The sequence below is a fragment of the Streptomyces sclerotialus genome (assembly GCF_040907265.1).
Classification (GTDB): Bacteria; Actinomycetota; Actinomycetes; order Streptomycetales; family Streptomycetaceae; genus Streptomyces; species Streptomyces sclerotialus.
This window is the reverse complement of record NZ_JBFOHP010000002.1, coordinates 4490200-4546872: the sequence shown is the minus strand read 5'-3', so window position 1 is coordinate 4546872 and position 56673 is coordinate 4490200. Positions and strand designations below refer to the sequence as shown.

General features: G+C 71.4%; 51 protein-coding genes, 1 tRNA gene and 1 pseudogene (2 of these 53 cut by a window edge). 21 read left to right on the top strand and 32 right to left on the bottom strand.

Annotated elements, in window-relative coordinates; translation table 11 throughout:
• On the bottom strand, positions 1 to 2567 hold the 5' portion of the coding sequence (gene topA, locus AAC944_RS20225) for a type I DNA topoisomerase (protein WP_030615889.1). It extends 277 nt beyond the left edge of the window; only the first 2567 of its 2844 coding nucleotides appear in the window; the start codon lies at positions 2565 to 2567; the stop codon falls past the left edge of the window.
• A gap of 474 nt (positions 2568 to 3041) precedes the next feature.
• Between topA and AAC944_RS20220 the strand changes: the two genes are divergently transcribed.
• Entirely contained in the window at positions 3042 to 3521 is a 480-nt protein-coding gene (locus AAC944_RS20220; protein WP_078888607.1) for a DUF2752 domain-containing protein, read from the top strand.
• Between the two features lie 55 nt (positions 3522 to 3576).
• Here AAC944_RS20220 and AAC944_RS20215 read toward each other — a convergent pair whose 3' ends face one another.
• The 6 genes from AAC944_RS20215 to AAC944_RS20190 form a co-directional block, all read right to left on the bottom strand.
• Positions 3577 to 3774, bottom strand: a complete 198-nt coding sequence (locus AAC944_RS20215) for a hypothetical protein (protein ID WP_030615886.1) — start codon at positions 3772 to 3774, stop codon at positions 3577 to 3579.
• A gap of 165 nt (positions 3775 to 3939) precedes the next feature.
• Positions 3940 to 5532, bottom strand: coding sequence for a DUF7059 domain-containing protein (locus AAC944_RS20210; protein ID WP_037772316.1), 1593 nt, complete (start codon positions 5530 to 5532; stop codon positions 3940 to 3942).
• Between the two features lie 120 nt (positions 5533 to 5652).
• The gene (locus tag AAC944_RS20205) at positions 5653 to 6225 is read right to left on the bottom strand and encodes a hypothetical protein (protein WP_030615881.1); all 573 of its coding nucleotides are present in this window, start codon (positions 6223 to 6225) and stop codon (positions 5653 to 5655) included.
• A gap of 213 nt (positions 6226 to 6438) precedes the next feature.
• The gene (locus AAC944_RS20200; protein WP_030615880.1) at positions 6439 to 8835 is read right to left on the bottom strand and encodes a sodium-translocating pyrophosphatase; all 2397 of its coding nucleotides are present in this window, start codon (positions 8833 to 8835) and stop codon (positions 6439 to 6441) included.
• 809 nt (positions 8836 to 9644) lie between these two features.
• Positions 9645 to 10100 carry an ATP-binding protein gene (locus AAC944_RS20195; RefSeq protein WP_030615877.1) on the bottom strand — a complete coding sequence of 152 codons (456 nt, stop codon included), beginning with the start codon at positions 10098 to 10100 and terminating at the stop codon, positions 9645 to 9647.
• A 112-nt stretch (positions 10101 to 10212) separates the two neighbouring features.
• Positions 10213 to 10554, bottom strand: coding sequence for an STAS domain-containing protein (locus AAC944_RS20190; RefSeq protein ID WP_030615875.1), 342 nt, complete (start codon positions 10552 to 10554; stop codon positions 10213 to 10215).
• A 136-nt stretch (positions 10555 to 10690) separates the two neighbouring features.
• Between AAC944_RS20190 and AAC944_RS20185 the strand changes: the two genes are divergently transcribed.
• Entirely contained in the window at positions 10691 to 13111 is a 2421-nt protein-coding gene (locus AAC944_RS20185; protein WP_368396370.1) for a DEAD/DEAH box helicase, read from the top strand.
• Positions 13112 to 13441: 330 nt separating this feature from the next.
• On the opposite strand, the gene AAC944_RS20180 is transcribed toward AAC944_RS20185, so the two are convergent.
• The 7 genes from AAC944_RS20180 to ssd all read right to left on the bottom strand — a co-directional run bounded on the left by AAC944_RS20180 (position 13442) and on the right by ssd (position 19340).
• A complete protein-coding gene (locus AAC944_RS20180) occupies positions 13442 to 13783 on the bottom strand; it encodes an Rv3654c family TadE-like protein (protein WP_051871863.1) in 342 nt (113 codons plus the stop codon).
• Between the two features lie 94 nt (positions 13784 to 13877).
• Entirely contained in the window at positions 13878 to 14231 is a 354-nt protein-coding gene (locus tag AAC944_RS20175; RefSeq protein ID WP_030615871.1) for a TadE family type IV pilus minor pilin, read from the bottom strand.
• A 22-nt stretch (positions 14232 to 14253) separates the two neighbouring features.
• Positions 14254 to 14553 (bottom strand): DUF4244 domain-containing protein, encoded by a 300-nt coding sequence (locus AAC944_RS20170; RefSeq protein WP_051871829.1) that lies wholly within the window; start codon positions 14551 to 14553, stop codon positions 14254 to 14256.
• 396 nt (positions 14554 to 14949) lie between these two features.
• Positions 14950 to 15777 (bottom strand): type II secretion system F family protein, encoded by an 828-nt coding sequence (locus tag AAC944_RS20165; RefSeq protein WP_030615865.1) that lies wholly within the window; start codon positions 15775 to 15777, stop codon positions 14950 to 14952.
• Positions 15764 to 16741 carry a type II secretion system F family protein gene (locus tag AAC944_RS20160; RefSeq protein WP_030615860.1) on the bottom strand — a complete coding sequence of 326 codons (978 nt, stop codon included), beginning with the start codon at positions 16739 to 16741 and terminating at the stop codon, positions 15764 to 15766. Before AAC944_RS20160 ends, AAC944_RS20165 begins: the two co-directional genes overlap by 14 nt.
• Positions 16738 to 18015, bottom strand: coding sequence for a TadA family conjugal transfer-associated ATPase (locus tag AAC944_RS20155; protein WP_078888606.1), 1278 nt, complete (start codon positions 18013 to 18015; stop codon positions 16738 to 16740). The genes AAC944_RS20160 and AAC944_RS20155 overlap by 4 nt, the downstream gene beginning before the upstream one ends.
• Positions 18016 to 18125: 110 nt before the next feature.
• Positions 18126 to 19340 (bottom strand): septum site-determining protein Ssd, encoded by a 1215-nt coding sequence (ssd, locus tag AAC944_RS20150; protein ID WP_078888605.1) that lies wholly within the window; start codon positions 19338 to 19340, stop codon positions 18126 to 18128.
• 440 nt (positions 19341 to 19780) lie between these two features.
• Between ssd and AAC944_RS20145 the strand changes: the two genes are divergently transcribed.
• A complete protein-coding gene (locus tag AAC944_RS20145) occupies positions 19781 to 20662 on the top strand; it encodes an HAD-IB family hydrolase (RefSeq protein WP_051871827.1) in 882 nt (293 codons plus the stop codon).
• A gap of 396 nt (positions 20663 to 21058) precedes the next feature.
• Here the strand turns inward: AAC944_RS20145 and AAC944_RS20140 are convergent, their stop codons facing one another.
• The gene (locus tag AAC944_RS20140) at positions 21059 to 21880 is read right to left on the bottom strand and encodes a Fic family protein (protein ID WP_030615848.1); all 822 of its coding nucleotides are present in this window, start codon (positions 21878 to 21880) and stop codon (positions 21059 to 21061) included.
• 101 nt (positions 21881 to 21981) lie between these two features.
• Between AAC944_RS20140 and AAC944_RS20135 the strand changes: the two genes are divergently transcribed.
• The 7 genes from AAC944_RS20135 (at position 21982) to AAC944_RS20105 (ending at position 31389) form a co-directional block, all read left to right on the top strand.
• Positions 21982 to 22974: an ATP-binding protein gene (locus AAC944_RS20135; RefSeq protein ID WP_030615845.1), complete on the top strand. Its 993-nt coding sequence runs from the start codon at positions 21982 to 21984 to the stop codon at positions 22972 to 22974.
• A 352-nt stretch (positions 22975 to 23326) separates the two neighbouring features.
• Positions 23327 to 25669: a SulP family inorganic anion transporter gene (locus tag AAC944_RS20130; protein ID WP_030615841.1), complete on the top strand. Its 2343-nt coding sequence runs from the start codon at positions 23327 to 23329 to the stop codon at positions 25667 to 25669.
• Between the two features lie 222 nt (positions 25670 to 25891).
• Positions 25892 to 27853, top strand: a complete 1962-nt coding sequence (gene acs, locus AAC944_RS20125; protein WP_030615838.1) for an acetate--CoA ligase — start codon at positions 25892 to 25894, stop codon at positions 27851 to 27853.
• A gap of 291 nt (positions 27854 to 28144) precedes the next feature.
• Complete coding sequence (gene nhaA / locus AAC944_RS20120; protein WP_030615835.1) at positions 28145 to 29542, top strand: Na+/H+ antiporter NhaA; 1398 nt, start codon at positions 28145 to 28147, stop codon at positions 29540 to 29542.
• A 42-nt stretch (positions 29543 to 29584) separates the two neighbouring features.
• Positions 29585 to 30067, top strand: a complete 483-nt coding sequence (locus AAC944_RS20115) for a phage holin family protein (protein ID WP_030615832.1) — start codon at positions 29585 to 29587, stop codon at positions 30065 to 30067.
• Positions 30064 to 31017, top strand: a complete 954-nt coding sequence (locus AAC944_RS20110; protein ID WP_030615829.1) for an alpha/beta fold hydrolase — start codon at positions 30064 to 30066, stop codon at positions 31015 to 31017. Before AAC944_RS20115 ends, AAC944_RS20110 begins: the two co-directional genes overlap by 4 nt.
• Before the next feature lie 174 nt (positions 31018 to 31191).
• Positions 31192 to 31389 (top strand): hypothetical protein, encoded by a 198-nt coding sequence (locus tag AAC944_RS20105; protein ID WP_030615826.1) that lies wholly within the window; start codon positions 31192 to 31194, stop codon positions 31387 to 31389.
• 116 nt (positions 31390 to 31505) lie between these two features.
• Here the strand turns inward: AAC944_RS20105 and AAC944_RS20100 are convergent, their stop codons facing one another.
• From AAC944_RS20100 to nth, 3 genes are all read right to left on the bottom strand, one after another.
• Positions 31506 to 32705 (bottom strand): MarP family serine protease, encoded by a 1200-nt coding sequence (locus AAC944_RS20100; RefSeq protein WP_030615824.1) that lies wholly within the window; start codon positions 32703 to 32705, stop codon positions 31506 to 31508.
• A 13-nt stretch (positions 32706 to 32718) separates the two neighbouring features.
• Positions 32719 to 33498: an NUDIX hydrolase gene (locus tag AAC944_RS20095; protein ID WP_030615821.1), complete on the bottom strand. Its 780-nt coding sequence runs from the start codon at positions 33496 to 33498 to the stop codon at positions 32719 to 32721.
• 74 nt (positions 33499 to 33572) lie between these two features.
• Positions 33573 to 34490, bottom strand: coding sequence for an endonuclease III (gene nth / locus AAC944_RS20090; protein ID WP_030615818.1), 918 nt, complete (start codon positions 34488 to 34490; stop codon positions 33573 to 33575).
• 692 nt (positions 34491 to 35182) lie between these two features.
• Here nth and AAC944_RS20080 point away from each other — a divergent pair.
• Positions 35183 to 35857 carry a Crp/Fnr family transcriptional regulator gene (locus tag AAC944_RS20080; RefSeq protein WP_030260115.1) on the top strand — a complete coding sequence of 225 codons (675 nt, stop codon included), beginning with the start codon at positions 35183 to 35185 and terminating at the stop codon, positions 35855 to 35857.
• A gap of 135 nt (positions 35858 to 35992) precedes the next feature.
• On the opposite strand, the gene AAC944_RS20075 is transcribed toward AAC944_RS20080, so the two are convergent.
• From AAC944_RS20075 to sp36, 4 genes are all read right to left on the bottom strand, one after another.
• Entirely contained in the window at positions 35993 to 36823 is an 831-nt protein-coding gene (locus AAC944_RS20075) for an MBL fold metallo-hydrolase (RefSeq protein WP_030615812.1), read from the bottom strand.
• A complete protein-coding gene (locus AAC944_RS20070) occupies positions 36820 to 37737 on the bottom strand; it encodes an NUDIX hydrolase (protein ID WP_030615809.1) in 918 nt (305 codons plus the stop codon). Before AAC944_RS20070 ends, AAC944_RS20075 begins: the two co-directional genes overlap by 4 nt.
• 224 nt (positions 37738 to 37961) lie before the next feature.
• Positions 37962 to 38426: a RidA family protein gene (locus AAC944_RS20065; RefSeq protein ID WP_030615806.1), complete on the bottom strand. Its 465-nt coding sequence runs from the start codon at positions 38424 to 38426 to the stop codon at positions 37962 to 37964.
• On the bottom strand, positions 38423 to 38584 hold the full coding sequence (gene sp36 / locus AAC944_RS20060; RefSeq protein ID WP_003975360.1) for a Sp36 family protein: 162 nt from the start codon (positions 38582 to 38584) through the stop codon (positions 38423 to 38425). The genes AAC944_RS20065 and sp36 overlap by 4 nt, the downstream gene beginning before the upstream one ends.
• Before the next feature lie 161 nt (positions 38585 to 38745).
• Here sp36 and bagA point away from each other — a divergent pair, with 161 nt between their 5' ends.
• Positions 38746 to 39828, top strand: coding sequence for an ATPase BagA (gene bagA / locus AAC944_RS20055; RefSeq protein WP_030615803.1), 1083 nt, complete (start codon positions 38746 to 38748; stop codon positions 39826 to 39828).
• Positions 39825 to 41201 carry an ATPase BagB gene (gene bagB, locus AAC944_RS20050; RefSeq protein ID WP_030615801.1) on the top strand — a complete coding sequence of 459 codons (1377 nt, stop codon included), beginning with the start codon at positions 39825 to 39827 and terminating at the stop codon, positions 41199 to 41201. The genes bagA and bagB overlap by 4 nt, the downstream gene beginning before the upstream one ends.
• 537 nt (positions 41202 to 41738) lie before the next feature.
• Here the strand turns inward: bagB and AAC944_RS20045 are convergent.
• A complete protein-coding gene (locus tag AAC944_RS20045; protein ID WP_030615797.1) occupies positions 41739 to 42077 on the bottom strand; it encodes a WhiB family transcriptional regulator in 339 nt (112 codons plus the stop codon).
• Between the two features lie 392 nt (positions 42078 to 42469).
• On the opposite strand from AAC944_RS20045, the gene AAC944_RS20040 reads away from it, so the two are divergent.
• Positions 42470 to 44689, top strand: a complete 2220-nt coding sequence (locus tag AAC944_RS20040; protein ID WP_030615794.1) for a transglycosylase domain-containing protein — start codon at positions 42470 to 42472, stop codon at positions 44687 to 44689.
• A gap of 86 nt (positions 44690 to 44775) precedes the next feature.
• Here AAC944_RS20040 and AAC944_RS20035 read toward each other — a convergent pair whose 3' ends face one another.
• Positions 44776 to 45240 carry a GatB/YqeY domain-containing protein gene (locus AAC944_RS20035; RefSeq protein ID WP_030615792.1) on the bottom strand — a complete coding sequence of 155 codons (465 nt, stop codon included), beginning with the start codon at positions 45238 to 45240 and terminating at the stop codon, positions 44776 to 44778.
• 264 nt (positions 45241 to 45504) lie between these two features.
• On the opposite strand from AAC944_RS20035, the gene AAC944_RS20030 reads away from it, so the two are divergent.
• The 4 genes and pseudogenes from AAC944_RS20030 to AAC944_RS20010 all read left to right on the top strand — a co-directional run bounded on the left by AAC944_RS20030 (position 45505) and on the right by AAC944_RS20010 (position 48444).
• Positions 45505 to 46431 carry a metallophosphoesterase gene (locus AAC944_RS20030; RefSeq protein ID WP_030615789.1) on the top strand — a complete coding sequence of 309 codons (927 nt, stop codon included), beginning with the start codon at positions 45505 to 45507 and terminating at the stop codon, positions 46429 to 46431.
• Positions 46432 to 46592: 161 nt separating this feature from the next.
• Positions 46593 to 47363 (top strand): Pr6Pr family membrane protein, encoded by a 771-nt coding sequence (locus tag AAC944_RS20025; protein ID WP_030615786.1) that lies wholly within the window; start codon positions 46593 to 46595, stop codon positions 47361 to 47363.
• Positions 47364 to 47375: 12 nt separating this feature from the next.
• Positions 47376 to 47449, top strand: a tRNA-Pro gene (locus tag AAC944_RS20020).
• Between the two features lie 417 nt (positions 47450 to 47866).
• Positions 47867 to 48444 (top strand): annotated as a pseudogene (locus AAC944_RS20010) (glycosyltransferase family 2 protein).
• A 249-nt stretch (positions 48445 to 48693) separates the two neighbouring features.
• On the opposite strand, the gene AAC944_RS20005 reads toward AAC944_RS20010, so the two are convergent.
• The 4 genes from AAC944_RS20005 to AAC944_RS19990 all read right to left on the bottom strand — a co-directional run bounded on the left by AAC944_RS20005 (position 48694) and on the right by AAC944_RS19990 (position 50726).
• Positions 48694 to 49110 carry a hypothetical protein gene (locus AAC944_RS20005; RefSeq protein ID WP_196943027.1) on the bottom strand — a complete coding sequence of 139 codons (417 nt, stop codon included), beginning with the start codon at positions 49108 to 49110 and terminating at the stop codon, positions 48694 to 48696.
• Positions 49107 to 49544 carry a hypothetical protein gene (locus AAC944_RS20000; RefSeq protein WP_196943025.1) on the bottom strand — a complete coding sequence of 146 codons (438 nt, stop codon included), beginning with the start codon at positions 49542 to 49544 and terminating at the stop codon, positions 49107 to 49109. Before AAC944_RS20000 ends, AAC944_RS20005 begins: the two co-directional genes overlap by 4 nt.
• A 397-nt stretch (positions 49545 to 49941) precedes the next feature.
• Complete coding sequence (locus tag AAC944_RS19995) at positions 49942 to 50367, bottom strand: FkbM family methyltransferase (protein WP_368396366.1); 426 nt, start codon at positions 50365 to 50367, stop codon at positions 49942 to 49944.
• A complete protein-coding gene (locus tag AAC944_RS19990) occupies positions 50364 to 50726 on the bottom strand; it encodes a hypothetical protein (RefSeq protein WP_368396365.1) in 363 nt (120 codons plus the stop codon). Before AAC944_RS19990 ends, AAC944_RS19995 begins: the two co-directional genes overlap by 4 nt.
• A gap of 302 nt (positions 50727 to 51028) precedes the next feature.
• On the opposite strand from AAC944_RS19990, the gene AAC944_RS19985 reads away from it, so the two are divergent.
• Positions 51029 to 51436, top strand: coding sequence for an MVB12 family protein (locus tag AAC944_RS19985; RefSeq protein WP_030615780.1), 408 nt, complete (start codon positions 51029 to 51031; stop codon positions 51434 to 51436).
• A gap of 23 nt (positions 51437 to 51459) precedes the next feature.
• On the opposite strand, the gene AAC944_RS19980 is transcribed toward AAC944_RS19985, so the two are convergent.
• Both AAC944_RS19980 and AAC944_RS19975 read right to left on the bottom strand, forming a co-directional pair.
• Positions 51460 to 52083, bottom strand: a complete 624-nt coding sequence (locus AAC944_RS19980; RefSeq protein ID WP_030615778.1) for a TlpA family protein disulfide reductase — start codon at positions 52081 to 52083, stop codon at positions 51460 to 51462.
• Positions 52084 to 52148: 65 nt separating this feature from the next.
• Positions 52149 to 53075, bottom strand: coding sequence for a LysR family transcriptional regulator (locus tag AAC944_RS19975; RefSeq protein ID WP_030615775.1), 927 nt, complete (start codon positions 53073 to 53075; stop codon positions 52149 to 52151).
• 98 nt (positions 53076 to 53173) lie between these two features.
• On the opposite strand from AAC944_RS19975, the gene AAC944_RS19970 reads away from it, so the two are divergent.
• Positions 53174 to 54463: an MFS transporter gene (locus tag AAC944_RS19970; protein WP_030615773.1), complete on the top strand. Its 1290-nt coding sequence runs from the start codon at positions 53174 to 53176 to the stop codon at positions 54461 to 54463.
• Positions 54464 to 54531: 68 nt separating this feature from the next.
• Here the strand turns inward: AAC944_RS19970 and AAC944_RS19965 are convergent, their stop codons facing one another.
• Positions 54532 to 56031 (bottom strand): SulP family inorganic anion transporter, encoded by a 1500-nt coding sequence (locus AAC944_RS19965; RefSeq protein ID WP_030615771.1) that lies wholly within the window; start codon positions 56029 to 56031, stop codon positions 54532 to 54534.
• 201 nt (positions 56032 to 56232) lie between these two features.
• Between AAC944_RS19965 and AAC944_RS19960 the strand changes: the two genes are divergently transcribed.
• The gene (locus AAC944_RS19960; RefSeq protein WP_037772304.1) at positions 56233 to 56637 is read left to right on the top strand and encodes a MerR family transcriptional regulator; all 405 of its coding nucleotides are present in this window, start codon (positions 56233 to 56235) and stop codon (positions 56635 to 56637) included.
• A 35-nt stretch (positions 56638 to 56672) separates the two neighbouring features.
• On the opposite strand, the gene cobN is transcribed toward AAC944_RS19960, so the two are convergent.
• Position 56673: a 1-nt sliver of a cobaltochelatase subunit CobN gene (gene cobN / locus AAC944_RS19955; RefSeq protein ID WP_368396363.1), read on the bottom strand. It continues 3728 nt past the right edge of the window; a 1-nt sliver of its 3729-nt coding sequence is all that appears in the window; its start codon lies off the right edge, out of view; its stop codon straddles the right edge of the window (only 1 of its three bases is visible, at position 56673).

The window sequence follows — 56673 nt, the reverse complement described above, 5'->3', positions numbered from 1 at the left end:
TCCCCGTCGGTGACGTACGGGCCGAAGCGGCCGTCCTTGACCACGACCGGCTTCTCGCTGACCGGGTCCGTGCCCAGCTCCTTCAGCGGCGGCTTGGCGGCGGCCCGGCCGCGCTGCTTGGGCTTGGAGTAGATCTCCAGCGCCTCGTCGACCGTGATGGTGAAGAGCTGCTCCTCGCTCTCCAGGGAGCGCGAGTCCGTGCCCTTCTTCAGGTACGGGCCGTAGCGGCCGTTCTGCGCGGTGATGTCGACGCCCTCGGCGTCCTGGCCGACCACCCGCGGCAGCGACATCAGCTTGAGCGCGTCCGCGAGCGTCACGGTGTCCAGGGACATCGACTTGAAGAGCGAGGCCGTACGCGGCTTGACCGCGTTCTTGCCGGTCTTCGGGGTGCCCTCGGGCAGGATCTCGGTGACGTACGGACCGTACCGGCCGTCCTTGGCCACGATCTGGTGGCCGGTCTCCGGGTCCGTGCCCAGCTCGAAGTCGCCGCTGGGCTTGGCCAGCAGCTCCTCGGCGTACTCCACCGTCAGCTCGTCGGGCGCCAGGTCGTCCGGCACGTCGGCGCGCTGGTGGTTGTCGGTGTCCTTCTCGCCGCGCTCCACGTACGGGCCGTAGCGGCCCACCCGGAGCACGATGCCGTCGCCGACCGGGAAGGAGGACACCTCCCGGGCGTCGATCGCGCCCAGGTCCGTGACCAGTTCCTTGAGGCCGCCGAGGTGGTCGCCGTCGCCGTTGCCCGCCTCGGAGGCGGCGCCCTCGGCCTCGCCCTCGCCGAAGTAGAAGCGGCGCAGCCACGGCACGGACTGGGCCTCGCCGCGCGCGATGCGGTCGAGGTCGTCCTCCATCTTGGCGGTGAAGTCGTAGTCGACGAGCCGCCCGAAGTGCTTCTCCAGGAGGTTGACCACGGCGAAGGACAGGAAGGACGGCACCAGGGCCGTGCCCTTCTTGAAGACGTAGCCGCGGTCCAGGATCGTGCCGATGATCGACGCGTACGTCGACGGGCGGCCGATCTCCCGCTCCTCCAGCTCCTTGACCAGCGTGGCCTCGGTGTAGCGGGCCGGCGGCTTGGTGGCGTGGCCGTCCACGGACATCTCACGGGCGGTCAGCGGGTCGCCCTCGGCGACCTGCGGCAGCCGGCGCTCGCGGTCGTCCAGCTCGGCGTTCGGGTCGTCCGCGCCCTCGACGTACGCCTTGAGGAAGCCGTGGAAGGTGATGGTCTTGCCGGACGCGCTGAACTCGGCGTCCCGGCCGTCGCTCGCCGTGCCGCCGAGCTTGACGGTGACGCTGTTACCGGTGGCGTCCTTCATCTGGGACGCGACGGTGCGCTTCCAGATCAGCTCGTACAGCTTGAACTGGTCGCCGGTCAGGCCGGTCTCGGCGGGCGTGCGGAAGCGGTCGCCGGAGGGGCGGATCGCCTCGTGCGCCTCCTGGGCGTTCTTCACCTTGCCCGCGTACGAGCGCGGCTTGTCCGGGAGGTAGTCGGCGCCGTAGAGCTGCGTGACCTGCGAGCGGGCCGCCGCGACGGCGGTGTCGGAGAGCGTCGTGGAGTCCGTACGCATGTAGGTGATGAAGCCGTTCTCGTACAGCTTCTGTGCCACCTGCATGGTCGACTTCGCACCGAAGCCCAGCTTGCGGCTGGCCTCCTGCTGCAGCGTCGTCGTACGGAACGGCGCGTACGGGGAGCGGCGGTACGGCTTGGACTCGACCGAGCGGACGGCGAACCGCGTGTCCTCCAGGGCCGCGGCCAGCGCGCGGGCGTTCGCCTCGTCCAGGTGCAGGACCTGGTCGGTCTTGAGCCGGCCGTCGGGACCGAAGTCGCGGCCCTGGGCGACGCGGCGGCCGTCGACAGTCGTCAGGCGGGCGCCGAAGGTGCCCGGGTCGGTCGCGTCGCCCTCGCGGCCCGTGGCGAAGGTGCCGGTCAGGTCCCAGTACTCGGCGGAGCGGAAGGCGATGCGCTCGCGCTCCCGCTCGACGACGAGACGGGTGGCGACGGACTGCACGCGGCCGGCCGACAGCCGCGGCATGACCTTCTTCCACAGGACCGGCGAGACCTCGTAGCCGTAGAGGCGGTCGAGGATGCGGCGGGTCTCCTGGGCGTCGACGAGCTTCTTGTTCAGCTCCCGCGGGTTCGCCACGGCGTCCCGGATGGCGTCCTTGGTGATCTCGTGGAAGACCATGCGGTGGACGGGGACCTTGGGCTTGAGGATCTCCTGCAGGTGCCAGGCGATGGCCTCGCCCTCGCGGTCCTCATCGGTGGCGAGGAAGAGTTCGTCGGACTCTGCCAGCAGCTCCTTGAGCTTCTTGACCTGGTCCTTCTTGTCGCTGTTCACGACGTAGATCGGCTGGAAGTCGGCGTCGACGTTCACGCCGAGGCGGGCCCAGGACTCGCCCTTGTACTTCGCCGGGACCTCGGCGGCGCCGTTCGGAAGGTCACGGATGTGCCCGACGCTCGCTTCGACGACGTATCCAGGGCCGAGGTAGCCCTTGATCGTCTTCGCCTTGGCAGGCGACTCGACGATGACGAGTCGGCGGCCGCCGCCTTGTGCGGTGTCGCTGGTCGGGGACAACTTCGCTCTTCTCTCCGGTCGGCGCTGGGGGGTACCTCGGGACGGGACTCCCGAGGGCGACTCTGCGGTGACGCTGCGGAGTGTGACGGTACATCCCGCCCCCGTGTCAAACGGAAAAAGCCCACAACGCCACTCGAACGGTAACCCGAGTCCAGCCCTTCGTGCCGCCCGGACCACACACCGCCGGTCCCGGCACGCTGCGTGATCACGTGCCGCACGGGAGCCGCGGAAGGGGCCGTCACGGGGCCCTCGGGGACCGCCGCCAAGACGGAAGGGCGCACTCCGGATACTGCTCCGCCTGAGGCGCCCGAGCAGGAACGGAAGGCAGACGGCGGATATTCCGTTTACCGGTCGGGGACGGGGCGGGGAACGGGTGCCGGGCGGTACCGGCCGGGGGTCCGGACCCGGCGCCGGGACGGCTGGCAGGATGGGTGGCCGGACACACACATATACGTCTTCCGGGGGGCACCGGCCATGGCGAAGGAGCGCGGGAACCACGCCGGCCCGGTACCGGGCGCGTCGCCGGAGGCCGCACCGGGCGCGCCGGGCGCCCCGGAGGACCGGAAGCGGGTGCGGCGGGTCACACTGCTCGGCGCCGTGGCGGTGACCGGACTCACGGCGGCGGCCTGCGCCTACCTGTGGCACACCGACCCGCACCAGCCCGGTCAGCTGCTGCCGCGCTGCCCCTTCAACGCCATGACCGGCCTGCTCTGCCCGGGGTGCGGCGGCACCCGCATGGCGTACGACCTCCTTCACGGCGACCTGTCCGCGGCCTTCCACGACAACGCGGCGCTGCTCGTCCTCGGGGTGCCGCTCGCCGCGTACGTGGGCGGCCGGCTGCTCTACGAAGGGCTGCGGGGGCGCCGCTACCGTCCCCGGCCGACCCCGCGCACGCTCGCCGCGGTCCTGGCCACCGCCCTCGTCTGGGGCGTCGTACGGAACGTGACGGGCTGACCGCCGCCCTCGGCCGCCCGGACCGTACGCCCGGAGCCGTGGGGCCCCCGGACCGTCAGGCGGCGGAGAGCAGCCAGCCGCCGACCGTCAGGAACAGCGTGCCGAAGAGCACGGTCATGGTCACCGCGAGCGGGCGGCTCACGCCGTGGGCGACCGGCGCGCGGAGGCTGACGCGAGCCGCCAGCCAGAGCAGCAGTCCGCCGCCGAAGAGCGCGAAGGCGGCACCGGAGAACAGCGCGGGTCCACTTTCCATGCGGGCACCCTGGCACCCCCGCACGACCCCCGGGCGAACGGCGGGTGAACACGCGCGACGCGTCCTCCGTACGGGTGCCACACGGCCCCGTGGGGCGCCCGTGTGCGGGCCGGCCCGCACAGGCGTGAAGGGAGGCGGCCGGCCCGTCAGGGGCGGCCGCCCCCGTCAGCCCCCGTCGGTCTCCCGGTCCTCCGCCGGTCCGCCGACCGGTTCCAGGAAGCCCTGCTCGACCAGCATCCGGATCGCCTCCGGCGTACGGTCCCGCAACGTCACGGAGTCCTCGCCGACCAGCTGCGCGATGGCGTCCAGGATGCGCCCGGCCGGCAGCGTGCCGTCGCAGACCCCGGCGAAGCCCGCGCCGACCGTGTCGACCTTCGTGGCCCGCCGCATACCCCTGTTCTGACGGAGCACCACGTGCTCCGGGTCCTCCGCGCCCGGCAGCCCGACCTGCTCCTGCACGACCTCGGGGGCGAGCTTGAACCGCCCGGCCAGCAGGGCCGCGTCGTCCGTGGCCCGGAGATAGTCCTGGCGCGCGAAGTGGCCGAGCACGGCGGGGCCGAGCGGCTGCTCGACCGGGTGCGGCCACTCCTCGATCGTGATCGAGGGGTCGTCGGTGCCGGTCTTGCGCAGCGTGATCCAGCCGAAGCCGACCGCCCTGGTCTTGCGCGCCTCGAACTCGTCCAGCCACGCCTCGTACCGGGCGGCGTACTCCTCGGGGCCCGCCCGGTGGTCACCGGCGTCCCGCAGCCACAGCTCGGCGTACTGGGTGACGTCCTGCACCTCGCGCTGCACGATCCAGGCGTCGCAGCCGCGCGGCACCCAGGAGCGCAGCCGGTCCTTCCAGTCCTCGCCCTCGACGTGCTGCCAGTTGGCCAGCAGCTGGCAGTACCCGCCGTCGTTCAGATGACCGGCGGCCTGCTGCACCAGCGTGCGGCACAGGTCGTCACCGCCCATGCCGCCGTCGCGGTACGTCAGGCGCGCGCCCGGGGAGATGACGAACGGCGGGTTCGAGACGATCAGGTCGTACGTCTCCTCCCCCACCGGCTCGAACAGCGAGCCCTCCCTGAGGTCGGCGGGCCGGGCACCGGAGAGCGCGAGGGTGAGGGCCGCGATGCGCAGCGCCCGCGGATTCAGGTCCGTCGCGGTGACGCGGGTGGCGTACTCGGCGGCGTGCAGCGCCTGGACGCCGGAGCCCGTACCGAGGTCGAGGACGGAGTCGAAGTGCGGACCGGCGGCCGGGGCGCCGGCCTGGGGGCGCAGCGTGAGCCCGGCGAGGGTGGTGGACGCGCCGCCCACGCCGAGCACCAGCTCGGAGCGGTCCACGCCGGCCGGGCCGCGGCCGATGCCGCCCGCTCCGCCGACCGCGCAGCCGAGGTCCGAGACGATCCACCAGTCCTGGCCCTCGGGGCCGCCGTACGGGCGTACGTCCACGGTCGCGCGGACCTCCTCGCCCCTCCGGACCAGCCAGCCGTCGGCGAGGCAGTCGTCCAGGGGCAGCGCGGCGGCCGCACGGGAGGCCGCCACCGGCTGCTGGAGCAGGAAGAGCCGCACCAGCGCCGCCAGCGGGCCCTCGCCTCTGGTGGCGCGCAGGGCCGGCACGGTCTCGCTGCGGGCCAGCGCGGCGTAGGCGGTGGCGCCGAGCAGCTCCAGCAGGCCGTCGGCGGTGAAGCCGGCGGCCAGCAACGCCTCCCGCAGCCGGGCGGTGCGGGCGGCGGACTCGGGGTCTCGGTCGTCTGCGACGGGGAGGTGCGTACTCACGCCCCCATTGTCAGGGCAACCACCGACAGCGAACCACCGGCACGACGGCAGCGGCCCGCCCGGTCCCGTACGGACGTACCGTCACGGGCCGGCCGGGCCGTGCAACCCACAGGTGCAGCGCTACGAGCTCTTCTGCGGCGAGGTCGACGCCTTCTGCGTCTGGCAGCCCTTCTGACCGGCCATCGCCTTGCCGACGTCGCCGGACTCCAGCTTCTTGAAGGCCGCCTCGCTCTTCTTGTTGAGCTTGTTGATGCCGTCCGACAGCGAGCGCAGCCCGTCGGCGAACTTCTGCTTGTCCTTGGTGTCCAGGCCGTCGACCTGCTTCTTGAGGTCCGCGTAGCCCGAGGAGAGCCCCTTCAGCTCCTTGACGGCGTTCTTCTGGTCCGCGCCGCCGCCGTCGACCGGCGGGGCGCCCGCCTTGTCCAGCGACCTGGCCAGTGAGCCGTAGGCGTCCGAGATCTTCTGGAACGCCTGGGAGTCGGTCTGCTGGACCTTCTTGGAGTCGGTGGTGCCGTCGTCCGCGGTCTGCATCGACGCGTTGGCGTCCTGAATCTGCTTGAACTGAGCCTGCGCCGGGTCGCAGAAACGCTTGGCCCAGTCATTGAGCTTCTTGTCGCTGTCGTCGCTGCAGCCGGTCAGCGCGAGCACCAGTGCCGCACCGCCGGACAGTGCAGCCACAAGCTTCTTGTTCACCGGATTGGTCCCTTCCATGGCTCTCGGCCCCGGAACATACACGCCCAAAGGTCTTCGGCCATGAGACGAGCATCCCGTACGACCCGCATTGAAGCCATTTGCACCAAGGGACGGTGACCGATACCTCTCACTTCCCGCACGTGTACGGGCGGGTGCCCGTGGCGCGTAAAACGCCTCGTTCACCCGCCCGTTGAGGGGCTGTGGCGCCGCCCGCTAGGAGACGACCGCCGGGTCGGCCGTCTGGGCGACCTTGCCGGAGTTGTCTTCGTCACCCACGGCGATGCCGCGGCGCTTCGAGAGGTACACCGCGCCCACGATGATGAGCAGCGCGACGCCCGCGGCCGTGACCCGAACGCCCATGTTCGCGTCGTTGCCGTAGCTGAACTTGACCACGGCCGGCGCGATGAGCAGCGCCACCAGGTTCATCACCTTCAGCAGCGGGTTGATGGCCGGGCCCGCGGTGTCCTTGAACGGGTCGCCCACGGTGTCACCGATGACGGTGGCCGCGTGCGCCTCGCTGCCCTTGCCGCCGTGGTGGCCGTCCTCGACCAGCTTCTTGGCGTTGTCCCAGGCGCCGCCGGAGTTCGCGAGGAACACCGCCATCAGGGTGCCGGTGCCGATCGCGCCCGCCAGGAAGGAGCCGAGCGCGCCGACGCCGAGCGAGAAGCCGACCGCGATGGGCGTGAGCACCGCCAGCAGGCCGGGGGTGGCCAGCTCGCGGAGCGCGTCCTTGGTGCAGATGTCGACGACCCGCCCGTACTCGGGCTTCTCGGTGTAGTCCATGATCCCGGGCTTCTCCCGGAACTGCCGGCGTACCTCGAAGACCACCGAACCCGCCGAGCGGGACACGGCATTGATGGCCAGTCCGGAGAAGAGGAAGACCACCGCGGCGCCCAGGACCAGGCCGACCAGGTTGTTCGGCTGCGAGATGTCCAGGCTCAGCCCCATGCCCGTGGCGGCGTCCCCCACCTCGCCCACGGCCTTGGCGATCGCGTCGCGGTACGACCCGAACAGCGCGGCCGCCGCGAGCACCGCCGTGGCGATCGCGATGCCCTTGGTGATGGCCTTGGTGGTGTTGCCCACCGCGTCCAGGTCGGTGAGCACCTGCGCGCCGTCGCCCTCGACGTCACCGGACATCTCGGCGATGCCCTGCGCGTTGTCGGAGACCGGCCCGAAGGTGTCCATGGCGACGATGACGCCGACCGTGGTCAGCAGGCCCGTACCGGCCAGCGCGACCGCGAACAGCGCCAGCATGATGGACGCGCCGCCCAGCAGGAACGCGCCGTACACGGCCAGGCCGATCAGCACGGCCGAGTAGACCGCCGACTCCAGACCGATGGAGATGCCCGACAGCACGACGGTCGCGGGGCCGGTCAGCGAGGTCTTGCCGATGTCCCGTACGGGGCGCCGGTTGGTCTCGGTGAAGTAGCCGGTCAGCTGCTGGATGAGCGCGGCGAGCACGATGCCGATGGCGACCGCGACCAGGGCCAGGACGCGCGGGTCGCCCGCCCGGCCGGTGATGGACTCGTCGGTGACGCCGGCCAGGCCCGCGTAGGTGGACGGCAGGTACGTGAAGGCCGCGATCGCCACCAGCACCAGCGAGATGGCGGCGGAGATGAAGAAGCCGCGGTTGATGGCGGTCATCCCGCTGCGGTCGGAGCGCCGGGGCGCGACGACGAAGATGCCGATCATCGCCGTGATCACACCGATGGCCGGGACGAGCAGCGGGAAGGCGAGGCCCGAGTCACCGAAGGCGGCCATGCCGAGGATCAGCGCGGCGACCAGGGTGACCGCGTACGACTCGAACAGGTCGGCCGCCATGCCGGCGCAGTCGCCGACGTTGTCGCCCACGTTGTCCGCGATGGTCGCGGCGTTGCGCGGGTCGTCCTCGGGGATCCCCTGCTCGACCTTGCCGACGAGGTCGGCGCCGACGTCGGCGGCCTTGGTGAAGATGCCGCCGCCGACTCGCATGAACATGGCGATCAGCGCGGCACCGAGGCCGAAGCCCTCCAGCACCTTCGGAGCGTCGACCGCGTACACGAGGACGACACAGGAGGCGCCCAGCAGGCCGAGGCCCACCGTGAACATGCCGACGACCCCGCCCGTACGGAAAGCGATCTTCATCGCCTTGTGCGAAACGGCCGTCAGATCACGGGGAGCCGTATCGCCTTCGGCCGGAGTGGCTTCCCGGGCGGCCGCGGCGACGCGCACATTGCTGCGCACCGCGAGCCACATGCCGATATAGCCGGTCGCCGCGGAGAATCCCGCACCGATCAAGAAGAACGCGCTGCGTCCGATGCGCTGCGTCCAGTTGTCCGCGGGCAGCAGCATGAGCAGGAAGAACACCACGACGGCGAAAACGCCGAGGGTGCGCAACTGGCGTGCGAGATAGGCATTGGCGCCCTCCTGCACGGCAGCGGCGATCTTCTTCATACTGTCGGTGCCCTCGCCGGCCGCGAGCACTTGCCGTACCAGCACGGCCGCGACGGCGAGCGCCGCCAGGGCCACGAGGGCGATCACCAGCACGATGCCGCGGTTGCCGCTCGTCAGCGATGGCTCGGCCAGGTATGTGGGGGTGTCGAGCATCTGAGGGGTGTAAGGCCCCGCCATTCGTCCTCCTTGACGTTTGGCACATGGGCGCGCGAAAGCACGCTCAGGCGTCCTGAGCAAAGATGTGGACGGATTGTAGGGAGCCGCACTAGATCAAAACAGTACGCGTCAAAGGGAATTCGCCTGCAGCCGCGAAGATCAATAGGTGATCGCTCCGAGAATTAGCCCGTAAGACGGAATGCAGCAAATTCGCTGACCGCGCCCGGATGATCTCGCTGTCGTATTGAACGCCGCTGCTCAGAGGCGGATGCGAGATCCTTTTCCAGCACGTTGAACGGGGCACGCAGCGGAGTTGCGCCCTCCGCTCCGGCGCCCCGCGCCGGCGGAACGCCTCGCGTGTGCGTACGCGTACGAACATGTAGGCGTAGGCGTAGGCCCACCGGTACAGCTGCGCTCACCGTCCTGCGGGGCTGGACGGCATGCGGAGCCGTACGGCACGAGTAGGCGGCCCTGGGGGCCACTTGGGGGCGTCCGGCGGCTTGGAGCGCCGCTGTCGGCGGTCGCGCGGGGCGCCGCTGTGATGGCCGCGGGGCGCGGCTGTAAGGCGGTCGCGCGGGAGCGGTGTACGGGCAGCCCTCGCCGGCTGCTTCCGTTGGTGTGCGACGGCAGCCGTCATGGCTGCTTCTGGCGGGCCGCGGTGGCTTCTTCTGGCGGGCCGCGCCGGCATGTTCTGGTGGGCCGCGTCGGCTTTCGCTACAGCTGCCCTTGCCGGAGGCCGCCGAGGCGCCGAGGCGCCGAGACCACCAAGACCGCCGAGACGCCGACGGCGGCCGCCACGCCCTCTTCTGTCGGCGCTACGGCGGAAGCCGCTACGGCAGGACCGGGTCCGGGAGCGTCGGCCAGCTCATGCGGATGACGCCGCCGGTCTCGCTGGAGGACACCTCGACGTCGTCGACCAGACCGCTGATCACCGCGAGGCCCATCTCGTCCTCGGCCTCGTCGCCGTTCCCGGACTCCGCGCCGTCCGGATCGCTGTCCGTACGCTGCACGCCCGGCACGGAACCGGCGGCCGAGCCCGGCACGTCGTCGCCCACCTCGATGGAGAACTTCTTCTCGTCCTCGATCAGCCTGACCTTGATCGGCGTGGCGACCTCGTTGCTGCGGTGCAGACCCACGGCGCGGCTGCACGCCTCACCGACGGCGAGGCGCACCTCGTCGAGCACCGCCTCGTCCACTCCGGCCCGTCGCGCCATGGCGGCCGCGACCAGGCGCGCGGTCCGGACATGCTCGGGAAGGGCACTGAAAAGAAGTTCGACGGTGGCCATTGCCATCCCCTCGGTAAGCGGGCGTGCTGCGCAGGGGGCCGGGCGCATCGCCCGGTACCCCCCACCACTGCTTCCTGCCCCCGCACACACGGCACGGGGCACCGGACAGCTGTCAGTCGGTGGCCGATACGGCCTCGTCGACCGAGGTGTGAATCGGGAACACCTTCGTCAGTCCGGTAATACGGAAGATCTTGAGAATGCGCTCCTGGTTGCAGACCAGGCGCAGCGAGCCCTCGTGGGCACGCACCCGCTTCAGGCCACCCACAAGAACGCCGAGCCCGGTGGAGTCGAGGAAGTCGACGCGCTCCATGTCCACCACGAGGTGGTAGCTGCCGTCGTTCACGAGCTCGACCAGCTGCTCCCGCAGCTTGGGCGCGGTGTATACATCAATCTCGCCACCGACCCTGACGACCGTACGGTCGCCAAGGGTTTCGGTCGACAGGGACAGGTCCACGGATCCTCCAGCACCTTGCTATCGAGCGGTCGCCCCCCATGGATCGGCAGCCGCGATGGCATTCAATCACTTACCAGCAGGCGCGCACGACGCCTTATGAGCATTGTCCGTCACACCGGTGACACACTCGGTGCCGATGGCCTCCAATCAACCTCCGCCGGATGCGGGTGCACGCCCCTCCCCGGGCATGGTCCTCGACCGTCTCGCCAGGGGAGAGATCCGCGCTACGCGCATCACTCATACGGAGCACTTGCCCCCGCGGATCGGCAGCCATGCCGACTGGCCCGCATCTATCCGTACGGAAGTGATCGACGCCATCCGTACCGCCGGCATCGAACGCCCCTGGAGCCACCAAGCCCGGGTGGCGGAACACGCGTTGCAGGGCGAGTCCGTCATCGTCGCCACCGGCACCGCCTCCGGGAAATCACTGGCCTATCTCACCCCCGTGCTGTCCGGGCTGCTGGACGGCTCCGAGGCGCCGAACGGCCGGGGAGCCACCGCGCTGTACCTCGCCCCGACCAAGGCGCTCGCCGCCGACCAGCGGCGCGCCGTACGCGATCTGGCCGCCCCGCTGGGCACGGCGATCCGCCCGGCCGTGTACGACGGCGACACGCCGGTCGAAGAACGCGAATGGGTGCGCCAGTACGGCAATTACGTCCTCACCAACCCCGACATGCTGCACCGCGGCATCCTCCCGGCCCACCCCCGCTGGTCCTCCTTCCTGCGCGCGCTGCGCTACGTGGTCATCGACGAGTGCCACACCTACCGCGGCGTCTTCGGGTCGCACGTCGCCCAGGTCATACGCCGGCTGCGGCGCGTCTGCGCCCGCTACGGCTCCGAACCGGTCTTCCTGCTGGCCTCCGCCACCTCGGCCGAACCGGCCGAGTCCGCAGCCCGGCTCATCGGCGCGCCGGTCGTGCAGATCACCGAGGACACCTCGCCGCGCGGCGAGGTCGTCTTCGCCCTGTGGGAGCCGCCGCTGACCGAGCTGCACGGCGAGCAGGGCGCGCCCGTCCGCCGTACCGCCACCGCCGAGACCGCCGACCTGCTCACCGACCTCGCCGTGCAGGGCGTCCGCAGCGTCGCCTTCGTACGCTCCCGGCGCGGCGCCGAGCTGATCGCCCTCATCGCCCAGGAACGGCTGGCCGAGGTCGCGTCCTCAGCGACCGATCCCGAAGGCCGTTCCCTCCCCAGCCGGGTCGCGGCGTACCGGGGCGGTTATCTCCCCGAAGAGCGCCGGGCCCTGGAGCGCGCCCTGCACAGCGGCGAGCTCCTGGGGCTCGCCGCCACCACCGCACTCGAACTGGGCATCGACGTCTCCGGACTGGACGCCGTCCTCATCGCCGGCTACCCCGGCACCCGCGCGTCCCTGTGGCAGCAGGCGGGCCGCGCCGGCCGGGCCGGCCAGGGCGCGCTCGCCGTGCTCGTCGCCCGCGACGACCCCCTGGACACCTACCTCGTCCACCATCCCGAAGCCCTCTTCGACCGGCCGGTCGAATCGACCGTCCTCGACCCCGACAACCCGTACGTCCTCTGGCCCCATCTCTGCGCGGCCGCGGCGGAGATCCCGCTCGGCCCCGAGGACGTGGCCCTCTTCGGCCCGGAGGCCCCGGACGTCCTCGCGGGCCTGGAACGCCGCCGGCTGCTGCGCCGCCGCGGCAGGTCCTGGTACTGGACCCGTCGCGAACGCGCCGCCGACCTCACCGACATCCGCGGCCAGGGCGGCTCGCCCGTCCAGGTCGTGGAGGCCGGCACCGGCCGGCTGCTCGGCACGGTCGACGAGGCCGCCGCGCACTCCAGCGTCCACGAGGGCGCGGTCCACCTCCACCAGGGCCGCACGTACGTGGTGAAGCACCTGGACCTGGAGGACAGCGTCGCCCTCGTCGAGGAGGCCACGCCGCCCTGGTCCACGGCCGCCCGCGACACCACCGCCATCTCCATCCTGGAGACCGACATCGAGGTGCCGTGGGGTGACGCGCGCCTGTGCTTCGGCTCCGTCGAAGTCACCAACCAGGTCGTCTCCTTCCTGCGCCGCAAACTGATCACGGGTGAGGTGCTCGGCGAGACCAAGCTCGACCTCCCGCCGCGTACGCTGCGCACCCGCGCCGTGTGGTGGACCATGACCGAGGACCAGCTCGACGCGGCCCGGGTCGGTCCGGAACAGCTGGGCGGCGCCCTGCACGCCGCCGAACACGCTTCCATCGGCATCCTTCCGCTCTTCGCCACCTGCGACCGCTGGGACATCGGCGGCGTCTCCGTCCCGCTGCACCCGGACACGCTCCTCCCGACGGTCTTCGTCTACGACGGTCACCCCGGCGGCGCGGGCTTCGCGGAACGCGCCTTCCACACCGCCGCCGACTGGCTCGCCGCCACCCGCAAGGCGATCGCCGCCTGCGAGTGCGACGCCGGCTGCCCGTCCTGCATCCAGTCCCCCAAGTGCGGCAACGGCAACGAACCCCTCCACAAACGAGGCGCCATCCGGCTGTTGACGGAACTCCTCCGCGGAGCGGAGGCGGCGGGGGCAGCAGGGACGGGGACAGCGGGGACCGACTCGTGACCGCGGCCACCGGGGCGAAGAGGGCGTCCCGGTCCGCCGGGGCGGAGGGCGCGTCCCGGTCCCCCGGGGCGGAGGAGGCATCCCGGTCCCCCGGGGCGGAGGAGGCATCCCGGTCCCCCGGGGCGGAGGAGGCATCCCGGTCCCCCGGGACGGAGGGGCGCCCTGGGCCGCCGGGCCGGGGGAGCACCCTGGACCAGCCGGATCATCGAGCCTGCCGGGGCGGGGTGCCCTCCGGGCCGCCGGGCGGCGGTACGCCCCGGGCCGCCGGGCGGAGGTATGCCCCGGGCCACCGGATCATCGAGCCTGCCGGGGTGACCGCGGCCGCCGGGGTCACCTGGCCGTTCGGGGCACCGGCGTCGCCGGTATCACCGGTATCACCGGGTTCAGGGGCGCATCCGCGGGACCCGCGCGGGAACGGATGCGTGGCGTGAACGGGCCCGCTCGGGCCTCCGCCGAGACATCGGCGACGTCCGCCCGCACCGAACACCGCACCAGCCGCGCGCGCTGCGCCGCCGCGACCCGGCGCGCCGCGCCACATGCCTCGGCCTCGCCGTACACGCTCCGGCCGGCGGCGGCGAGAGCGGCCAGATCAGCCGCCGCACCCGCCCTGTGACGGGCGATCGCCGCCTGCCCGAGGGCGATCACCACGGCGAACACCGCACACAGCGCCATGGCGCTCACCGCAGTCCAGACCGTCGCCGTCCCTTCATCCCGTTCATCCCCTTTCCGGCTTCGTAGCCCACTCCCCTTTCTTCGTCCCCGACGCTCATCGCCCCACCGTCTCCTCAGCAAGAGCGACCGCCTCCCCTCTGAGCGTCATGCTCAGCGGCCCCAGCGTGGGAGCCGCCGCCTCGACCCGTACGCGAACCAGGTCGCCCTCCCTCGCGACCACCACCCGTGCCCCGCCCGGGGCGATCGCGCGGGCAGCCGCCAAGGTGCTTCCCTCGGCCTCCGAACGGGCCGCCGCCCGGGCCCCGGCGCGGGCGGCGTCCACGCACTGGATCTGCGCGCAGGCCGCCATCAGTCCCCACATCAACATCGCCGCGAACAGCACCAGCGTCGGAATCACCACCGCCGCCTCGGCCGTCACCATGCCCCGGTCCGACCTCGTCCTGGCCATCGCCCTCGCGTGTACGGCCGCATCAGACCTGCGCACGGAGTGCCTTGCCGATCAACGAGCTCAAGGCGGAACTCACCGATCCGCTCGTCACGACCTCGTGGAGCACCGCGGCGAACGCGCAGGCCGCCAGTGTTCCCATGGCGTACTCGGCCGTCGTCATCCCCCGGTCCAGCCGCTGCCGCAGCGCCATGCGCCGGTGCCGGCCCCACTCGCCCCTGAGCGATGCGGCCCGGCGCCTCCCCGCCAGCTGCCTCGACGCCTTCCCGAAGTCGAGGCAGGAGGCGGCCCAGGAGGCCCACCCCGCGGGACCGCCCGCCACCATCACAGTCCTCTGACCGGTCCCACCGGCCCCCGAAGCTGTAGCCCGCGCCTTCCTCACCCCGCGCGCCACGCTGCCGGCCGCGACCGCCCATCCGGGCACGGCCGTACGCGGCGCCGTCGGCACGGCCTCTGCCGGCTCCACCGCTCCCGTTACCTCCGTTACCTCCGCTTCCTCTGCTTCCTCCGTTGCCTTCACTGCCTCCGTTGCCTTCACTGCCTCCCGTGTCGTCGTCCTGCCGGACGGCTTCTGCGCTGCAGTCGTCATGAGATCCCCCTGTGATGCCGCTGGTTGTGTTGATTGCTGGTCGTGCTGGTTGCGCTGGTCGTGCTGGTTGCGCTGGTTGCGCTGGTTGCGCTGTGACTTGTGCTTCGTGGATCCGGTCGGCCCGGCCCGTGGTCACGCCTGCGGCAGCAGCCCTTGGGCCAGGCCGACGAGGACCGGGGCGACCCCGATCGTCAGGAAGGCCGGCAGGAAGCAGACCGCCAGCGGCAGGGTCACCAGGACACCCGCCTTACGCGCCGCATCGGTTGCCGCGCGGCCCCACTCGGACCGAAGGTCCGCCGCGGCCCGGGCGACCGACTCGACGGCCGGTGCACCGGATATTCCGGCGCGCGCCAGGCAGCGCCCCAGCTCCCGCGCTCCGGGCAGCTCGGCGAACCGCCCCCAGCTCTCCGCCGCTTCGCTCCCGAGGCGGAGTTCTGCCGCGGTGTGCCGCAGGCGCTCGCCCACGGGTCCGCCCAGGGACTCCCCCACCGCGGCCGCCGCCTCACCGGGGCTCGCGCCCGCCGCGAGACAGCCGGCCAGCAGGTCGGCGGCCGCGGCCAGTTGCTCCCGTACGGCCGTCTCCGCCGCGCGGGCGGCAGAGCGGGCGCGGACCTGGCGCCGTCGGCCCCGCGTGACGTACGCGCCCACGACGCCCAGTGCGGCTCCGGCGACCCCGCCGATCAGCACGGAGCCGATGCCGGCCGCGGCCGCGACCACTGCCCACTCCCGCACGGCTTCGTTCCGCCGCCCCGCGTGCCGCTGCTCGGCGTTCCGCCGACCGCTGCGGACTCGGTGCGCCGGTTCACCGGCTGCCTTGATCGGGCCTGAGAAGATGCGGTTCGCGCGCCGCCGGACGGTCGTCGTGGCGACGGACTGCCGGACGGCCAAGGCCGTACAGACCAAGGTGGTCGCGAGCGAGAAAACGATCCCCAGGCTGTGGACAACTTCAGCGGTGGCCATCGGTTCGCCGCCCCTCCGCCGCGCGGACGATGCGGACCGTCCAGAGCACCCCGGCCCACTCCAGCAGCCCGCCGACCGCCAGACAGGCCCAGCCGACCGGCGTGTGCAGGAGCACGCGGAGCGGGTCCGCGCCCAGCGCACTGCCCATGAGCAGGCCGAACGCGGGGAGGAGGGCGAGCATCAGCGCCGTCGTCCGCGCGCCCGCCAACTGAGCGGCGAGGTCGGCCTGTTGGTCGCGCTGTGCCCGCAGTCCCGTCGTGACACGTTCGATGCCGGCGGCGAGCCCTGCACCACCCTCCACCGCGACCTGCCAGCACGCGGCCACACCGGTCAGTCCCTCGGCGCCCGGCAACCGCGCCGCTGCACGCAACGCGCCCGGCACATCGCCGCCGAATCGCGCCGCCGCCGGCACCGCGGCCCCCGCGTCCCCCAGCCCGCCCGGCCCTTCCGCCGGCCCGGTCTCCGTACCGGCCAGCAGCAGGGCCTGGCCCGGCTGACGGCCCGTGCGCAGTTCGGCGGCGACCGCGGCGCAGAGCGCGATCACATGGTCCCGACGCCGGTCGCGTTCCCGCTGTGCGGCGCGGGCGCACAGCCGGCGGTGGGCTACCGGAACGGCCAGCACCCCGAGAGCCACCGGCAGCAGTGACTGGCCCAGAAGGCCGAGTACGGCTCCTAGAGGCAGGCACCACAGGGCATGGCCCAGCCGGGTCAGTCGTGCCGTCCACACCTGGCTCCTTCTGACCGCCCGTTCGCCGTACGCCCGGAGTCGGCCGTCCTCCGGCCCTCGTCGGACACCCCGTCGTCGTACGGCATGACAGGGTCCGGTCGGCTCACCGCCTGCCAGCAACAGCCGCGCGCGGCGTACGGAGTTGTTCCGGCCGCCGACCGTCCGGAGGCCCGCCCCCGCGCACAGCAGCGCCGCGCACACCGGTGTCATCGCGTCCATCGCGAGCTGCGTACTCATGGCGTCACCCCGTTCGTCGCATCCCCGGCGCTGTGCGGTGACCTCGCCGAGTCGCGATCCCGGTCGCAGAGGCCGGCCAGGCGGGGCCAACCGTCGGCCCGCCGGAAGCCGGTCGGCTGCCAGACCACGGCGGGCGTCGTGGTGACCAGGCCGGAAGGGGCACGGCCGAGGACGTGGATCTCGGCGATGCGGCGGTGGCCCGTACGGTCACGTACGAGGTGCAGCACCACCGAGAGCGCGGCGGCCAGCTGGCTGTGCAGCGCCGCCCGGTCCAGCCCGGCGGTCGAGCCGAGCGCTTCCAGACGGGCCGGCACATCGGCGGCCGCGTTGGCGTGGACGGTGCCGCACCCGCCTTCGTGGCCGGTGTTGAGCGCGGCCAGCAGGTCGGTGACCTCCGGGCCGCGGACCTCGCCCACCACCAGCCGGTCCGGCCGCATCCGCAGCGCCTGGCGCACCAGGTCCCGCAGCGTGACCAGGCCGATGCCTTCCTGATTGGCCGGGCGGGTCTCCAGCCGTACGACATGCGGATGGTCGGGCCGCAGCTCGGCCGAGTCCTCGGCCAGGACGATCCGCTCGTCCTCACCCACCAGCCCCAGCAGGGCACTGAGCAGCGTGGTCTTGCCGCTGCCGGTGCCGCCGCTGATCAGGAAGGACAGCCGGGCGGCCAGGATCGAGCGGAGCAGCCGGTCGCCGCCCGGTGGCACCGTGCCCGCCGCGATCAGCTCGTCCAGCGTGAAGGCCTTCGGGCGCAGCACCCGTAGGGACAGGCAGGTCGAGCCGACGGCCACCGGCGGGAGCACGGCGTGCAGTCGGGTGCCGTCGGGCAGCCGCGCGTCCACCCACGGATGAGCGTCGTCCAGTCGCCGGCCGGCCACCGCCGCCAGGCGCTGGGCGAGTCTGCGGACGGCCGCGGCATCGGGGAAGCGCACGTCCGCGCGGCGCAGTCCGCCGCCGCGGTCGACCCAGACCTCGTCGGGCGCGGTGACCAGTACGTCCGTCACGTCAGGCGCGGCGAGCAGCGGCTCCAAGGGGCCGCTGCCGACCATTTCGGAGCGCAGCGCCGCCACGACGCCCAGCACCTCGGCGTCGCCGAGCAGTCGGCCTTCCTCGCGCAACGCCACGGCCACCCGGGCGGGGGTCGGCTCGGCGCCTGCCCTGGCGAGTCGCAGGCGGACGGCCTCCAGGAGCGCCCCGGTCGCCCCCGTCGCCCGGGCCGCCCTGCCTTGCCCGGTCTCCGCAGGCGGCCGGGCCTTCCTGCCTTGCCCGGTCTCCACAGCGCGCCGGGCGTTCCTGCCTTGTCCCGTCTCCGCAGCCCGTCGGACCGGCACGCCCCGCCCGGTGCCCGCAGTCCACCGGGGCGTCTCCTGCACGCTGCCGGTGCCGTTCATGACCGGCCCTCCTGAACGCTCTCGCAGGGCCTGGCGACAACCGCTCCGGGCGCACCGTGGTCCTCGGGCTGGCCCCCCGCGGCCCCGGTACCACCGCAGCCCGGTCGCGGAGCCTGAGCGCCGGGTCGGTCCAGCACCCGCGTCCAGAACTCCGTACAGAAGCGGCTCAGTGGCCCGCGGGGGTCCGCCCCCGGTGGGAGGCCGCGGGCGAACGAGTCGGCGAGGTGCGGATCCCAGGGCAGAGTGCCGACCGGAGGCAAGGCCAGCAGCCGCGCCGGCTCGGTGTCCGGCAGGCCGGGGCCCGGGGTCTCGCGGGCCACCACACGCAGATCGCGCAGGAGCGACCGGGCCGGGGCCGCGACACGCTGGGCGGCCACCGTCGCGCGGAGGTCGGCAGGCACCAGCAGCAGTCCCACATCGATCTGGGTGAGCGCTTCCGCCACGGCTCCGTCGAAGCGGCGCGGCAGGTCGACCACCACGACGCCACCGCGCCTGCGGGCCGCCGACATCACCGCCCGCATGGCCTGCGGCGGGATCGTCACCGAGTCGCCGCGGTCCCAGCTCAGCACGCGCAGTGCGTGCAGCCGCGGCAGGGATTCGGCCAGGGCGCCGCCGCCGACCCGGCCGCGGGACTCGGCGAAGGCGGGCCAGCGAAGGCCCTTCTCCCGCTCGCCGCCGAGCAGTACGTCGAGGCCGCCGCCCAGCGGATCGGTGTCGATCAGTATCGTCCGGTGGCCCTGCCGTGCCGCCGTCACGGCCAGGGCGCAGGCGAGGGTGCTCGCGCCGGAGCCGCCCCGCCCGCCGAGGACGCCCACCGTGAGAGCCGGACCGCCGTCGCCCTCCACCGCGTCCGCGATGCGGTCCACGAGCCAGCTCTCACCGTCCGGCAGCCCGAGGACCTTCTCGGCACCGATCTCGACCGCCTGCTGCCATACGCGGGTGTCGTCTCGATGCTGTCCGACGAGGACGACACCGGACCGGCGCGCGAGGCCCCGAAGCCGGTGCACACAGTCCTCCCCGACGATCACCAGCGGGGCCGAATCCCAGCCGGCCGCTCGGGCACCCCCGCCGTGCGCCACGACCGGCACCGTGCCCGCCGCCGCGCAGAGCCTCAGAAGATCGTCGAGGAGGTTTTCGTCCTCCGTGATGATCAGCGGTCCCGGCTCTTGTCCGTCCCGCTCCGCCCCATCCGAATCGTTGCTTCCGGCCACGTTCCGTCCCCCTGTCGCTACACAACTCGCACATCCGCGAACTTCGCGGACTTTCACGGTGCAGCGATCCGGAAAATCCCGTGGATCTTGGTCGAAAACTGTGGACAACTACTGGGGCTGTGAATATCCCCGTCACCTATACCAGCGACTATGGAAAACTTCCTGAGAGCAGTCTTCTGATTACGGTAAGTTACGAACGGCGACCGCGGCGACGCCCGGCGCTTGATCGCCAAAGGAAGATCGAAAAGTCACCCCCATGCCCCGAAAACGGGCCTGGACATGCGACGACCCCCGCCGGGGGGGAGAGCGGGGGTCGTCCCCACGGCCGACTCGGGGGGGGAGGAGTCGGGCCGGGTTAGCACGGTCGCGAACGATCCGTGACTTCCATGGTGTACCCGAGAGCCTTCTCAGGCAAACCCACGCGCCACACCTTACGCCGAATGGTGCCCCCCTATGCTCGCCTTGTGGAAAACCGAAGCTCGCTTCCTTCAGCGCCCCACTCGGCCCCTCGGACGGCCGCGTTCTTCGACCTGGACAAGACAGTCATTGCTAAGTCGAGCACGCTGACCTTCAGCAAGTCGTTCTACCAAGGCGGCCTGATCAATCGGAGGGCCGCACTGCGGACCGCGTACGCCCAGTTCGTCTTCCTCGCGGGCGGCGCGGACCACGACCAGATGGAGCGGATGCGGGAGTACCTCTCCGCGCTCTGCCGTGGGTGGGACGTGGCCCAGGTACGGGCAATCGTCGCCGAGACCCTCCACGACCTCATCGATCCGCTCATCTACGACGAGGCGGCCTCCCTCATCGAGGAGCACCACACCGCCGGCCGTGATGTCGTCATCGTCTCCACCTCCGGCGCCGAGGTGGTCGAGCCGATCGGCGAGCTGCTGGGAGCCGACCGGGTCGTGGCCACACGCATGGTCGTCGGCACGGACGGCCGCTTCACGGGCGAGATCGAGTACTACGCCTACGGCCCCACCAAGGCCGAGGCGATCCGGGAGCTGGCCGCGTCCGAGGGGTACGACCTCGCGCGCTGCTACGCGTACAGCGACTCGGCGACCGACGTCCCGATGCTGGAGGCCGTCGGCCACCCGCACGCGGTCAACCCCGACCGGGCGCTGCGCCGGGAGGCCGCCGCCCGCGACTGGCCGGTCCTCGCCTTCGACCGTCCGGTGCGCCTGAAGCAGCGGATTCCGTCGCTCTCCATGCCGCCCAGGCCGGCGCTGGTCGCCGTCGCGGTGGGCGCGGCGGCGGCCACGGCGGGCCTGGTCTGGTACGCCAGCCGGCGCCGCGGCGCTCCGGCGCGCGCCCTCTCGGCCTGAGCCGGCCGCACCTCCCCGCAGCCCGGGCACCGAACGCCCGAGAAGTGCGCCCGAATCACCCGCTTTTGCAGGCAAAAGTAAAGATGTGCAGCGAGGGGTTCCGCTTGGCGGTCCGCAGGAGTACAAAGGAATTAACGGCCCGCGAGACCAAGGATCTCCGAGAGGAAAACCTGTAACGCAGCAAGGCCCCACGGACCGAGCACAGACGTCAGGAACCCACGCGACGCCGACCCGTCGATTACGGGCCAGCCGCATCAGGTGACGGACAAAGACTCCGACCTGTCGGCAACTATCGAGCACGCTTGGTAACCCGACGGATGTGCAGCGCGGCGGTACCGAGCAGGACCAGGTACCGCCGCAACCCTTGTGTGGAGCTTTTCAGCCCTCTCCGGCCCGTCAGGCGGCGCCTCGCTGCAGCGCTTCGCACACCGCCGTGCTCTCGCGCGCACCCAGCTCGACCGCGCGCCCGCAGTGCGCGATCCAGGCCGCCATGCCTTCCGGAGTGCCCGAGACGTAGTTCTCCAGGGCCGCGACGTACGCCGCCCGGCCCAGCTCCGCGTAGCCGACCTCCGAGGGGCAGATCGACTTCGGGTCGAGGCCGCTGCCGACCAGGACGATACGTTCCGCCGTGCGGGCCACCAGGCCGTTGCCGGACCCGAAGGGCCGCAGCGCGAGCAGCTCTCCGTGGACCACGGCGGCGGTGACCAGTGCCGGAGCCTTGGTTCCCGACAGCAGCAGACGCGCCAGCCCGTCCAGCCGCCCGGCCACCTCGTCGGCGTCCGGGAGATCCAGTTCGATCAGCGGCTCGTCCACGGTCTCGCCCGCCAGCCGGGGCCGGCCCACGCTCTCGTCGGGGGCGTCGCCACCCGCCGCCACGAGGTGCAGCCGTGCCAGCACCCGAAGCGGCGACTGCCGCCACACACTGAGGAGCTGTCCCGCCTCGGCCGACAGCCGCAGCGCCGCACCTACGGTGCGCGCCTCCCCGTCACCACTGAAGTCCGTACGCCTGCGCACCTCTTCCAGCGCCCAGTCGGCACCGGACAGCGCCGCCGAACCGCGCGCGCTGCGCAGGGCCGCCTCCGCGGTGACCTCATTGCTGCGGCGCCGCATGATGCGGTGCCCGTAGACCCGGTCGATGCTCTTGCGTACGGAGTCCACGCTGTCGGCCACTCCGGGGAGCTCGGCGAGGGTCGCGAGCGGGTCGGCTGTCGTACTCATGGGGACGACCCTACGCACCACAAGGGCGGGCCCCTCGTTGGAGTGGTCTTCTTCACGTAAACCTCTTACGCAAGGCGATTACACAATTACGCTTTGTGAACATGAAGATCGCTTTCGTAGGCAAGGGCGGCAGTGGCAAGACCACGCTGTCCTCCCTGTTCATCCGCCACCTCGTCGCCGCCGGCGTCCCCGTGATCGCGGTGGACGCCGACATCAACCAGCACCTGGGGGCCGCTCTCGGCCTCGATGAGAGCCAGGCGGCCGCGCTCCCCGCGATGGGCGCCCATCTGCCGCTCATCAAGGACTACTTGCGCGGCACCAACCCGCGCATCGAGTCCGCCGACACGATGATCAAAACGACGCCGCCGGGTGCGGGCTCCCGGCTGCTGCGGGTCGTCGAGGACAACCCGGTCTACGCCGCCTGCGCCCGGGAGGTACGCCTCGACGACCGCACGGTCCGGCTGATGGCCACCGGGCCGTTCACCGAGTCCGACCTCGGGGTGGCCTGCTACCACTCCAAGGTCGGCGCGGTGGAGCTGTGCCTGAACCACCTCGTGGACGGCCGGGAGGAGTACGTGGTCGTCGACATGACGGCGGGCTCGGACTCGTTCGCCTCAGGGATGTTCACCCGCTTCGACATGACCTTCCTGGTCGCGGAGCCGACCCGTAAGGGGGTCGCCGTGTACCGCCAGTACAAGGAGTACGCGCGGGACTTCGGCGTCGAGCTGAAGGTGGTCGGCAACAAGGTGCAGGGCCCGGACGACCTCGCCTTCCTGCGCGACCAGGTGGGCGACGACCTGCTGGTGACGGTCGGCCAGTCCGACTGGGTGCGGGCCATGGAGAAGGGCCGGCCGGCACCCTACGCGCAGCTGGAGGACGTCAACCAGCAGGCGTTGCGTACGCTGCACGCCGCCGCCGACGCCGCGTACGAAGGGCGCGACTGGGAGCGCTACACACGGCAGATGGTGCACTTCCACGTGAAGAACGCCGAGAGCTGGGGCAATGGGAAGACGGGAGCCGATCTGACGGCTCAGGTCGACCCCGGGTTCGTCCTTTCCGAAGCGCCGGCCGCGGCCGCGCCACAGCCCGCCTGACGGCCGTACGGCGGCCCGCCCCGGCCAGCGGCCCACCGGGGCGTCCGCCGCCGCAGGAACCGCTCCTGACGCCTTCACGGCCGGGACCGCGGCCGTCGCGACACCGGACCGCGCGGCAACGCACACGCCGGAAGCCGGTGCCTGCGTTCACCTGATAGGCGGAACAACCAGCTCATTTGCCTGTCACGACTACTTCGGGCTCCGGCGCGTCATTACGATCCCTTTACCGAAGCCGAAGAGTCACCGGACCGTCACCCACCGCGACGCACCCCGGCCGGCTCAGCCCCGCAGTACACCGCCGCCCCACGGCCGCGCCTCGAAGCGCGGCCGCGTCGCCCCGGAGGAGACGGGAATGCCGCAGCCTCACGCATCCGAGCCGGCCACGCCGAGGTCCCAGGACCCGAGCACCGAGCAGCAGGACCCCACCCGACAGCCGTCCACCGGAAGGCTGTCCCGGCCCTTCCACCGATCCCCTGGAGGAGACTGGCACCGCGACCTGGGCGCCTCCTTCGTCATCTTCCTGATCGCCATCCCCCTTTCCCTCGGCATCGCGCTGGCCATCGGCGCGCCCCCGCAGGCCGGGCTCATCGCTGCGGCCGTCGGCGGCCTGGTGACCGGCCTGCTCGGCGGAGCCCCGCTCCAGGTCAGCGGTGCCGCCACCGGTCTCCTGATCGTCACCGCCGACCTCGTGCAGCGGTACGGCTGGCGGACCACCTGCGCCATCACCGTCCTGGCCGGCCTCGCGCAGCTCCTCCTGGGCGCGCTCCGGGTGGCCCGTGCGGCGCTCGCGATCAGCCCCGCCATCGTGCACGGCATGCTCGCCGGCATCGGCGTGACCATCGCACTCGGCCAGTTGCACGTGATGCTCGGCGGCGGCGCGCACAGCTCCTCGCTCACCAACATCGCGGAGCTGCCCGGCCAGTTGGCGAGTCTGCACGGCGCTTCCGTAGTGATCGCCGCGCTCACCGTCGTCATCCTGGCCGGCTGGCCCAGGCTGCCCGGACGCGTGGGCCACGCGCTGCGCAAGGTACCCGCGCCGCTGCCCGCGGTGGCCGTGGCGACCGCCCTGAGCGCGGGCTTCACGGTGCCGCGGGTCGAGCTGCCCTCATGGAGCGCGCCGACGCTGCCCTCCCTCCCCGACACACCGGTGCTCGGCCTGGTCGCGGCCGTCCTGACGGTCACCCTGGTGGCGAGCATGGAGTCGCTGCTGTCGGCCGTCGCGGTCGACAAGCTGGCCACCGAACAGCCGGGCCCCGGTCCGGCGCCCACCCACCTGGACCGCGAACTGGTCGGCCAGGGCGCGTCGAACGTCGTCTCCGGGCTGCTGGGCGGCCTGCCGATCGCCGGCGGCGCGATGCGCGGCTCGGCGAACGTGAAGGCAGGCGCGACAGGGCGCGCGTCGACGGTGCTGCACGGTGTGTGGGTCGTCCTGTGCTCCGGACTGCTCGCCGGTGCGCTGGAACTCATCCCGCTGGCCGCGCTCGCCGCACTGGTGATGCTCGTCGGCGTACGGATGGTGAGCTTCGCGCACATCCGGCACGTGCAGCGGCACCGCGAATTCCCCGTCTACGCCGTCACGCTGGGCGGAGTGGTGGTCTTCGGGGTGCTGCAGGGGGTCGGCCTCGGTATCGCCGTCGCCGTCTTCCTGGCGCTGCGCCGGCTCACCCATACCCGGATCTCCCTCATCGAGGACGGCCCGCGGTACCGGGTGCGTGTCACCGGCCAGTTGACGTTCCTGGCCGTGCCGCGGCTGACCCGCGGGCTGGCCCAGGTACCCGCGACGGCCCATGCGGTCATCGAGCTGCACGGGTCGTTCATGGACCACGCCGCCTACGAAGCGCTGCGGTCCTGGTCGAGCGCCCACCGGGCGCGCGGCGGCGAGGTCACTCTGGGCGGGCGCGGCGGCCGGCCGATCGGCGAGCCGGCCGGCACGCACGTCTGCCGCCCCTGGACGCCGTGGCGCAACCACCACTGCACGCGGCCCGCGCGGCCCTCCGTCACGGGTGACGCCCAGCTTCTGGGCGGCGGCCAGTTGCTGGGCGGGGTCAGCGCCTTCCAGCGGCACACCGCCCCACTGGTCCGCGAAGAGCTGTCACGGCTCGCCCGGGAGGGGCAGCGGCCCACGAACCTCTTCCTGACCTGCGCCGATTCCCGCCTCGTCACGAGCATGATCACGTCGAGCGGTCCGGGTGACCTCTTCACGGTGCGCAACATCGGCAATCTGATGCCGCCGCCGGGTACGGAGGCGGCGTGTGACTCCGTGGGGGCCGCCATCGAGTACGCCGTCGAGGTGCTGAAGGTCGGCTCGATCACCGTGTGCGGGCACTCGGGCTGCGGCGCGATGCAAGCGCTCCTGGGGACGCACCGCCATGAGCCCGGCGCGCAGACCCCGCTGGCGCGCTGGCTGCGCCACGGCCGCCCGAGCCTCGACCGGATGGAGCGTCCGGAAGGCGCGGCCGTCCGCCTGTCGGACCGTCCGGTCGCCGACGACCTGGAGCGGCTGGCACTCGTCAACGTCATGCAGCAGCTCGATCACCTGATGACGCATCAGTGCGTGGCCCGCCGGGTCGCCGACGGCTCGCTGTCGCTGCACGGCATGTACTTCCACGTGGGCGAGGCGCAGGCGTACGTACTGGAGCACGGTTCGGACCGCTTCTCGGCCGTACGGCCCGAGGCCACACCGGTCACGGCGTAGGCCACCGCGCGTCACGGCGTTCTCCGAGCGCGAAACGGCTGGAGGGAACGCCGTGACCTGCGGCGCTTCTGTTCCGGGCGGCAGCGCGCCGGATTCACCCGCCGCCCACAGAATCATGGAAAGGTCTACACCAATTTTTATCAACAGCCCTTGTCAGGGCGCCCCATGGGCTGATGAGCTATGGCCTGGGACACACCGGACGCCCTGAGACTGGGAGATGCCGTGAGCAACGAGAGCCTGGCCAACCTGATGAAGGAGGAGCGGCGGTTCGCTCCGCCCGCAGACCTGGCCGCGAACGCCAACGTCAAGGCGGCGGCGTACGAGCAGGCCGCGGCGGACCGGCTGGGCTTCTGGGCCGCGCAGGCGAAGCGTCTGACCTGGGCCACCGAGCCCACCCAGACGCTGGACTGGACGAACGCACCGTTCGCGAAGTGGTTCGCCGACGGCAAGCTCAACGTCGCGTACAACTGCGTCGACCGGCACGTGGAGAACGGCCTGGGCGACCGGGTCGCCATCCACTTCGAGGGCGAGCCCGGCGACACCCGCGCCATCACCTACGCCGAGCTGCAGCGCGAGGTCTCCAAGGCCGCCAACGCGCTGACCGCGCTGGGTGTCGCGGCCGGTGACCGGGTCGCGATCTACATGCCGATGATCCCGGAGACGGTCATCGCGATGCTGGCCTGCGCCCGGCTGGGCGCGCCGCACTCGGTGGTCTTCGGCGGCTTCTCGGCCGACGCGCTGGCCACCCGCATCAAGGACGCGGACGCCCGCGTCGTGATCACCTCCGACGGCGGTTACCGCCGCGGCAAGCCCTCCGCGCTCAAGCCCGCCGTCGACGAGGCGCTGACCAAGCCCGGCACGGAGAACGTCCGCAACGTCCTCGTGGTCCGCCGCACCGGCCAGGACACCGCCTGGATGGAGGGCCGGGACGTCTGGTGGCACGAGCTCGTCGAGCAGCAGAGCGACCAGCACACCCCGCAGGCCTTCGACGCCGAGCACCCGCTGTTCATCCTGTACACCTCGGGCACGACGGGTAAGCCCAAGGGCATCCTGCACACCACGGGCGGGTACCTCACCCAGGTCTCGTACACCCACCACGCCGTCTTCGATCTCAAGCCGGAGACCGACGTCTACTGGTGCACCGCCGACGTCGGCTGGGTGACCGGCCACTCGTACATCACCTACGGCCCGCTCTCCAACGGCGCGACCGAGGTGCTCTACGAGGGCACGCCCGACACCCCGCACCAGGGCCGCTGGTGGGAGATCGTCCAGAAGTACGGCGTGACGATCCTCTACACGGCGCCGACCGCGATCCGCGCCTGCATGAAGTGGGGCGACGACATCCCCGCCAAGTTCGACCTGTCGAGCCTGCGCGTGCTGGGTTCGGTCGGCGAGCCGATCAACCCCGAGGCCTGGGTCTGGTACCGCAAGCACATCGGCGGCGACCGGACGCCGGTCGTGGACACCTGGTGGCAGACCGAGACCGGCGGCATCATGCTCAGCCCGCTGCCCGGCGTCACGGCGACGAAGCCCGGCTCCGCACAGGTGCCGCTGCCCGGCATCGCGGCGACCGTGGTCGACGACGACGCCAACGAGGTGCCCGACGGCGCCGGCGGCTACCTCGTCCTGACCGAGCCGTGGCCGTCCATGCTGCGCACCATCTGGGGCGACGACCAGCGCTACCTGGACACGTACTGGTCCCGCTTCGAGGGCAAGTACTTCGCGGGCGACGGCGCCAAGAAGGACGACGACGGCGACATCTGGCTGCTGGGCCGGGTGGACGACGTCATGCTGGTCTCCGGCCACAACATCTCCACCACCGAGGTCGAGTCCGCGCTGGTCTCGCACCCGAAGGTGGCCGAGGCGGCCGTCGTGGGCGCCACCGACCCGCAGACCACGCAGGCCATCTGTGCCTTCGTCATCCTGCGCGGCGGCGTGGAGCAGGACGAGGCGCTGGTGAACGAGCTCCGGGCACACGTCGCCCAGAGCCTGGGCCCGATCGCCAAGCCCAAGCGCATCCTGCCGGTCGCGGAGCTGCCCAAGACCCGCTCCGGCAAGATCATGCGCCGGCTCCTCCGTGACGTGGCGGAGAACCGTGACCTGGGTGACGTCACCACCCTGACCGACTCCTCGGTCATGGAGCTGATCCAGTCCCAGCTGCCGAGCGCGCCGAGCGAGGACTGACCGGTACGCAGCACAGAGGGGCGCCCGCCGAGCACCGGCGGGCGCCCCTCTGCCGTGCGCGGGCCCGTACGGGCCGGGCCGGGCGGTGCGGCCGATCACCGGAGGACCGGCGGCCCCTCGCGCCCGCAATGCGCGTCATGTCCGTAAGGTAACGATCACCGGATCGTTTGTGCGCCACCCAGGTAGAGTGAAGAACGCGTCAAGAAAGACGCGAAACATATGGGGCGCGCCGGGAAGTCTGGTCGGCAACTGCACAGCCATGTCCAGCTGCCGTCGCCCGGAGGTCACCGCGTGAACTCGCCCGCTCCCCGCCGCTCCGTCCTCTTCGGACGGATGTCCCTGCCTGAGCGGAACCACCTCGCGGACCTCCTCCGTACGGAGACCGTGGGCGGTGTCCTGCTGCTGGTGGCCGCAGTGGTGGCGCTCCTCTGGGCCAACACCCCGCTCGGCGACAGCTACGAGGCGGTACGCGGCTTCCACCTCGGCCCGGCCTCCCTCGGCCTGGACCTCTCCGTCCAGCACTGGGCGGCCGACGGTCTGCTGGCGATCTTCTTCTTCGTTGCCGGTATCGAGCTGAAGCGCGAACTGGTCGCGGGCGAGCTGCGCGACCCCAAGGCGGCCGCGCTGCCGGTCGTCGCGGCGCTGTGCGGCATGGTCATGCCCGCGGTCGTCTACACCGTCGTCAACACCACGGGCGGCGGCTCACCGGCCGGCTGGGCGGTCCCCACCGCGACGGACATCGCCTTCGCGCTGGCCGTGCTGGCGGTCATCGGTACGTCCCTGCCCTCGGCGCTCCGCGCGTTTCTGCTGACCCTGGCCGTCGTCGACGACCTGTTCGCGATTCTGATCATCGCGGTCTTCTTCACCTCGTCGATCAACTTCTGGGCGCTCGGCGGCGCGGTACTCGGGCTGGTGGTCTTCTACGTACTGCTGCGCAAGGGAGTACGCGGCTGGTACGTGTACGTACCGCTCGCCCTGGTCATCTGGGGCCTGATGTACAACAGCGGCGTCCACGCGACCATCGCGGGCGTGGCCATGGGCCTGATGCTCCGCTGCCACCGGCGTGAGGGCGAGTCGCACTCCCCCGGCGAGCACATCGAGCATCTCGTGCGCCCCCTGTCGGCCGGTCTCGCCGTACCGCTGTTCGCCCTCTTCTCGGCCGGGGTGTCCGTGACCGGCGGCGCGTTGCACGACGTCTTCACCAGGCCCGAGACGCTCGGCGTGGTACTCGGCCTGGTCATCGGCAAGACGGTGGGGATCTTCGGCGGTACGTGGCTGACCACCCGGCTGACCAAGGCCTCGCTCAATCCCGACCTGAAGTGGCCGGACGTGTTCGCGGTGTCGGCGCTGGCCGGCATCGGCTTCACGGTCTCGCTGCTCATCGGCGAGCTGGCGTTCTCCTCGGACCCGGCGCTCACCGAAGAGGTCAAGGCCGCCGTGCTCACCGGCTCCCTGACGGCCGCCGTACTCGCCACCGTGCTGCTGAAGATCCGGAACGCCAAGTACCGGCGGCTGTACGAGGAGGAGAACCGCGACGACGACCGGGACGGCATCCCGGACATCTACGAAGAGGGCACGCCCGCCTACCACCTCAGGATGGCCGCGCTCCTCGAAGAGAAGGCGGCCGAACACCGACGACGGGCCGAGGTGGCCGCCGCCTCCGACTCCGGGCAGGATGGTCCGGCATGATCTGAGAGGTAATCACCGGGAGACAGAGAACGGGAGCAGTCGATGAGCACAGCAGACGACGGCGCGGCCCGCGGCACGGACCGCAGCCTCGGAGAGCTGGTGGCCCACGCCACCACCGAAGTGTCCGCACTGGTCCACGACGAGATCGCGCTGGCCAAGGCCGAGCTGCGGAACGACGTGAAGCGGGCCGGCGTCGGCGGACTCGCGGGCGGGGCGGCGGCGATCGTGCTGCTGTTCTCGCTGCCGATGCTCAGCTTCGCGCTGGCCTACGGCATCCAGGCGTGGAGCGGCTGGCACCTCTCGGTCTGCTTCCTGCTCTCCTTCGCGGCCAACGTGCTCGTTGCCGGGCTGCTGGGCCTGATCGCCCTGGTGTTCTTCAAGAAGGCCAAGGCGGGCAAGGGCCCCCAGAAGACCGTCGCGTCGGCCAAGCAGACCGCGGCCGTCCTGGGGAACGTCAAGCCGCACCCGCGGCCGGCCGTGGAGGAGCACCCGGCGGTCGAGAGTGTGACACGCTCGGCCGTATGACGGCTTCCGAAACCTCGCCGGCTCCCTCGCCCGCGTCGGTCGTACGGCTCGACGTCCCCGGCGGGCACGAAGTGACGCACCGGGACGTCGCGGCCAACGGTGCGCGCTTCCACATCGCCGAGATGGGCGACGGGCCGCTGGTCCTGCTGTTGCACGGCTTCCCGCAGTTCTGGTGGACCTGGCGGTACCAGCTGCCCGCGCTCGCCGAGGCGGGCTTCCGGGCGGTGGCGATGGACCTGCGGGGCGTGGGCGGCAGCGACCGCACGCCCCGCGGCTACGACCCGGCCAACCTCGCGCTGGACATCACCGGCGTGGTGCGTTCGCTCGGCGAGCCGGACGCCGCGCTCGTCGGGCACGACCTGGGCGGCTACCTGGCCTGGACGGCCGCGGTGATGCGGCCCAAGCTCGTACGGCGGCTCGCGGTGGCCTCGATGCCGCACCCGCGGCGCTGGCGCTCGGCCATGCTCTCCGACGCCAAACAGACCCGCCGGTCCTCGCACATCTGGAGTTTCCAGCGGCCCTGGCTGCCCGAGCGGGCCCTGGTGGCGGACGACGCGGCGCTGGTCGGCCGGCTGATCCGGGACTGGTCCGGGCCGCGGCTGCCCGAGGACGAGGCGGTCGACGCGTACCGGCGGGCGATGACCATCCCGTCCACGGCGCACTGCTCGATCGAGCCGTACCGCTGGATGGTGCGGTCGATGGCGCGGCCGGACGGGATCCAGTTCAACCGCCGGATGAAATGGCCGGTACGGGTACCGACGCTGCACCTGCACGGTTCGCTCGACCCGGTGATGCGTACCCGCAGCGCGGCCGGCTCCGGGGAGTACGTCGAGGCGCCGTACCGCTGGCGGCTCTTCGACGGCCTGGGGCACTTCCCCCACGAGGAGGATCCGGTCGCCTTCACCACCGAGCTCATCAACTGGCTGAAGGATCCCGAGCCGGACCGGTGACCTCGCGGCGTGCGCGACGGGGCGCCCTCGTCAGCGGTGTTCCGGTGACGGATGTGACGCTCCGCCGAACGGATACGAACGTCCGTCTGACGAACAGCCACTTGCCTCCCGCATAGGCCAATTGACCGACACCGGTGCGGTTACGGACCGCAGGGCACGGGCAGAGTCGAGGGTATGGGCTGGACGCACGACTACCGTGACGTGGCACGCAACCGCCGCAGCGACGCCGCTGCGCTGGGCACCAAGGAGAGGAGCGCCCCGGACCTCCGGGCGGGCGGACCTCATGCGCTCGCCGATCCACTCGGCATTCCGCGCATCCTGCGCCGCCGTGCGCGCTGGATGACCGCGCGGCTCCGCCACCCGCGGAGCTGACCCGGACCTTCCCGGCCACGCCGCTGTGCGCCCGCAGGACGGGCTCACAGGACGGCAGGCGCTCCGGGGCAGGACCCGGGAGCCGGGAAGCGGCAGCGGCCGCCCCGGGCCCCTTCTCACATCGCGCAGCCCTGGCTGTCGACCGGTCGCTGGGCAGTACGGCCCCGCTCGACATCGGAGCGGACCTCGTCGGCCGTCAGGGCGTACCCCGTGCTGTCGTCGTCCAGGGACTTGGCGAAGACCACGCCGTAGACCTCGCCGTCCGGGGTGAGCAGCGGGCCGCCGGAGTTGCCCTGCCGGACCGTGGCGTAGAGGGAGTACACATCGCGGGCGACCGTGTCGCGGTGGTAGATGTCCGGGCCGTTGGCCTGGATGCGGCCGCGGACGCGGGCCGAGCGGACGTCGTAGCCGCCGTTCTCCGGGAAGCCGGCGACGATGGCGCTGTTGTCACGCTGCGCGTCCCGGTCGGTGAAGCGCAGCGCGGGCGCCTGCAGCTCGGGGACGTCCAGCACGGCGATGTCGCGCTGCCAGTCGTAGAGCACGACCTTCGCGTCGTACCGCTGCCCCTCGCCGCCGATCTGCACGGTCGGCTCGGTCACGCCGCCCACGACGTGCGCGTTGGTCATGACGCGGTGCGGGGCGAAGACGAAGCCGCTGCCTTCGAGGACCTTCGCGCAACTGCTCGCCGTGCCGACGACCTTCACGATGCTCTGCTTGGCCCGTGCGGCGACGGGGCTGCCGGCCAGCGCCGGGTCGGGCGGCCGGACCTCCTGGATCGGCTCGTTCGAGAACGGCGTGAAGACCTGCGGGAAGCCGTTCTGCGCGAGGACGGAGGAGAAGTCGGCGAACCAGGTGCCGGCCTGCGCCGGGATCACCCGGGAGACGCCGAGCAGCACCTTGGAGTTGCGTACCTCCTTGCCCAGCGTGGGCAGCGACGTGCCCGCGAGGGCCGAGCCGATGAGCCAGGCCACCAGCAGCATCGCCACGACGTTCACCAGCGCGCCGCCCGTGGCGTCCAGGGCGCGCGCCGGTGACCAGGTGATGTATCTCCGGAGCTTGTTGCCCAGGTGGGTGGTGAGCGCCTGCCCCACGGAAGCGCACACGATCACGATCGCGACCGCCGCGATGGCGGCGAAGGAGCCCGGTGTGGCGTCCTCGGTCACTTCGTTCCAGATCACGGGCAGCAGGTAGACCGCGATCAGGCCGCCGCCGAGGAACCCGATCACGGACAGGATGCCGACGACGAAACCTTGGCGATAACCGACGACCGCGAACCACACGGCGGCGACCAACAGCAGGATGTCCAGGACGTTCACGCCCGCCACCGTCTCACGAGCGCCAGTCGAGCGGGACCTGCTTGTCCCGGTCCCAGGGCACTTCCCACCCCGCGTAATGCAGGATGCGGTCGATGAGCCCGGCGGTGAAACCCCAGACCAGAGCCCCTTCGACCGTGAAGGCCGGGCCGACGTGGCCACTCGGGTGGCGGGACGTCACGCGGTGCGCGGGGTCCGTGAGATCGGCCACGGGAACCGTGAACACCCGGGCCGTCTCCGCCTGGTCGACCACGCCGACCGGGCTGGGCTCGCGCCACCAGCCGAGCACCGGCGTCACCACGAAGCCGCTCACCGGGATGTAGAGCCGGGGCAGCACTCCGAAGAGCTGCACGCCCGACGGGTCCAGGCCGGTCTCCTCCCAAGCCTCGCGCAGCGCCGCCCGCAGTGGGCCGTCACCGTCCGGGTCACCGTCCTCCGGGTCCAGCGAGCCGCCGGGGAAGGACGGCTGGCCCGCATGCGAGCGCAGCGTCCCGGCGCGCTCCATGAGGAGCAGCTCGGGGCCGCGGGCGCCCTCCCCGAAGAGGATCAGCACGGCGGACTGCCGGCCGCCCGTCGCGGGCGGCAGGAAGCGGCTCAGCTGGTGCGGCTGGACCGTCGCCGCCGCGTCGGCCACCGGGCGCAGCCATGCCGGCAGGCCCTCGGTCGTGATGCGCACGTCCCCGGCGGCCGCCCCCGCGCCGGCCGTCTGCTGTCCGTACGCTCCCTGTCCGTCCGTCCGCCGTCCGTAGGCGTCCTGGTCGTACGCCCCACGTGCCGTCTCCTGTGCTCTCGTCATACGCGCCCCCTCAGGCCTTCGCTGCGATGGTCACCGACGTCCCGGCCCCAGGGCCGTCCTCCGTCATCCGCCCGTCATCCGGCCCCCAGAGGCGGCGCGGGCTCACCGGGGAAGTCGGCCGGGGGCCGCAGCCGCTGTCCCGGCTTGCCGCCCATCTCGTACTTGAGCAGCTTCTTCGCCTTCTCGGGGTCGGTCTCGCCCTCGCCGTACGACGGGCACAGCGGCGCGACGGGGCAGGCTCCGCAGGCGGGCTTGCGGGAGTGGCACACGCGGCGGCCGTGGAAGATCAGGCGGTGCGAGAGCATCGTCCACTCGCTCTTGGGGAAGATCTCGGCGATCTCCGCCTCGACCTTCTCCGGATCCTGCTGGGTGGTCCAGCCGAAGCGGCGGACCAGCCGCCCGAAGTGCGTGTCGACCGTGAGCCCGGGGACGCCGAAGGCGTTGCCCAGCACCACATTGGCGGTCTTGCGGCCCACGCCGGGCAGGGTGACCAGGTCCTCCAGGCGGCCGGGGACCTCACCGCCGAACCGGTCGCGCAGCGCGGCCGACAGGCCGAGCAGCGACCTCGCCTTGGCCCGGAAGAAGCCGGTCGGGCGGATCAGCTCCTCCAGCGCCTCGGGGTCGGCGGCGGCCATGTCCTCGGGCGTCGGATACGCGGCGAAGAGGGCCGGGGTGGTCTGGTTGACCCGGAGGTCGGTGGTCTGGGCCGACAGGACCGTGGCGACCAGCAGCTCGAAGGAGTTACGGAAGTCCAGCTCGGGGTGGGCGTACGGATACACCTCGGCGAGCTCGCGGTTCATCCGGCGGGCGCGACGGACCAGCGCGACACGGGACTCGGGCTTCTTGGCGGGCGCTGCCTTCTCGGCGGGTGCCTTGGCGGAAGCGGCCTTCTTGGCCGGGGTCTTGGCCGGTGTCTTGGCCGCGGTCTTGGCCGGGGCCCCGGCGGGGGCGGTCTTCTCGGCGGCGGATTCCTTGGCGGCGGACTTCTTCACCGTGGTCTTCTTCTCCGCGGTCTTCGCCGCAGTCTTCTTCGCCGGGGTTTTCTTCGCGGCAGCTTTTTCCGCCGCGGTTTTCCCGGCCGGGGACAGGCCGGTGGACACCTTCTCAACGGCCGTCCCGGCGGCGGTCGCCTTCTTCGCCGACGCGGTCGCCCGCTTCCCCGCCGACGCCGTCTTTCGGGCCGCTGACGTGGGCTTCTTCGCCGTCGCCGTGCCCTCCTCCGCGGCCGTCACGGACTGCCTCGCGGTGGCCGGTTTCCTTCGGGCCCGGGCCGCGTCCGGCGCCGGGCCGGCGGCGTCCGGTCCGGAAGCCTTCGACACGTCCGTCACCCCGGCCTTCTCCGCCGCAGGAGCCCTTTTGGCGGTAGCGGACCCCACCAGCTCCGAGTCCGCTTTCGAGGGCTTCGCGGCATTCGCGCTCGCCTGTTCGCCCACAGCAGAATCGCGGCCTGCGCTCACTCGTCCGGCCCCCTTGTCCTGTGCTCTCACCGGCGTATTGGACACTCGGCCAGACTAAGGCCACCCACCGACATCCGGCCCGATCGCCAGGAATCGCGCCCCCAATCGGCCCCCTGCCTTATGGCGGCGGACACCTGTCCGGCATCCTTGTGATTGATCGCACTGTTTTGCATTCCGGCATGATGGGGACCTACGTCACCCGGAGCATGTCGACAAGGAGAGAACTCGTGGACGACGTTCTGCGGCGCGCACCGCTCTTCGCGGCGCTCGATGACGAGCAGGCTGCCGAGCTGCGTGCCTCGATGACCGAGGTCACGCTTGCCCGTGGTGACGCCCTGTTCCACGAAGGGGACCCGGGCGACCGCCTGTACGTGGTCACCGACGGCAAGGTGAAGCTGCACCGCACCTCCCCCGACGGCCGCGAGAACATGCTCGCCGTCCTCGGTCCCGGTGAGCTCATCGGTGAGCTGTCCCTCTTCGACCCGGGCCCGCGCACGGCCACGGGCACCGCGCTCACCGAGGTGAAGCTGCTGGGTCTGGGCCACGGCGACCTCCAGCCCTGGCTGAACGCCCGCCCGGAGGTGGCCACGGCACTGCTGCGCGCCGTCGCCCGCCGGCTGCGCAAGACCAACGACCAGATGTCCGACCTGGTCTTCTCCGACGTCCCCGGCCGTGTGGCGCGCGCCCTCCTGGACCTCTCGCGCCGCTTCGGCGTGCAGTCCGAGGAAGGCATCCACGTCGTCCACGACCTGACGCAGGAGGAGCTGGCCCAGCTGGTCGGCGCCTCCCGGGAGACCGTCAACAAGGCGCTCGCGGACTTCGCCGGCCGTGGCTGGCTGCGTCTGGAGGCCCGCGCGGTGATCCTCCTGGACGTCGAGCGCCTCGCGAAGCGTTCCCGCTGACGCACCGCCCCGTACGCGCAGACGCGTGACGCGGCACCTACGAAAGGGCCCCGCTCCGGCGGGGCCTTTCGTATGCGCGGCCCCCGGTCGTACGCGTGACCCCGGGCCATGCGGTTCCGGGCCGGGACCCGTCCTTCAGACCAGGCCGTGCTCCCCCAGGTACTCCAGCTGCGCCCGTACGGACAGCTCGGCCGCGGGCCACAGGGAGCGGTCGACGTCGGCGTACACGTGGGCGACGACGTCGGCGGCCGTACGGTGCCCCGCCTCGACCGCGGTCTCCACCTGGGCGAGCCGCTTGGCCCGGTGCGCCAGGTAGTACTCCACGGCGCCCTGCGCGTCGTTCAGCACCGGCCCGTGTCCCGGCAGGACCGTGGTCACGCCGTCGTCGACCGTCAGGGAGCGCAGCAGCCGCAGCGAGTCCAGGTAGTCGCCGAGACGGCCGTCCGGATGCGCCACCACGGTCGTCCCCCGCCCCAGGACCGTGTCACCGGTCAGCACCGCCGCGTCGGCCGGGAGGTGGAACGAGAGCGAGTCGGCGGTGTGCCCCGGCGTGGGCACGACGCGCAGCTCCAGGCCGCCGGTCGTGATCACGTCCCCCGCGGCGAGGCCCTCGTCCCCGAGGCGCAGCGCGGGGTCCAGGGCCCGTACGGGCGTACGCGTCAGCTCGGCGAAGCGGGCGGCGCCTTCGGCGTGGTCGGGGTGCCCGTGAGTGAGCAGGGTGAGCTCGACGCGCCGGCCGGCCCTCTCGACGGTGTCGACGACCGTCTTCAGGTGCCCCTCGTCCAGCGGCCCCGGGTCGATGACCACGGCGCGGTCGGAGTCCGGCTCGGCGACGATCCAGGTGTTGGTGCCGTCCAGGGTCATCGCGGACGGGTTCGGGGCCAGTACGCAGTGCGCGCGGGCGGTCGCGGCGCCCGAGATGACGCCGCCGCGCGGCTGGCCGGGGAGTGCGGCTGCGTCGGTCATGCGGCGGGCCCTTCGGGGGAGCCGGACGCGGCGCCACCGTGGCCGGCCGCCGCGCCCGAGGGGATGTGTTTGGTGAACTCTTCGTGGCCGGGCCAGCTCAGCACGATCTCGCCCGCGACGAGCTCCGCACGCGCCAGTACGGGCGTGAGGTCCTGCCGGGCGGACGCGGCGAGCGCTTCGGAGGCGCTGCCGTACGGCTCCAGGGTGCGCAGCGTGGCGATGGTCGGCGGCATCATCAGCAGCTCGCCGCGGTCGTAGCCGGCCGCCGCCTCGGCGGGCCGGGTCCACACCGTGCGGTCGGCCTCGGTGGACGCGTTACGGGTGCGCTGGCCTTCGGGCAGCGCGGCCACGAAGAACCAGGTGTCGTAGCGCCGCGGCTCGAACTCGGGGGTGATCCAGCGCGCCCAGGCCCCCAGGAGGTCACTGCGCAGCACCAGGCCCCGGCGGTCCAGGAAGTCGGCGAACGACAGCTCACGGGCCACCAGAGCGGCGCGGTCGGCCTCCCAGTCGTCCCCGGTGGTGTCGGCCACGACGGTGTCTGCCGACGGCCCCGCGAGCAGTACACCGGCCTCCTCGAAAGTCTCGCGGACCGCCGCGCACACCACCGCCTGTGCCACGGACTCCTCGACGTCCAGCCGGGCGGCCCACTCGGTTCGCGCGGGCCCGGCCCAGGCGACCGGCCGCTCGTCCCGGAGATCGACGGAGCCGCCCGGATACGCGTACGCGCCGCCCGCGAAGGCCATCGAGGCGCGCCGGCGCAGCATGTGGACGGCCGGGCCGTGGCCGGAGTCGCGCAGGAGCATGACGGTCGCCGCTCTTCGGGGCGTGACCGGCGTCAGCTCCCCACTGGCGAGGGCCCGGATCCGGTCCGGCCATTCGGGCGGGTACCACTGGCCATTGGTCGTCGTCGACATGGCCGGATGCTATGCGTTCGTGCGCGGATGTTCGAGGGGGCGCCGACCGCCGGACGATCTCCACAGAGGCCGATCTCCCGGGCGCACGAGGGGGGCGGTGGGCGAGGGGCCCCGTAGGCGAGAGGGGTGGCGAGCGCGCGGGCCTGAAGACGCGAGGGGCGGCACGGTCCGCAGCGCGCGCCGCGTTCCGTACCGCCCCTCGAAGCCGTGCTCGGGCCGGCCGCTCAGTCCGCGATCTCGACCTGGATCTCGACCTCGACCGGCGCGTCGACCGGCAGGACCGCCACGCCCACGGCGGAGCGGGCGTGCACGCCCTTGTCGCCGAGGATCTCGCCGAGCAGCTCGCTCGCGCCGTTGACGACGCCGGGCTGGCCGGTGAAGTCCGGCGCGGACGCCACGAAGCCGACGACCTTCACGACCCGGACGATCTTGTCCAGGTCGCCGGTCACGGACTTCACGGCGGCCAGCGCGTTGAGCGCGCAGACGCCGGCCAGCTCCTTGGCCTGCTCGGCACCGACCTCGGCGCCGACCTTGCCGGTGGCGGGCAGGGCACCGTCCACCATCGGCAGCTGGCCGGAGGTGAACACGTAGTTCCCGGAGCGCACGGCCGGCTGGTAGGCGGCCAGCGGCGGCACGACGTCGGGGAGCTTCAGGCCGAGCGACTCGATCTTGTCCTCGACCTGGCTCATGCCTGCTTCTCCCGCTTCAGGTAGGCCACCAGCTGCTCGGGGTTGTTCGGGCCCGGCACGACCTGGACGAGCTCCCAGCCGTCCTCGCCCCAGGTGTCCAGAATCTGCTTCGTCGCGTGCACCAGCAGGGGCACGGTCGCGTATTCCCACTTCGTCATGGGGCGAGCGTAATGCCTGTACACGGCGCCCGAGGACGCGCGTCCGCGGCGCCCCTGTATGCGCGTTCCCGGCCCCCGGAGGCGCGCCGCCGACCGAGGCATACACGACAGGCCCGGCGTCTCGTGCGTAGCCGGCGGGTGGACTGGTTAGGCTCCATGGCGTGAGCAGGCTCCATGTCGTCAGCGGCAAGGGCGGTACCGGCAAGACCACGGTCGCCGCCGCCCTCGCCCTCGCCCTGGCCACGGAGGGACGGCGCACCCTCCTGGTCGAGGTCGAGGGCCGGCAGGGCATTGCCCAAGTGTTCGAGACCGAGGCGCTGCCCTATGAGGAGCGCAAGATCGCCGTAGCTCCTGATTCAGCAGGGGCATCGCGCAGCGATTCCTCCCGGGGCGGTGGCGGGAGACGGGCGGGCGAGGTGCACGCGCTGGCCATCGATGCCGAGCGCGCGCTGCTGGACTACCTCCAGATGTTCTACAAACTCGGCGGTGCCGGGCGCGCCCTCAAGAAGCTCGGCGCCATCGACTTCGCCACGACCATCGCGCCGGGTCTGCGGGACGTCCTGCTGACCGGCAAGGCGTGCGAGGCCGTCCGCAGGAAGGACAAGCACGGGCGCTTCGTGTACGACGCGGTCGTCATGGACGCGCCGCCCACGGGCCGCATCACGCGCTTCCTGAACGTCAACGACGAGGTGGCCGGGCTGGCCAAGATAGGGCCGATCCACAATCAGGCGCAGGCCGTGATGCGGGTGCTGAAGTCGCCGGAGACGGCCGTCCACCTGGTGACGCTGCTGGAGGAGATGCCGGTCCAGGAGACCGTGGACGGCGTCGCCGAACTGCGCGCCGCCGGCCTCCCGGTGGGCGGCGTGGTCATCAACATGGTCCGGCCGCCCGTGCTCGACCCCGACGAGGTGGACCTGGCAGCGAACGGCGCCCGCGCGGGCATCGCCGCGGCGCTGTCCAGCGCGGGCCTGGGCGGGGCGCGCCGTGGCGACGACAAGGAGGGGCGGCGCGCAGCGCCTCCTGCCGGGGCGGTGGCGGGAGACGGGCGGGTGGAACGGCTCATCGATCCGCTGCTGGAGCAGGCCCGCGAGCACGCCGAGCGGGTCGCGCTGGAGCGAGCGGAACACACCGAGATCACCGGGCTCGGGCTGCCCACGTACGAACTGGAGCAGCTCCCCGAGGGCGTCGACCTCGCGGGGCTCTACCGGCTGGCCCGGGACCTGCGGACACAGGGACCGATATGACATCGGAGTACACGACCTTGGACGCTTCGGCTCCGCATCTGGACGTGGACACGCTGCTCGACGACCCGCAGACCCGCATCATCGTCTGCTGTGGCGCGGGCGGCGTCGGGAAGACCACCACGGCGGCCGCGCTGGGCGTCCGCGCGGCGGAGCGCGGCCGGAGGGCCGTCGTCCTCACCATCGACCCGGCCCGCCGGCTCGCGCAGTCGATGGGCATCTCCGAGCTGGACAACATCCCGCGGCAGGTCAAGGACGTACGCGGCCCCGAAGGCCGCGGCGAGCTGTACGCGATGATGCTGGACATGAAGCGCACGTTCGACGAGATCGTCGAGGCGCACGCGGACAAGGAGCGGGCCAGGGCCATCCTGGAGAACCCCTTCTACCAGTCCCTGTCGGCCGGATTCGCCGGCACGCAGGAGTACATGGCCATGGAGAAGCTGGGCCAGCTGCGCTCCCGCGACGAGTGGGACCTGATCATCGTCGACACCCCGCCGAGCCGGTCCGCGCTGGACTTCCTGGACGCGCCCAAGCGGCTGGGGTCCTTCCTGGACGGCAAGTTCATCCGCGTCCTGATGGCGCCCGCGAAGGTCGGCGGCCGGGCCGGGATGAAGTTCCTCAACGTCGGCATGTCGATGATGACCGGCACGCTGAGCAAGCTGATGGGCGGCCAGCTGCTCAAGGACGTCCAGACGTTCGTGGCCGCCATGGACACCATGTTCGGCGGCTTCCGCACCCGCGCGGACGCCACGTACCGGCTGCTGCAGGCACCCGGTACGGCCTTCCTCGTGGTGGCCGCGCCGGAGCGGGACGCGCTGCGCGAGGCGGCGTACTTCGTGGAGCGGCTGGCCGCCGAACAGATGCCGCTGGCCGGCCTCGTGCTGAACCGCGTACACGGCAGCGGGGCCGACCAGTTGAGCGCCGAGCGGGCGCTGGCGGCGGCCGAGGCGCTGACCGACCTGGCCGGAGCAGAAGATTCCGCTTCGGTGGACGGGGAAGACGCCGAAAATCTTGACGAGGGCGGAATTGTGGATCTCGGAGGCGGGAAGGCTGGATCACGTACCGCCGACGCTCCCTCCCCCGCTGCGCCGGCGCTGCAAGAGCACGATCCCTCCGTAACTCCCGAATCGAAGCAGTCCCCCGAGGCCCGGTCGGCGCGACTCGCCGCCGGCCTGCTGACCCTGCACGCCGAACGCATGCAGGTTCTGGCGCGCGAGCGGCGCACCCGCGACCGCTTCACCGCGCTGCACCCGGAGGTACCGGTGGCCGAGATCGCCGCGCTGCCCGGTGACGTCCATGACGTCGCGGGGCTGCGGGAGATCGGCGACCGCCTCGCGTCCGGGCACGCCGACGAGGCGTACGACGACGCGAGCTAGCCAGCGGTCCTGCCCTTTCGGGCACGTGCCCTGCTCGGCGTGCGCCTGCTCGGGCACGGCCGGCGGCCCGTAAGGGCACCGGGCTGAGCCCCGCGGCACCCGTCGGCACGCCCGCGACACGTACCACTCGCATGGTGGCGTCGGCACGTACCGCTCGCGCGACGGCAAGAGAGCCCAGGCGGTAAGACGGCCGGTGCAAGCCGACGTAAGGCCCGGCATGCCGGAGGGAGAGGGGTGGGGAGGCCCCGCATCGGCGAGTGCGGAAAGCCGACCTGGCTTCCGCGTCCCGGTACGGCATCGGCTCAGGCATGGTGACGTGACGCGAGGCGGCACAACCCGCGCCGTCCTCCGTGCGAGGGTGCACGACGGCGGCCGAAGCCACCATCACGTGCCGCACTTCCACCGCGCTCGTGAACGCGGTGACCGCGCGCCGACTCAAGCGCCGGCGGCCATGCCGCAGTCGGCGCTCACCAGGCCCGGCCGGTCCTGCGCCGGGTGCTCATTTCCCGGCCTGACGGCCGGGCGCCACGGGCCGGCTCAGCCGACCGCGGCGAAGTTGTCGTACTCCTCTTCTTCGCAGTCCACGAGAATTCCCGCGCTGCGTTCGTATTCCGTACGAGCCGTCTCCAGCAGCCGACGCCACGAGGTGACGGTCGGGCGGCGGCGCAGCAACGCCCTCCGCTCGCGCTCCGTCATCCCGCCCCACACGCCGAATTCGACGCGGTTGTCCAGGGCGTCGGCGAGGCATTCGGTCCGCACGGGGCATCCGGTGCAGACCGCCTTTGCGCGGTTCTGCGCTGCTCCTTGAACGAACAGCTCGTCCGGATCGGTCGTGCGGCAGGCTGCCTGTGCACTCCAGTCGGTTACCCAGCTCATGCTGGCGCCGTCCTCTCCCGAATCGAGGCTCCCCCACGGCGGCAAGCGGCATATTCACCGTTGCCAGTTGAGGACGTTACGGAAGGCAGGCAGGGCGCAACACCCCCTTCGGGCCCAATCTTGAATGGTCCGAACGGACTATGCGTATGCGGCAGATCACCCAACGGAGTGAGCGCAGGGCATACGTCGCTTTTCTGGCAGGGCAGGACAGTTCAGGGTGTTTCCCACAGGTCACGGGCGAGCGCAGGTGACGCAAGCGGGCGATCGGGGCACCGGTCCCGCGGCAGAAGAGGGAGATGTGCTGGTGCGGAACCACGCTGCTGTGACAGGCGTGAACAGAGTAAGCGAACAGATGCGCCCCTGTCCGGTGATTGAGAACGTAGGGTGCCCTCATGGGTAAGAAGCGCGACGGTGGCGGCCTCACCGCGACCCAGCAGGCCGCGAAGTTCCTCGGCGTCAGCGTCCTGGCCGGAGCTGTGCTGGCGGGACTGGCCCTCCCTGCCGCCGGCGCGCTGGGCCTCGCCGCCAAGGGGACGGTCGAGGGATTCGACGAGATCCCGGCCAACATGAAGACGCCGCCGCTCAGCCAGCAGACGAAGATCCTGGATGCGAACGGCGGCGAGATCGCCAAGGTCTACTTCCGTAACCGCAAGGTGGTGGAGCTGAAGGACATCTCCCCGTACATGCAGAAGGCGATCGTCGCGATCGAGGACTCGCGCTTCTACCAGCACGGCGCGGTCGACATGAAGGGCATCCTGCGCGCGGTCAACAAGAACGCGCAGTCCGGCGGGGTCTCGCAGGGTGCCTCGACGCTGACGCAGCAGTACGTGAAGAACGTCTTCGTCGAGGAGGCGGGCAACGACCGGGACAAGGTCGCGGAGGCCACCCAGCAGACCATCGGCCGCAAGGTGCGCGAGCTGAAGTACGCGATACAGGTCGAGAAGGAGCTGGGCAAGAAGAAGATCCTGCAGAACTACCTGAACATCACCTTCTTCGGGCAGCAGGCGTACGGCGTCGAGGCCGCGGCCCAGCGGTACTTCAGCAAGTCCGCCAAGGACCTGGACCTCCCCGAGGCCGCGCTGCTGGCCGGCATCGTCCAGTCGCCGAGCCGGTACGACCCGGTCAACGACCCGGAGGAGGCCACCAAGCGGCGCAACACCGTGCTGCAGCGGATGGCCGACGTCCACGACATCACCCGGGCGCAGGCCGACGCCGCCGCCAAGAAGCCGATCGAGCTGCACCTCAGCACCCCGCGCAACGGCTGCATCACCGCCGTCGACGGTGCCGGGTTCTTCTGCGACTACGTCCGCGAGGCCTTCCTGAACGACCCGGTCTTCGGCAAGACGCCCAAGGCCCGGCTGGCCCGCTGGCAGCGCGGCGGCATGACGATCCGTACGACGCTGGACCCGCAGGCCCAGAAGGCGGTGCAGAAGTCGGTCAGCGATCACGTGTACGACTCGGACCCGGTCGCCACCGCGGCGGCGCTGGTCGAGCCGGGCACGGGCAAGATTCGCGGCATGGGCCAGTCCCGGCCGTACGGCTTCAAGGGCAACCAGACCCAGATGAACCTGTCCGTGGACGGTGACATGGGCGGCGGCGCCGGATACCAGCCCGGTTCGACCTTCAAGCCGGTGATCGCGGCGGCCGCGATCGAGCAGGGCGTCAGCCCGGACAAGGTCTACCCGTCCCCGTACCGCATGCAGTACCCGAGCCCGGTCTCCACCTGTAAGGGCATGTGGAACGGCAGCGCCCCGGTGGAGAACGAGAACAGCAGCGAGAAGGGCCCGTACGGCATGAAGGAGGCGACCGCCAAGTCGGTCAACACCTACTTCGTGTCGCTGATCAGCGACATCGGCATCTGCCCGGTCACGAAGATGGCCGACCGGATGGGCATCAAGCGCGCCGACGGCAAGGAGATCGACCAGGTCCCGTCTATCACTCTGGGCACGCAGGAGATGTCGCCGCTGACCATGGCCGCGGGGTACGCCGCGTTCGCCAACCGCGGCGAGTACTGCACGCCGGTCGCCATCGAGTCGATCACCGGCCCGGACGGCAAGGCGATGAAGGTCCCGCAGACCAGCTGCCGCCGGGCCATGTCGGAGAAGACGGCCGACACCATAAACACCCTTCTCCAGGGCGTCGTCGAGGACGGCACCGGCAAGGAGGCCGGGCTCAGCAGCCGGCCGAGCGCGGGCAAGACCGGTACGACGGACGGCCGTTACGCCGCCTGGTTCGTGGGCTACACCCCGAACATGGCGGGTGCGGTCTGGGTCGGCGACCCCGAGCACAAGCGGCGGATGGTCGACATCACCATCGGCGGCCGCCCGTACGACAAGGTCTTCGGTGGCCAGGTGCCGGGGCCGATCTGGCGGGACGCGATGGCCGGGGCGCTGGCCGGGAAGCCCGCGCCGGGCTTCCACACGGTGCCCATCCGCGACCCCAAGAGCAAGAAGAAGAACCGTGCCAAGCCACCGGCCCACACGGACGACAAGCCCGGCGGGGGCGGCATCGACCTCCCCGACCTGCCGGACCTGCCCGACGTCATAGGGGGCGGCGACAACGGCGGCTGGAGCTGGCCGGGCGGGGGAAACGGCCGCGGGCACAACGGGTGAGCGCGGCGCGCTGGACCGCGTGACGCACGACGTAAGGGGCGCCTCCCCGCAGGGAGGCGCCCCTTCGCGCATCAGTACGCGCGGGGTCAGCCCGCCAGCAGCTTCTTCACCGCGGCGGCCACCCGGCCGCCCTCGGCACGGCCCGCGACCTTAGGGTTCACGATCTTCATGACCGCGCCCATGGCCTTCGGGCCCTCGGCGCCGCTGCCCTTGGCCTCGGCCACCGCCTCGGCGACGATGTTCTCCAGCTCCTCGTCCGTGAGCTGCTTGGGGAGGTAGTCGGCGAGCACCTCGCCCTCGGCCTTCTCCCGCGCGGCCTGCTCCGTCCGGCCGCCCTTGTCGAACGCCTCGGCGGCCTCCCGGCGCTTCTTCGCCTCACGCGCGATGATCTTCTCGACCTCGCCGTCCGACAGCTCGCGGGCCTCGGTCCCCGCGACCTCCTCCTTCTGGATCGCGGTGAGCGTGAGGCGGAGGGTGGAGGAGCGCAGCTCGTCGCGCGCCTTGATCGCTGCGGTGAGGTCGTCCTGCAGCTTCGTCTTGAGCGTGGTCATGACCTAAGTTTGCCAGGACCCGAGGTGTACCGCGCGGAGTTATCGGGCCGGAACGCCTTCCCGGGACCCCGGCGGCCCCAACAGCCTCTGCAGTCGTAAGACCGGCAGTCGTACGACCGGCAGCCGTCGGCGACCGTACGGCCGGCCGTCACCGGCGTCCGACACCCGGGTCCGTCCCCGCCGTCCGGCACCCGCGTCCGTACGACAACAAGATCATCCCGCCCCGTGCTGTCCCCGTCTCCGCTCTCTGCCACGATGGGTGTCATGCGCGCGCGATACGGAGTACCCCTGTCCCTTACGGCGGTCGGCGCGGCCGGCCTCGCCTACGCCGCCGGCATCGAGGCCCGCTCCTTCCGGCTCCGCCGGGTGACGATCCCCGTACTCCCCCGCGGCATGCGGCCGTTGCGGGTGCTGCAGGTGTCGGACATCCACATGGTCAGCGGGCAGAACAAGAAGCGGCGCTGGCTGCAGTCCCTGGCGGGCCTCCGCCCCGACTTCGTCGTCAACACCGGCGACAATCTCTCCGACCCCGAAGGAGTGCCGGAGGTACTGGACGCACTGGGCCCGCTGATGGAGTTCCCCGGCACGTACGTGTTCGGTTCGAACGACTACTACGGTCCGAAGCTGCGCAATCCCGCCCGCTATCTGATCGAGAAGGTTCAGGGGCGACACGGCCTGAACGGCAATCCGCCGGTCGTCGGCGCCGTCCACAACCCCTGGGAAGAGCTGCGCGACGCCTTCGACGAGGCGGGCTGGGTCGGCCTGTCCAACAACCGCGGCCGCCTGAAGCTCGACGGCATCGAGATCGCACTGACCGGCCTGGACGACCCGCACATCAAGCGCGACCGGTACGCCGAGGTGGCCGGCGGGCCCGAGGACGGCGCCGATCTCTCCCTCGCCGTCGTACACGCCCCGTACCTGCGCTCCCTGGACGCCTTCACCGCCGACGGCTACCCGCTGATCCTCGCCGGGCACACCCACGGCGGCCAGCTGTGCATCCCCTTCTACGGCGCCCTGGTCACCAACTGCGACCTGGACACGGGCCGGGTCAAGGGCCTCTCCACCCACACCGCCGGCGAGCACACCTCGTACCTGCACGTCTCCGCGGGCTGCGGCACCAACCGCTACACCCCCGTCCGCTTCGCCTGCCCGCCCGAGGCGACCCTGCTGACGCTGACGGAACAGGCCTGACACACCGGGCCCCGTCGGCCCGCCGTACGCCGAACCGCCGTACGGCCCCCGGAGCACAGCGCGGCCGGCATCGCCGTACCGCTGCCACCGGCCCGCCGGCCGCTCCCACTCCGGGGGCCGCACCGTCCCCAGTCCCCCCACGACCCGTCTAGCGTGGAGAGATGATCGACCCGACCCGGTCCGACCCCACCCGTTCCTCGCACTACGCGACCGGCCCGGCCGGCGCCTCGGCACTCACCCCGTCCTCAGCGGTCGCGCCGCACGTCCGACGCCCGCTCGCCGCCGTCCTCCGCGTCCTGCTCGCCGCGGCCGCGGCCACCGGCATCGCCCTGGAGATCAGTCGCGCCACCGACCTGCCGCGCCTGTTCAGCGACTTCTCGGTCCAGGTCGGCACCGTGTTCGCGCTCGGCACCCTGTGGTCCGCCTACCGCGCCGGCAGCGGCCGCCGCCCCGTCTCCGCCCGGATCACCGGCGCGCTCCTGCTCTACGTGGTCTTCGCCGCCCTGCTCCATCACACGCACCTCGTGCCCGGCCCCGGCGGCCCCGGCGGCTCCGCCACGACCGGCACGGCCGCCGCCCTGCTCCTGCACACCGCCGTCCCCCTCGGCGCCGTACTGGACTGGCTCTTCCTGAGCGCCCCGCGCCAGTACCGGCTGCGCCACACCTGGCAGTGGCTCGCCTACCCCTTCCTCTATCTCCTCTTCGCCGTCCTCCGCGGCGCACTGATCACTCCGGGCGCCGCCGGCCGCTACCCCTGGCCCTTCCTGGACGCCACGGCACACGGCTATCTCTCCGCCCTGACAGCCGCCCTCCTGTGCCTTCTCACCCTCTACGCGCTCGCCACCGTCCTCCTCGCGATCGACCAGCTCAGGCCCGCTCCTCCGCGCCCCGGGTATCGGATTTCGCGTACGGGGATCGGTCCGCTAAAGTAGAGCTCGTTGCTTCGGGGTGTAGCGCAGCTTGGCAGCGCGCTTCGTTCGGGACGAAGAGGTCGTGGGTTCAAATCCCGCCACCCCGACTGAAGAAACACAGGTCAAGGGCCTGGTTCTCACTGAGAACCAGGCCCTTGCTGTTGTTGCGTGTCGATCTGCGTGCTGCGTGACTGACGTTCCGCGTCTGCCTCGGGGAGCAGGGAGACGCGGCTGTGGCGGCGCGCTGGGCGAGCTGCTCGCCGAAGGTCTGATCGACAAGCGGCATGGTGTGATCAACCTCATCCGCGAGCCGCGGCCAAGGGTGGAGCGGATCACCGCCCGGCCTCCGACAGCAGAGGAGGCCGAGGAGCTCGGCTTCCAGAAGGGCGTCTCAGTGTTCTCAGCGTTCGTTCTCCGGAAGCTCTCCATCGATACCGGCGGCCAGGTGGTGGGGGCTTCGACGTGCTCCTGCCCGGCGACGCCACCGAACTGGTCTTCACGACGCCCCTGTACCGGTGGTGACGATGCCGGACATCGTCACGGTCATGACGGCCGTCCACCCGCCGGCCGCTCCATTCCTCGCTGACGCCTACAAGTCGCTGACGGAGCAAGGGCTGCCCGAGGGCTCGGACTGGCAGTGGGTGATCCAGGAGGACGGGAAGACCGACGAGGTCCGCCCGTATGTCCCCGATGATCCGCGGATCAGCTTCGGCCAGGGCCGACACGGTGGCGCGACGATGGCCCGTCCCCGCCCGAGGGCGTGTGCGAGCGCGGAGCCGTGCTCGCGCACTGGGAGGCGCACAACTTCCGCCCCCAGGTGCATCCGACCACCCTGTGCGTCCGCCACGGCCTCCTCCTGGCCCTCGGCGGCTGGATGGCCCTGCCGGCGTCTGAGGACACGGGCCTGCTGCTGGCGCTGTCCGCGGTGAGCCGCGGTTGGTTCACCGCGGAGACAGGCCTGCTCTACCGGAAGTGGCTTGGTCAGGTCACCAGCCAGGTGGCGCATTCCGACGAGGGGGAACGTAAGGCGCGCTTCGCGGTCGTACAGACTCGGGCGCGCGCTCTGGCCGCGATGGAGAACTGGCGCCACGGAGCGGGCTGATCCCGGCTCCACCAGCCGTGTCGATGACCTCCTCGCCGGACCTACCTGCGTCGGCAAAGCAGCGGCGCTTCAGCCGGATGCGAAGAGTCCGGAGCCGGCAGCGCCGCGCCCCCGGCCGTAGGGGTACGGCCGGGGGCTGTGTCGCTCACTGCAAGCAGGCGTGTCCGGTGAATACCGGACTGTGAGGCGAGGTCTACGCTTCACTTCCTGGCTGTGGCGCCTCGGAGTCCCGACCGCGCCAGGAATTGGTTACCCGCATTCCGACAAGTAGCGGTTGAAAGCGTGGTTCTTCGCCTTGCGTGCGATGTTCTTGGAGTACGCGTCGGCGTTCAGCACCCCCACTGCGAGCCGGGTGTCGTTTTCCACGTTCTTCGTATTCGCACATGCCGCCACCACGAACCAATCGCCGTGGGAGTCGTCATCCGAGATGCCGTACTTGGCATCCTTACCGGTGACAGGCTTTGACAGGTCGTACGAGACCATTGAGGCGTCCTGCGGCAGTTTCCCTTCCACCTGAGCCACGGATTGGCCGACGAGCGAGTCCACCGGCACGTGCGGCTTGTTTTCCGCACCGCATCCCGCCAGAACCATCGCTACTGCCGCGACACCCGCCACCGCGCCGACGCGGGGAAGTGCGGACGTGAAATGACTACGACGGAGGCTCATATGACCTTGCAGCTTACCTTCGCGGGCGCAGGATCGAAAGCGTACTTCCACCCACTCGTGCCGGCCTTGTAGTCAAGGGGCGTGGTGATGTGCTTTTCAATCTTGTACTTGTACCGGGTGCCGATCGGGTAGGCGACGAGCGAGTGCCCCTTGCTCACCTTTGCGCTGCACGTCACCGACACGGACTGCGTCTTCGCCTTGCTGATGTTCAGACTCGCCGCGACACCGTCACGGCTCAGGCCGAACCCCGCGTCGATCGTGCGCGTCGCCGACGCCGTCTTATTGATCATGCAGGTCATACCCTTGGTCTGCGCCGTGCAGCGGGCTATTTCATTCTTGGTATTCGTGTAGTTCTTCTTCGATGTCTTACTGATGACCTTGCTGTAGTTCCCGACAGCTGCCCGAGTGGAGATTTCACCGTTCCGCTTCTGCATGGCGGAGCCGGGTGAAGATTCGCCAGTACTGGCGTGAGCTGCGGTAGTCGCGAAAGCGGTGGGCAGAAGAGCCAGCGCGACTCCGACTGCTCGCATGGTCGATCTACGAGACATAGCATCCCCCTGTGTAGAGCTGGCGGCCGTGGTCAGCAGCCGTCGTCGGCAAGATCATACTGATGCGCGATGCGGAAGTCTCATTTGCTCTTCGGTACTCAATGTGCAAGCGCTTTCAGTCTCGGCGGCCGGGTGTCCGGCTGCGGCGAGTGAAAGAAATTCGGGCACATTCCAGTGCAGATGCGGGGTCAGGTGATTCGGTTCCACTCGAGGTGATGATCGTCGTCACAAGGAACAACCCGAAGGGGCTTATTCATCATGGATGCCGCTTCCGCTGCCGGCCTCACAGCAGTACGTCGGCGTCCACCCGGGAGAAGATCAGCTCGCTCTCGTCGGTGACCGGGCCGCGCCGGCGGACCGGGGCCTGAGCGCCGCGGCGCAGAGCGGCGGGGTAGCTGCCCGCCGCATAGTCGTTGGCCAGCCGGTACATGGGGAAGCCGCGCTTCGTGAACGTCTCCAGCAGCTCTTCGGCGGAGTGCCCCAACTCCGCCATCCGCTGCGGGGTGACCTCGATGGCCGGCTCGGCGTCGGGACGGAGCTGGTCCAGGACGGGCGCCAGGCCGCGCACGGCGGCCCCTTCGGCGCCTTCGGCGCCTTCGACGTCGATCTTGATGACGCGGGCCTTGGCGATCTCGTCCGCCGTCAGCACGTCGGGCAGGGGGTGGGCCCGCGCCTCGAACGTGGACTCCGCTTCGCCCGCCGCTCTCACCCACGAGGCGAGAGGCGAGAGGCGAGCAGGCGAGCAGGCGAGCAGGCGAGCAGGCTGTAGTAGCCGATGTTGGCCCCGACGTCCACGAATGCGTCGCCCGGCTCGAGTCGTCGCGTGAGCCATGTCGTCAGGTGCGGCTCCCACCCCCCGAAGAGGTGGATGTAGCGCTGGATGAGGTCTTGCGTATCCGTGGTGAAGGTGGATCCGAAGCGCGCACGGGCCTGGCGGACCACGGGATGGTCGCGTAGCTCGGCGTTCAGGTAGGTGTCCAGTACGGCGGACTTACCGATGGCGCCCGGCGCGTACCGGACGTACCAGCGCGCCAGGTCCCGCTTGATCCGGTGAAGAGCAGCAGTCACATGGACTCCTGAGTCGGGTGGATGTCTCCGGACAGACCGGGGCGCGTTTGCCGGAATCGATGCGAGCCCAATAGGCGCCTGTTCGATGAACCCGCCTCTGAAGACATGTACCGATGTATTCGGGCCGAAGGGTGTCATGCGGGGGTGAGTCGTTCGGTCGGTTCTGGCATGGTGCCCCCGTATGGGCGGAGGTGGGGCCGCGACAGCACATTGTTCCGGCATTCCGGGTGTTCCCGGTGTTCCCGGTGTCGGTCCGGCGACCTCCGCAGTTTCAGGTACGGGAAGCGGACAAGGAGAACGTCATGGCTGTGACGAACCTGACCGTGCTCGAGGGTGACCAGCAGGCGCCCCACGGCTGGACCAAGGACCCGGTCGACCTGAATGACGGCGCAGGCGGCAAGTACCTGTACTTCGCCTTCGAGGAGGACGGCACCCACGCACCCCTCACCGACATCCGCTTCGTCACAGACAAGGGGGATGTGCCTCCGGGGTACGAAATGATCGATGCCGACCTGAACGAAGGGGCCGGCGGAGCGTACATCTGGACCTGTTTCCGGAGGGGCGACCGCAAGGACGCGATCCAGGAACTCAAGGTGATCGCTTCGTACGGTCGGGGCGGGCACAACCTGCCGCACGGCTATTCGCTCATCGACTTCGACCTCAACAAGGGCGCCGGCGGGAAGTACATATATCTCGCGTTCAAGAGGTGAGACAGCCACGCAGTCATGGGGCCTCAGTCTTCGGCCGTCAAGGGCTGGATCATCTTGCGGAGCTGCTGTTCGCCGAGGGGGCCGATGGCTCGGGCCGCGGTGCGGCCGTGGCGGTCGACGACGATGGTCGACGGCAGGAACTGAGGGTTCAGGCTACCCTTGGGGAATCGGAGCATGAGTTTTCCCGACGGGTCGAACAGGCTGGGGTACGGCAACTCGTGCCGCTCTTCGAAGCTGATGGCCTGTGCGGTGCTGCTGTCGCGGGTGTTGATGCCGACGAACTGCACGCCCTTGCTCCGGTTCTCCTCGGCGACCTCGGCGAAGCCGGGTGCCTCGGCGATGCAGGGACCGCACCAGGAGCCCCAGATGTTGAGGACGACGACCTTTCCCTTGTAGTCGGCGATGTTCAGGGGATCGCCGTGCGTCGTCCTGCCGTCGATGGCGGGTGCCGGTTTCCGCGCGGCGACGGGCACCGTGTCGAAGCCGTCGTCACCCTTGACGAAGCCCGCCTGCGAGCTCCCGCCGGAGTCGTTGTCCCCGCAGCCGCTGAGACAGCCGCTGAGCATCAACGCCGCGGCGCAGGCGGCGCGTAGGGCCGGGCGGCCGCGGGCCGGCAGGTGGGCGAGTGGGCGGCGGCGGAAGGACATCCGGGGAGTCTTGCACGGCGTGTGGCTGCCTCTCCGGGGCGGTGCCGGTGCCGCCGGTGGTGGGGTCACGGCAGGGGCATGGCGTTGATGCGTGGGGCCAGTTCGCGGGCGAGGGTGGTGGTCAGGGCGCGGAAGACGGCTACTTCGGGGTCGGGGTCGTCGGCGCGGGCCGCCAGGTGGCTGGACTCCGGGGGTGCGTCCAGGACCGGTACGAAGACCGCGCCGGGCCAGTTGTAGTAGCGGGCGAAGGAGCGGAGGCCGGAGCCGGCGCCGAGGCCGGTGAGGACGCCGGTGAGGACCTCCTGCGGGAAGAGCGCCATGCTCTGTCCGCGGCGGGCGGCCTCGTTGTGGAAGTAGAGGTAGTCCTTGAAGATCGTCGGCGTATGGTCCGGCACCCGGAAGATGGGCAGGTCGGCCAGGTCGGCGACGCGTACGCCCTCGGTGCGGGCGTCGGCGAGCTGGGCGGACTCGGGGACGACCACGATGCGCTGCTCGGTGAGGAGTACGTCACCGGCCAGCCGGTCGTCGTCGGGCATCGGTCTGATGAAGGCCAGGTCCACCCGGTCCTCCACGAGCGCCGTGACGTGCTCGGTGAAGTCGAGCTGGACCACCTCGACCGGGACCTCCGGGCGGGCCCTGCGGTAGGCGTTCACCGCGGCCGGGGTGATCTCCGCCGAGCCGTGGGCCATGATGCCGACCCGCAGCGGGCGCCTGGACCGCTCCCGTTCCCGCTCCCGGCGCACCGCCTCGTGCACGTCCTCGACCGCCGCGTCCGCCGCGGCCAGCAGGGTCCGGGCGTGCTCGGCGAGACGTACGCCGGCGGCGGTCGGTCGTACCGGGTTCCGGTGCAGCAGCGGGGTGCCGAGCTCGCTCTCCAGCCGGCGGATGTGCTGGGTGACGGCCGGCGGGGAGAGGAAGAGGCGGGCCGCCGCCCGGCCGAAGTGCTGTTCCTCGACCACGGCCAGGAATGACGGGAGCAGCCGGAGGTCCATGGTTCCTCAGCGTACGACGCGGTCCCTATCTGCGCGTATGTCCGTTCACGAATCGTGAATGCGGGCGGCCGACCAGGGATCGTGGCCCGTACAACGGCATGGTGACCGACACCGCTGAACTGCTCCCGACCCGCCCTGCCCGCGCCGCTGCGCCCGCCCCTCGCCGGTACGGGCTGCGGGCGGCGCTGATGATGACGGCCTCCGGCTGGAGCGCCAACCAGTTCGCCGCGCTGCTCGGTGCCTACCGCGCCGCCGGGCTCTCGGACGCCGCGGTGAACGCGCTGCTCGCGGTGTACGCGGTGGGGCTGATACCCGGACTGCTCACCGCCGCCCCGCTCGCCGACCGGTACGGGCGGCGCCCGGTGGCGCTCGGCGCCCTCGCCCTCAATCTGGCCGCCACGCTGCTGCTGATGCTGGGTGCGGGCTCGGCGTTCTGGCTGGCGCCCGGGCGGCTGCTCACCGGCGTCAGTGCCGGGGCGCTGCTGGCGGCCGGGGGCGCGTGGGTGAAGGAGCTCTCCTCGCCGCCGTACGCGCCGGCGGGTACGGAGACGGTGGCCGCCCGGCGCTCCGGCGTCTTCGTCTCGCTCGGCTTCGCCTCGGGCGGGCTGTCCGCCTCGTTGATCGCCCAGTGGGCGCCCTGGCCGATGGTGCTCGCGTACCTGCCGCATCTCGTGCTGGCCGTACTCGCCGGCTGCCTCGCCCGGCGGAGCCCGGAGACCCGGCCGGAGGGACGCCCGGAGGGCCGTACCGCCACGGGCCGTGGCTCCGCGCGGGCGGCCGACGGGCGCGGCGGCGGCACCGGTTTCCTGCGGGCCGTCCTGCCCATGGCCCCCTGGGTCTTCGCCGCGCCGATGGTGGGCTTCGCCACCCTTCCCGGGCTGGTGGACGGCGGTCTCACCGGCTGGCAGGTGGTGTACGCCGGGGTGGCGACCGCGGTCGTGCCCGGCTCGGGGGTGGCGGTACAGCCACTGGCCCGGCGGCTGAGCGGGCGCAGCCGGCTGTTCACCGGGGCCGCCGGGCTGCTGGTCATGGCCGCGGGGTTCGTCCTGGCCGTACCGGCAGCCGGGTACGGGCAGCCGGTGCTCGGGCTGGTCGCCGGGGCGGTGCTGGGCGCCGGGTACGGGCTCGCCCTGACCTACGGACTGGCCACCGTCGCCGTACTCGCCGCCCCGGCCGCGCTGGCCCGCCTCACGTCCTACTTCTGGAGCCTGGCCTACCTCGGGATGTTCGCTCCACTGCTGCTCGGCGCCCTCGCCGCCGCCTTCCCGATGCCCTGGCTGCTGGCCGCGACCGCGGGGCTCGCGGTGCTGAGCTGTGTGCTGCTCGTACTCCTCGGCCGGACCCGCAGCGGCCGCCTCCGGCCCCGCAGCCTCCGCCTCCGGCCTTGAGTCGGCCGGCCCGGTAGCCGGCCCGCCCCGCATCACCGCTCACCCTCGCACCGGCGTCCCCAGCCAGTTCAGTGGCTGTCCGCGAGTTCCCCGCTCAGCGTCCTGTGGAGGCGGGCGCTGGGCTCGTTCAGCCCGATGATCTCCACGGTCTTGCCGCGCTGGGTGTACTTGGTCTCCACGGCGTCCAGCGCGGCGACGGAGGAGGCGTCCCACACGTGGGCCGCGGTCAGGTCGATGACGACCTTGCCCGGGTCGCCGGCGTAGTCGAACTGCGTGACCAGGTCGTTGGTGGAGGCGAAGAAGAGCTCGCCGGTGACCGAGTAGACGACCTGGGTGTTGTCGGGGTCGGTGACCGCGGTGACGTTCACCAGGTGGGCGACGCGGCGGGCGAAGATCACCATTGCGGTGACGGTGCCGACGACGACGCCGATGGAGAGGTTGTCGGTGGCGACCACGACGGCGACCGTGAGGACCATGACGACGGTCTCGCCGGCCGGCAGCCGCTTGAGGGTCGCGGGCTTGATCGAGTGCCAGTCGAAGGTGCCGACCGAGACCAGCACCATCACCGCGACCAGTGCGGCCATGGGGATCTCGGAGACGACCGGGCCCAGGACGATGCACAGGATGAGGAGAAAGAAGCCGGCGAGGAAGGTGGAGAGCCGGGTGCGGGCGCCGTTCTTCACGTTGATCATCGTCTGGCCGATCATCGCGCAGCCGCCCATGCCGCCGAAGAAGCCGGTGACGATGTTGGCGATGCCCTGGCCGATGGACTCGCGGGTCTTGTCGGAGCGAGTGTCGGTGATCTCGTCCACCAGCTTGGCCGTCATGAGCGACTCCATCAGCCCGACCAGCGCCATCGCCAGCGCGTAGGGGGCGATGACGGTGAGGGTGTGGAGGCTGAACGGTACGTCCGGCAGGCCCGGTACGGGCAGGGCGGACGGCAGCTTGCCCTTGTCGCCGACGGTGGGCACGGCGATGCCGGCCGCGATCGTGATCACGGTGAGGACGACGATGGAGACGAGCGGCGCGGGCACCGCCTTGGTGATCCTCGGGAAGAACACCATGAGCAGCAGGCCGGCCGCCACCAGCGGGTAGACCGCCCACGGCACGTCGCGCAGATTGGGGATCTGGGCGGTGAAGAGCAGGATGCCCAGGGCGTTGACGAAGCCGACCATCACCGGCCGCGGCACGAACCGCATCAGCTTGGCGACGCCCAGGGCGCCGAGGACGATCTGGAAGACACCGGCGAGGATCACGGTCGCGATCAGGTACCCGAGGCCGTGCTCACGGGCGACCGGGGCCACCACCAGGGCGACCGCGCCGGTGGACGCGGAGATCATCGCGGGCCGGCCGCCGACGAAGGCGATCACCATGGCCATGGTGCAGGCGGCGAACAGCCCCACCTCGGGGTCGACCCCGGCGATCACCGAGAACGAGATCGCCTCGGGGATCAGCGCCAGGCCGACGACCAGACCGGCCAGCACCTCCGTACGGAAGACCTTCGGGGACAGCCACGGCGGGCGGGCACCGCGCAGCCGCGCGGCCGGGGAGAATACGGAAGAGGACAAGGGAGGAAGGCGCCTGTCGTGTTCGGGCACACTCGGTGGTGCGCGGAGGTGCAGCAGGGGCGCACTCCCGCACCTATGAGGACGGGCAGCGCGAAACGACCCCCGGACTCAAAACTCTACCCTGACGTAAGGGTAGAGATGGGCGCCGGCCCGTGTGACTCCGGTGACAGGCAGACAGAGGACAGGGAAGGCGACCACCACGTGAGCAGCGAGCACATGCAGATCGGCGAGGTCGCCGCGCGTACGGAGCTGTCGCTGCGCACCATCCGGCACTACGAGGAGACCGGGCTGGTCATTCCGTCCGCCCGCTCGCAGGGCGGCTTCCGCCTCTACACCGAGGCCGACGTCGCGCGGCTGATGGTCATCCGCCGGATGAAACCGCTGGGGTTCAGCCTGGACGAGATGCGCGCGCTGCTGGAGGCCACCGACCGCCTCGACTCCGGGGAGCCGCTCCCCGCCGACGAGCACGCCGAACTCCTGGCCCGGCTGCGGCACTTCGAGGAGGCCGCGCAGCAGCGGGTCGCGGACCTGCGCACCCAGCTCGCGCGGGCCGAGGAGTTCGCCGGCACCCTGCGCGAACGCCTCACGCGGGCCCCGGCGCGGTAGCCGGGGCCCGGGGGCCTTCGTACCTCAGGCGGTCCT

Excerpts from the sequence above, each read along its gene's own strand:
- AAC944_RS20220 (WP_078888607.1), top strand. The coding sequence starts at position 3,042 with ATGGCGAAGGAGCGCGGGAACCACGCCGGCCCGGTACCGGGCGCGTCG.
- AAC944_RS20215 (WP_030615886.1), bottom strand. The coding sequence starts at position 3,774 with ATGGAAAGTGGACCCGCGCTGTTCTCCGGTGCCGCCTTCGCGCTCTTC.
- AAC944_RS20200 (WP_030615880.1), bottom strand. The coding sequence starts at position 8,835 with ATGGCGGGGCCTTACACCCCTCAGATGCTCGACACCCCCACATACCTG.
- AAC944_RS20195 (WP_030615877.1), bottom strand. The coding sequence starts at position 10,100 with ATGGCCACCGTCGAACTTCTTTTCAGTGCCCTTCCCGAGCATGTCCGG.
- AAC944_RS20185 (WP_368396370.1), top strand. The coding sequence starts at position 10,691 with ATGGCCTCCAATCAACCTCCGCCGGATGCGGGTGCACGCCCCTCCCCG.
- AAC944_RS20180 (WP_051871863.1), bottom strand. The coding sequence starts at position 13,783 with ATGGCGCTGTGTGCGGTGTTCGCCGTGGTGATCGCCCTCGGGCAGGCG.
- AAC944_RS20175 (WP_030615871.1), bottom strand. The coding sequence starts at position 14,231 with ATGGCCAGGACGAGGTCGGACCGGGGCATGGTGACGGCCGAGGCGGCG.
- AAC944_RS20170 (WP_051871829.1), bottom strand. The coding sequence starts at position 14,553 with ATGGTGGCGGGCGGTCCCGCGGGGTGGGCCTCCTGGGCCGCCTCCTGC.
- AAC944_RS20165 (WP_030615865.1), bottom strand. The coding sequence starts at position 15,777 with ATGGCCACCGCTGAAGTTGTCCACAGCCTGGGGATCGTTTTCTCGCTC.
- AAC944_RS20160 (WP_030615860.1), bottom strand. The coding sequence starts at position 16,741 with ATGAGTACGCAGCTCGCGATGGACGCGATGACACCGGTGTGCGCGGCG.
- AAC944_RS20145 (WP_051871827.1), top strand. The coding sequence starts at position 19,781 with ATGGTGCCCCCCTATGCTCGCCTTGTGGAAAACCGAAGCTCGCTTCCT.
- AAC944_RS20140 (WP_030615848.1), bottom strand. The coding sequence starts at position 21,880 with ATGAGTACGACAGCCGACCCGCTCGCGACCCTCGCCGAGCTCCCCGGA.
- AAC944_RS20135 (WP_030615845.1), top strand. The coding sequence starts at position 21,982 with ATGAAGATCGCTTTCGTAGGCAAGGGCGGCAGTGGCAAGACCACGCTG.
- AAC944_RS20130 (WP_030615841.1), top strand. The coding sequence starts at position 23,327 with ATGCCGCAGCCTCACGCATCCGAGCCGGCCACGCCGAGGTCCCAGGAC.
- AAC944_RS20115 (WP_030615832.1), top strand. The coding sequence starts at position 29,585 with ATGAGCACAGCAGACGACGGCGCGGCCCGCGGCACGGACCGCAGCCTC.
- AAC944_RS20110 (WP_030615829.1), top strand. The coding sequence starts at position 30,064 with ATGACGGCTTCCGAAACCTCGCCGGCTCCCTCGCCCGCGTCGGTCGTA.
- AAC944_RS20105 (WP_030615826.1), top strand. The coding sequence starts at position 31,192 with ATGGGCTGGACGCACGACTACCGTGACGTGGCACGCAACCGCCGCAGC.
- AAC944_RS20095 (WP_030615821.1), bottom strand. The coding sequence starts at position 33,498 with ATGACGAGAGCACAGGAGACGGCACGTGGGGCGTACGACCAGGACGCC.
- AAC944_RS20075 (WP_030615812.1), bottom strand. The coding sequence starts at position 36,823 with ATGACCGACGCAGCCGCACTCCCCGGCCAGCCGCGCGGCGGCGTCATC.
- AAC944_RS20070 (WP_030615809.1), bottom strand. The coding sequence starts at position 37,737 with ATGTCGACGACGACCAATGGCCAGTGGTACCCGCCCGAATGGCCGGAC.
- AAC944_RS20065 (WP_030615806.1), bottom strand. The coding sequence starts at position 38,426 with ATGAGCCAGGTCGAGGACAAGATCGAGTCGCTCGGCCTGAAGCTCCCC.
- sp36 (WP_003975360.1), bottom strand. The coding sequence starts at position 38,584 with ATGACGAAGTGGGAATACGCGACCGTGCCCCTGCTGGTGCACGCGACG.
- bagB (WP_030615801.1), top strand. The coding sequence starts at position 39,825 with ATGACATCGGAGTACACGACCTTGGACGCTTCGGCTCCGCATCTGGAC.
- AAC944_RS20045 (WP_030615797.1), bottom strand. The coding sequence starts at position 42,077 with ATGAGCTGGGTAACCGACTGGAGTGCACAGGCAGCCTGCCGCACGACC.
- AAC944_RS20040 (WP_030615794.1), top strand. The coding sequence starts at position 42,470 with ATGGGTAAGAAGCGCGACGGTGGCGGCCTCACCGCGACCCAGCAGGCC.
- AAC944_RS20035 (WP_030615792.1), bottom strand. The coding sequence starts at position 45,240 with ATGACCACGCTCAAGACGAAGCTGCAGGACGACCTCACCGCAGCGATC.
- AAC944_RS20030 (WP_030615789.1), top strand. The coding sequence starts at position 45,505 with ATGCGCGCGCGATACGGAGTACCCCTGTCCCTTACGGCGGTCGGCGCG.
- AAC944_RS20025 (WP_030615786.1), top strand. The coding sequence starts at position 46,593 with ATGATCGACCCGACCCGGTCCGACCCCACCCGTTCCTCGCACTACGCG.
- AAC944_RS20005 (WP_196943027.1), bottom strand. The coding sequence starts at position 49,110 with ATGAGCCTCCGTCGTAGTCATTTCACGTCCGCACTTCCCCGCGTCGGC.
- AAC944_RS20000 (WP_196943025.1), bottom strand. The coding sequence starts at position 49,544 with ATGCAGAAGCGGAACGGTGAAATCTCCACTCGGGCAGCTGTCGGGAAC.
- AAC944_RS19985 (WP_030615780.1), top strand. The coding sequence starts at position 51,029 with ATGGCTGTGACGAACCTGACCGTGCTCGAGGGTGACCAGCAGGCGCCC.
- AAC944_RS19980 (WP_030615778.1), bottom strand. The coding sequence starts at position 52,083 with ATGTCCTTCCGCCGCCGCCCACTCGCCCACCTGCCGGCCCGCGGCCGC.
- AAC944_RS19975 (WP_030615775.1), bottom strand. The coding sequence starts at position 53,075 with ATGGACCTCCGGCTGCTCCCGTCATTCCTGGCCGTGGTCGAGGAACAG.
- AAC944_RS19970 (WP_030615773.1), top strand. The coding sequence starts at position 53,174 with ATGGTGACCGACACCGCTGAACTGCTCCCGACCCGCCCTGCCCGCGCC.